Origin of the sequence: Neisseria maigaei (assembly GCF_958267405.1) — a bacterium.
Taxonomy (GTDB): Bacteria; Pseudomonadota; Gammaproteobacteria; order Burkholderiales; family Neisseriaceae; genus Neisseria; species Neisseria bergeri.
In genome coordinates this window covers 1-56027 of record NZ_CATQFT010000053.1, presented here as the reverse complement: position 1 = coordinate 56027, position 56027 = coordinate 1, and the positions used below count along the sequence as shown (strand labels likewise).

General features: G+C 53.5%; 56 protein-coding genes, 2 tRNA genes and 3 pseudogenes (1 of these 61 running past the window's edge). 28 read left to right on the top strand and 33 right to left on the bottom strand.

Annotated elements, in window-relative coordinates; genetic code table 11:
- On the bottom strand, window positions 1-2122 hold the 5' portion of the coding sequence (ppsA, locus tag Q3O06_RS09600; protein WP_301818614.1) for a phosphoenolpyruvate synthase. The gene continues 263 nt to the left of window position 1, outside the view; the window shows 2122 of its 2385 coding nt (coding positions 1-2122); its start codon is at window positions 2120-2122; the stop codon falls past the left edge of the window.
- Window positions 2123-2534: 412 nt separating this feature from the next.
- On the opposite strand from ppsA, the gene ppsR reads away from it, so the two are divergent.
- Window positions 2535-3356 (top strand): posphoenolpyruvate synthetase regulatory kinase/phosphorylase PpsR, encoded by an 822-nt coding sequence (ppsR, locus tag Q3O06_RS09595; RefSeq protein ID WP_301818612.1) that lies wholly within the window; start codon window positions 2535-2537, stop codon window positions 3354-3356.
- A gap of 63 nt (window positions 3357-3419) precedes the next feature.
- Here the strand turns inward: ppsR and Q3O06_RS09590 are convergent, their stop codons facing one another.
- From Q3O06_RS09590 to Q3O06_RS09580, 3 genes are read right to left on the bottom strand one after another with little or no spacing between them, the layout of a single operon-like run.
- Complete coding sequence (locus tag Q3O06_RS09590) at window positions 3420-4082, bottom strand: HAD family hydrolase (RefSeq protein ID WP_301818610.1); 663 nt, start codon at window positions 4080-4082, stop codon at window positions 3420-3422.
- A 53-nt stretch (window positions 4083-4135) separates the two neighbouring features.
- Complete coding sequence (locus Q3O06_RS09585) at window positions 4136-5095, bottom strand: cation diffusion facilitator family transporter (RefSeq protein ID WP_301818608.1); 960 nt, start codon at window positions 5093-5095, stop codon at window positions 4136-4138.
- Window positions 5096-5140: 45 nt separating this feature from the next.
- Window positions 5141-5968, bottom strand: a complete 828-nt coding sequence (locus tag Q3O06_RS09580) for a ferritin-like domain-containing protein (protein WP_301818606.1) — start codon at window positions 5966-5968, stop codon at window positions 5141-5143.
- A 429-nt stretch (window positions 5969-6397) separates the two neighbouring features.
- Between Q3O06_RS09580 and lolA the strand changes: the two genes are divergently transcribed.
- From lolA to Q3O06_RS09555, 5 genes are all read left to right on the top strand, one after another.
- Complete coding sequence (gene lolA / locus Q3O06_RS09575) at window positions 6398-7021, top strand: outer membrane lipoprotein periplasmic chaperone LolA (RefSeq protein WP_301818603.1); 624 nt, start codon at window positions 6398-6400, stop codon at window positions 7019-7021.
- A gap of 277 nt (window positions 7022-7298) precedes the next feature.
- The gene (locus Q3O06_RS09570) at window positions 7299-8438 is read left to right on the top strand and encodes a polyamine ABC transporter substrate-binding protein (RefSeq protein WP_301818601.1); all 1140 of its coding nucleotides are present in this window, start codon (window positions 7299-7301) and stop codon (window positions 8436-8438) included.
- 135 nt (window positions 8439-8573) lie between these two features.
- Window positions 8574-8882: a glycosyltransferase family 2 protein gene (locus Q3O06_RS09565; protein WP_079886496.1), complete on the top strand. Its 309-nt coding sequence runs from the start codon at window positions 8574-8576 to the stop codon at window positions 8880-8882.
- A gap of 7 nt (window positions 8883-8889) precedes the next feature.
- A complete protein-coding gene (locus Q3O06_RS09560) occupies window positions 8890-9648 on the top strand; it encodes a glycosyltransferase (protein WP_301818599.1) in 759 nt (252 codons plus the stop codon).
- A gap of 40 nt (window positions 9649-9688) precedes the next feature.
- The gene (locus Q3O06_RS09555; protein ID WP_101106799.1) at window positions 9689-10219 is read left to right on the top strand and encodes a gamma carbonic anhydrase family protein; all 531 of its coding nucleotides are present in this window, start codon (window positions 9689-9691) and stop codon (window positions 10217-10219) included.
- Window positions 10220-10597: 378 nt separating this feature from the next.
- Here the strand turns inward: Q3O06_RS09555 and Q3O06_RS09550 are convergent, their stop codons facing one another.
- From Q3O06_RS09550 to nudB, 16 genes are all read right to left on the bottom strand, one after another.
- Window positions 10598-12193, bottom strand: coding sequence for a peptide chain release factor 3 (locus tag Q3O06_RS09550; RefSeq protein WP_301818596.1), 1596 nt, complete (start codon window positions 12191-12193; stop codon window positions 10598-10600).
- 106 nt (window positions 12194-12299) lie between these two features.
- Window positions 12300-12695, bottom strand: a complete 396-nt coding sequence (gene hisI / locus Q3O06_RS09545) for a phosphoribosyl-AMP cyclohydrolase (RefSeq protein ID WP_301818594.1) — start codon at window positions 12693-12695, stop codon at window positions 12300-12302.
- 30 nt (window positions 12696-12725) lie between these two features.
- Complete coding sequence (hisF, locus tag Q3O06_RS09540; RefSeq protein ID WP_127254149.1) at window positions 12726-13493, bottom strand: imidazole glycerol phosphate synthase subunit HisF; 768 nt, start codon at window positions 13491-13493, stop codon at window positions 12726-12728.
- Window positions 13494-13505: 12 nt separating this feature from the next.
- Window positions 13506-14243: a 1-(5-phosphoribosyl)-5-[(5-phosphoribosylamino)methylideneamino]imidazole-4-carboxamide isomerase gene (gene hisA, locus Q3O06_RS09535; RefSeq protein ID WP_301818592.1), complete on the bottom strand. Its 738-nt coding sequence runs from the start codon at window positions 14241-14243 to the stop codon at window positions 13506-13508.
- 32 nt (window positions 14244-14275) lie between these two features.
- A complete protein-coding gene (hisH, locus tag Q3O06_RS09530) occupies window positions 14276-14914 on the bottom strand; it encodes an imidazole glycerol phosphate synthase subunit HisH (RefSeq protein ID WP_301818590.1) in 639 nt (212 codons plus the stop codon).
- A 130-nt stretch (window positions 14915-15044) separates the two neighbouring features.
- Entirely contained in the window at window positions 15045-16547 is a 1503-nt protein-coding gene (gene pta, locus Q3O06_RS09525) for a phosphate acetyltransferase (protein WP_301818588.1), read from the bottom strand.
- A gap of 241 nt (window positions 16548-16788) precedes the next feature.
- Window positions 16789-17853, bottom strand: coding sequence for an ABC transporter ATP-binding protein (locus tag Q3O06_RS09520; RefSeq protein ID WP_301818586.1), 1065 nt, complete (start codon window positions 17851-17853; stop codon window positions 16789-16791).
- Between the two features lie 21 nt (window positions 17854-17874).
- Window positions 17875-19392, bottom strand: coding sequence for an ABC transporter permease (locus Q3O06_RS09515; protein WP_301818585.1), 1518 nt, complete (start codon window positions 19390-19392; stop codon window positions 17875-17877).
- 64 nt (window positions 19393-19456) lie between these two features.
- Window positions 19457-20452 carry an iron ABC transporter substrate-binding protein gene (locus tag Q3O06_RS09510; protein ID WP_118791939.1) on the bottom strand — a complete coding sequence of 332 codons (996 nt, stop codon included), beginning with the start codon at window positions 20450-20452 and terminating at the stop codon, window positions 19457-19459.
- A gap of 295 nt (window positions 20453-20747) precedes the next feature.
- Window positions 20748-21218: a DMP19 family protein gene (locus tag Q3O06_RS09505; protein WP_301818583.1), complete on the bottom strand. Its 471-nt coding sequence runs from the start codon at window positions 21216-21218 to the stop codon at window positions 20748-20750.
- 57 nt (window positions 21219-21275) lie between these two features.
- Entirely contained in the window at window positions 21276-22652 is a 1377-nt protein-coding gene (argH, locus tag Q3O06_RS09500) for an argininosuccinate lyase (RefSeq protein ID WP_301818581.1), read from the bottom strand.
- Between the two features lie 18 nt (window positions 22653-22670).
- Complete coding sequence (gene galU / locus Q3O06_RS09495; protein WP_002217750.1) at window positions 22671-23540, bottom strand: UTP--glucose-1-phosphate uridylyltransferase GalU; 870 nt, start codon at window positions 23538-23540, stop codon at window positions 22671-22673.
- Window positions 23541-23567: 27 nt separating this feature from the next.
- Window positions 23568-24167 carry an RdgB/HAM1 family non-canonical purine NTP pyrophosphatase gene (gene rdgB, locus Q3O06_RS09490; RefSeq protein WP_301818580.1) on the bottom strand — a complete coding sequence of 200 codons (600 nt, stop codon included), beginning with the start codon at window positions 24165-24167 and terminating at the stop codon, window positions 23568-23570.
- Window positions 24160-24393, bottom strand: coding sequence for an NGO_0222 family membrane protein (locus Q3O06_RS09485; protein WP_301818579.1), 234 nt, complete (start codon window positions 24391-24393; stop codon window positions 24160-24162). The genes rdgB and Q3O06_RS09485 overlap by 8 nt, the downstream gene beginning before the upstream one ends.
- Window positions 24394-24500: 107 nt before the next feature.
- A complete protein-coding gene (locus Q3O06_RS09480) occupies window positions 24501-25034 on the bottom strand; it encodes an inorganic diphosphatase (RefSeq protein WP_301818578.1) in 534 nt (177 codons plus the stop codon).
- 101 nt (window positions 25035-25135) lie between these two features.
- Window positions 25136-25594, bottom strand: a complete 459-nt coding sequence (gene nudB / locus Q3O06_RS09475; RefSeq protein ID WP_301818576.1) for a dihydroneopterin triphosphate diphosphatase — start codon at window positions 25592-25594, stop codon at window positions 25136-25138.
- A gap of 196 nt (window positions 25595-25790) precedes the next feature.
- Between nudB and Q3O06_RS09470 the strand changes: the two genes are divergently transcribed.
- Window positions 25791-25867 (top strand) — tRNA-Pro (locus Q3O06_RS09470).
- Window positions 25868-26074: 207 nt separating this feature from the next.
- On the opposite strand, the gene Q3O06_RS09465 is transcribed toward Q3O06_RS09470, so the two are convergent.
- The 9 genes from Q3O06_RS09465 to ampD all read right to left on the bottom strand — a co-directional run bounded on the left by Q3O06_RS09465 (window position 26075) and on the right by ampD (window position 36286).
- Window positions 26075-26488, bottom strand: a complete 414-nt coding sequence (locus tag Q3O06_RS09465; RefSeq protein ID WP_301818575.1) for a hypothetical protein — start codon at window positions 26486-26488, stop codon at window positions 26075-26077.
- A gap of 106 nt (window positions 26489-26594) precedes the next feature.
- Window positions 26595-28052: a TrkH family potassium uptake protein gene (locus tag Q3O06_RS09460; RefSeq protein ID WP_301818574.1), complete on the bottom strand. Its 1458-nt coding sequence runs from the start codon at window positions 28050-28052 to the stop codon at window positions 26595-26597.
- 14 nt (window positions 28053-28066) lie between these two features.
- On the bottom strand, window positions 28067-28897 hold the full coding sequence (locus tag Q3O06_RS09455; RefSeq protein ID WP_301818573.1) for a symmetrical bis(5'-nucleosyl)-tetraphosphatase: 831 nt from the start codon (window positions 28895-28897) through the stop codon (window positions 28067-28069).
- Window positions 28898-28973: 76 nt separating this feature from the next.
- The gene (locus Q3O06_RS09450) at window positions 28974-29363 is read right to left on the bottom strand and encodes a RidA family protein (protein WP_301818572.1); all 390 of its coding nucleotides are present in this window, start codon (window positions 29361-29363) and stop codon (window positions 28974-28976) included.
- Window positions 29364-29509: 146 nt separating this feature from the next.
- Window positions 29510-30037: an outer membrane beta-barrel protein NspA gene (nspA, locus tag Q3O06_RS09445; RefSeq protein ID WP_016670652.1), complete on the bottom strand. Its 528-nt coding sequence runs from the start codon at window positions 30035-30037 to the stop codon at window positions 29510-29512.
- A gap of 368 nt (window positions 30038-30405) precedes the next feature.
- Entirely contained in the window at window positions 30406-31581 is a 1176-nt protein-coding gene (gene hemW / locus Q3O06_RS09440) for a radical SAM family heme chaperone HemW (protein WP_301818653.1), read from the bottom strand.
- A gap of 56 nt (window positions 31582-31637) precedes the next feature.
- The gene (gene ligA, locus Q3O06_RS09435) at window positions 31638-34100 is read right to left on the bottom strand and encodes an NAD-dependent DNA ligase LigA (RefSeq protein ID WP_301818570.1); all 2463 of its coding nucleotides are present in this window, start codon (window positions 34098-34100) and stop codon (window positions 31638-31640) included.
- Window positions 34101-34233: 133 nt separating this feature from the next.
- Window positions 34234-35520: a cell division protein ZipA C-terminal FtsZ-binding domain-containing protein gene (locus Q3O06_RS09430; RefSeq protein WP_301818568.1), complete on the bottom strand. Its 1287-nt coding sequence runs from the start codon at window positions 35518-35520 to the stop codon at window positions 34234-34236.
- 193 nt (window positions 35521-35713) lie between these two features.
- Window positions 35714-36286: a 1,6-anhydro-N-acetylmuramyl-L-alanine amidase AmpD gene (gene ampD / locus Q3O06_RS09425; protein ID WP_301818567.1), complete on the bottom strand. Its 573-nt coding sequence runs from the start codon at window positions 36284-36286 to the stop codon at window positions 35714-35716.
- 84 nt (window positions 36287-36370) lie between these two features.
- On the opposite strand from ampD, the gene mltG reads away from it, so the two are divergent.
- The 13 genes from mltG to accD all read left to right on the top strand — a co-directional run bounded on the left by mltG (window position 36371) and on the right by accD (window position 46799).
- Window positions 36371-37366: an endolytic transglycosylase MltG gene (mltG, locus tag Q3O06_RS09420; protein ID WP_301818565.1), complete on the top strand. Its 996-nt coding sequence runs from the start codon at window positions 36371-36373 to the stop codon at window positions 37364-37366.
- Window positions 37367-37425: 59 nt separating this feature from the next.
- Entirely contained in the window at window positions 37426-38046 is a 621-nt protein-coding gene (gene tmk / locus Q3O06_RS09415; protein ID WP_118791923.1) for a dTMP kinase, read from the top strand.
- 221 nt (window positions 38047-38267) lie between these two features.
- Window positions 38268-39548, top strand: a complete 1281-nt coding sequence (locus Q3O06_RS09410; RefSeq protein WP_118811698.1) for a malic enzyme-like NAD(P)-binding protein — start codon at window positions 38268-38270, stop codon at window positions 39546-39548.
- 16 nt (window positions 39549-39564) lie between these two features.
- Window positions 39565-39909 (top strand): hypothetical protein, encoded by a 345-nt coding sequence (locus tag Q3O06_RS09405; protein ID WP_301818562.1) that lies wholly within the window; start codon window positions 39565-39567, stop codon window positions 39907-39909.
- Between the two features lie 38 nt (window positions 39910-39947).
- Complete coding sequence (gene lpxK, locus Q3O06_RS09400; RefSeq protein ID WP_301818561.1) at window positions 39948-40982, top strand: tetraacyldisaccharide 4'-kinase; 1035 nt, start codon at window positions 39948-39950, stop codon at window positions 40980-40982.
- Between the two features lie 194 nt (window positions 40983-41176).
- Window positions 41177-41758 carry a DUF2059 domain-containing protein gene (locus Q3O06_RS09395; RefSeq protein WP_301818559.1) on the top strand — a complete coding sequence of 194 codons (582 nt, stop codon included), beginning with the start codon at window positions 41177-41179 and terminating at the stop codon, window positions 41756-41758.
- Between the two features lie 221 nt (window positions 41759-41979).
- Window positions 41980-42162 (top strand): Trm112 family protein, encoded by a 183-nt coding sequence (locus tag Q3O06_RS09390; protein ID WP_002221286.1) that lies wholly within the window; start codon window positions 41980-41982, stop codon window positions 42160-42162.
- On the top strand, window positions 42159-42920 hold the full coding sequence (gene kdsB, locus Q3O06_RS09385; protein WP_301818557.1) for a 3-deoxy-manno-octulosonate cytidylyltransferase: 762 nt from the start codon (window positions 42159-42161) through the stop codon (window positions 42918-42920). The genes Q3O06_RS09390 and kdsB overlap by 4 nt, the downstream gene beginning before the upstream one ends.
- A gap of 22 nt (window positions 42921-42942) precedes the next feature.
- Window positions 42943-43458 carry a 3-deoxy-manno-octulosonate cytidylyltransferase gene (locus tag Q3O06_RS09380; RefSeq protein ID WP_301673507.1) on the top strand — a complete coding sequence of 172 codons (516 nt, stop codon included), beginning with the start codon at window positions 42943-42945 and terminating at the stop codon, window positions 43456-43458.
- A gap of 156 nt (window positions 43459-43614) precedes the next feature.
- Window positions 43615-43707: transfer RNA gene (locus tag Q3O06_RS09375), tRNA-Ser, on the top strand.
- Window positions 43708-44203: 496 nt separating this feature from the next.
- Window positions 44204-44707: a c-type cytochrome gene (locus Q3O06_RS09370; protein WP_301818556.1), complete on the top strand. Its 504-nt coding sequence runs from the start codon at window positions 44204-44206 to the stop codon at window positions 44705-44707.
- A gap of 397 nt (window positions 44708-45104) precedes the next feature.
- Window positions 45105-45890, top strand: coding sequence for a tryptophan synthase subunit alpha (trpA, locus tag Q3O06_RS09365; RefSeq protein ID WP_301818555.1), 786 nt, complete (start codon window positions 45105-45107; stop codon window positions 45888-45890).
- 36 nt (window positions 45891-45926) lie between these two features.
- Window positions 45927-46799: an acetyl-CoA carboxylase, carboxyltransferase subunit beta gene (gene accD / locus Q3O06_RS09360; RefSeq protein WP_107818586.1), complete on the top strand. Its 873-nt coding sequence runs from the start codon at window positions 45927-45929 to the stop codon at window positions 46797-46799.
- 59 nt (window positions 46800-46858) lie between these two features.
- Here accD and Q3O06_RS09355 read toward each other — a convergent pair whose 3' ends face one another.
- Window positions 46859-47470, bottom strand: coding sequence for a CNP1-like family protein (locus Q3O06_RS09355; RefSeq protein ID WP_301818554.1), 612 nt, complete (start codon window positions 47468-47470; stop codon window positions 46859-46861).
- Between the two features lie 107 nt (window positions 47471-47577).
- On the opposite strand from Q3O06_RS09355, the gene Q3O06_RS09350 reads away from it, so the two are divergent.
- The 4 genes and pseudogenes from Q3O06_RS09350 to pyrC all read left to right on the top strand — a co-directional run bounded on the left by Q3O06_RS09350 (window position 47578) and on the right by pyrC (window position 49608).
- On the top strand, window positions 47578-47802 hold the full coding sequence (locus tag Q3O06_RS09350; RefSeq protein WP_301818552.1) for a sulfurtransferase TusA family protein: 225 nt from the start codon (window positions 47578-47580) through the stop codon (window positions 47800-47802).
- Between the two features lie 12 nt (window positions 47803-47814).
- Window positions 47815-48099: pseudogene (locus Q3O06_RS11120) on the top strand (NMCC_0638 family (lipo)protein); the annotation flags it as partial.
- A 105-nt stretch (window positions 48100-48204) separates the two neighbouring features.
- A pseudogene (locus tag Q3O06_RS09340) lies at window positions 48205-48513 on the top strand (NMCC_0638 family (lipo)protein); the annotation flags it as partial.
- Window positions 48514-48573: 60 nt separating this feature from the next.
- On the top strand, window positions 48574-49608 hold the full coding sequence (gene pyrC / locus Q3O06_RS09335; protein WP_301818550.1) for a dihydroorotase: 1035 nt from the start codon (window positions 48574-48576) through the stop codon (window positions 49606-49608).
- Window positions 49609-49961: 353 nt separating this feature from the next.
- On the opposite strand, the gene nusB is transcribed toward pyrC, so the two are convergent.
- From nusB to Q3O06_RS09320, 3 genes are all read right to left on the bottom strand, one after another.
- Window positions 49962-50387 carry a transcription antitermination factor NusB gene (gene nusB, locus Q3O06_RS09330; RefSeq protein ID WP_301818548.1) on the bottom strand — a complete coding sequence of 142 codons (426 nt, stop codon included), beginning with the start codon at window positions 50385-50387 and terminating at the stop codon, window positions 49962-49964.
- Window positions 50388-50464: 77 nt separating this feature from the next.
- A complete protein-coding gene (gene ribH / locus Q3O06_RS09325) occupies window positions 50465-50941 on the bottom strand; it encodes a 6,7-dimethyl-8-ribityllumazine synthase (RefSeq protein ID WP_002222781.1) in 477 nt (158 codons plus the stop codon).
- Window positions 50942-50987: 46 nt separating this feature from the next.
- Window positions 50988-51311: a DUF2185 domain-containing protein gene (locus Q3O06_RS09320; RefSeq protein WP_002238889.1), complete on the bottom strand. Its 324-nt coding sequence runs from the start codon at window positions 51309-51311 to the stop codon at window positions 50988-50990.
- 166 nt (window positions 51312-51477) lie between these two features.
- On the opposite strand from Q3O06_RS09320, the gene rnc reads away from it, so the two are divergent.
- The 4 genes and pseudogenes from rnc to Q3O06_RS09300 form a co-directional block, all read left to right on the top strand.
- On the top strand, window positions 51478-52197 hold the full coding sequence (gene rnc, locus Q3O06_RS09315) for a ribonuclease III (protein ID WP_301818543.1): 720 nt from the start codon (window positions 51478-51480) through the stop codon (window positions 52195-52197).
- A gap of 46 nt (window positions 52198-52243) precedes the next feature.
- Complete coding sequence (era, locus tag Q3O06_RS09310; protein ID WP_096107795.1) at window positions 52244-53167, top strand: GTPase Era; 924 nt, start codon at window positions 52244-52246, stop codon at window positions 53165-53167.
- A gap of 311 nt (window positions 53168-53478) precedes the next feature.
- The gene (locus Q3O06_RS09305) at window positions 53479-55701 is read left to right on the top strand and encodes a transferrin-binding protein-like solute binding protein (RefSeq protein WP_301818538.1); all 2223 of its coding nucleotides are present in this window, start codon (window positions 53479-53481) and stop codon (window positions 55699-55701) included.
- A pseudogene (locus Q3O06_RS09300) lies at window positions 55698-55928 on the top strand (hypothetical protein); the annotation flags it as partial. The gene Q3O06_RS09305 and the pseudogene Q3O06_RS09300, both read left to right, overlap by 4 nt.
- Window positions 55929-56027: the final 99 nt, after the last annotated feature.

The window sequence follows — 56027 nt, the reverse complement described above, 5'->3', positions numbered from 1 at the left end:
GGGTCATGTCGTTGGAGCCGATGGAGAAGCCGTCGAAGTATTGCAGGAATTGTTCCGCCAATACCGCGTTGCTCGGCAGTTCGCACATCATAATCAGGCGCAGACCGTTTTTGCCGCGTTCCAGACCATTTTCTTTCAGGGCTTTAACAACGGCTTCGGCTTCGCCCAAAGTGCGGACGAACGGAATCATGATTTCGACGTTGGTCAAACCCATTTCGTCGCGGACGCGTTTCAATGCTTTGCACTCAAGGGCGAAGCAGTCTTTGAAACTTTCGGCGACATAACGCGCCGCACCGCGGAAGCCCAACATCGGGTTTTCTTCATGCGGTTCGTATACGCTGCCGCCGACCAGGTTGGCGTATTCGTTGGATTTGAAGTCGGACATACGGACGATGGTTTTACGCGGATAAACCGATGCGGCCAATGTCGCCACGCCTTCGGCAATTTTATCGACGTAGAAGTCTACAGGGGACGCGTAACCGGCGATACGGCGGGTAATTTCCGCTTTCAATTCGTCATCTTGTTTGTCAAATTCCAACAAGGCTTTCGGGTGGATGCCGATTTGGCGGTTGATGATAAATTCCATACGCGCCAAGCCGATGCCTTCGCTGGGCAGATTGGCGAAGCTGAATGCGAGTTCGGGATTGCCGACGTTCATCATCACTTTGACGGGTGCTTTGGGCATATTGTCCAAGGCGACATCGGTAATCTGTACGTCCAGCAGGCCGGAGTAGATAAAGCCGGTATCGCCTTCGGCACAGGATACGGTAACTTCTTGACCGTTTTTCAGCAATTCGGTTGCATTGCCGCAGCCGACAACGGCAGGAATGCCCAGTTCGCGCGCGATGATGGCGGCGTGGCAGGTACGGCCGCCGCGGTTGGTAACGATGGCGGAAGCACGTTTCATCACCGGTTCCCAATCCGGGTCGGTCATGTCGGTAACGAGTACGTCGCCAGCTTCGACGGAATCCATCTCGGAAGCATCTTTAATCAGGCGTACCTTGCCCTGTCCGACTTTCTGACCGATGGCGCGGCCTTCGCACAAGATGGTTTTGTCGCCGTTGATGGAAAAGCGGCGCAGGTTGCGGCTGCCTTCTTCCTGGGATTTGACGGTTTCGGGACGGGCTTGCAGGATGTAGAGTTTGCCGTCCAAGCCGTCGCGCCCCCACTCAATGTCCATCGGGCGGCCGTAGTGTTTTTCGATGGTCAGCGCGTAGTGTGCCAACTCGGTAATTTCTTCGTCGGTAATGGAGAAGCGGTTGCGGTCTTCTTCGGGGACATCGACGTTGGTTACCGATTTGCCGGCTTCGGCTTTGTCGGTAAAAATCATTTTGATGTGTTTCGAACCCATGGTTTTACGCAGGATGGCGGGCTTGCCCGCTTTGAGCGTGGGTTTGAACACATAAAATTCGTCCGGGTTGACCGCGCCTTGTACGACGTTTTCGCCCAGACCGTAAGAGGAGGTAACAAAGACGACTTGGTCGTAGCCGGATTCGGTGTCGAGGGTAAACATCACACCTGATGCGCCGCTGTCGGAACGCACCATACGCTGCACGCCGGCGGACAGGGCGACGATGTCGTGTTCGAAGCCTTTATGGACGCGGTAGGAAATGGCGCGGTCGTTGTACAGGGAGGCGAATACATGGTGCATCGCTTCTTTAACGTTTTCCAAGCCGTTGATGTTCAAGAAGGTTTCCTGTTGGCCGGCAAATGATGCGTCCGGCAGGTCTTCGGCGGTTGCGGAAGAGCGTACGGCGACGGAAATGTCCGCGCCTCCGGCATCGGCAACCATTTTGTTCCATGCCGCTTCGATTTCGGCATCGAGCTGTTCGGGGAAGGGCGTGTCCAAAATCCATTGGCGGATTTCTTTGCCGACGCGTGCCAGTTCGGCAACGTCTTCGACATCCAATTTTGCCAGTGCGGCGGAAATGCGTTCGCTCAGACCGTTGTGTGCGAGGAATGCGCGGTAGGCATCGGCCGTGGTGGCAAAGCCGCCGGGGACGCGCACGCCTTTTTCGGTCAGCTGACTGATCATTTCGCCCAGCGAGGCGTTTTTACCGCCCACGCGTTCAACATCTGTCATACGCAGGTTTTCAAACCAGATTACGTAGTTGTCGGCCATTTGTGTGTCCAATCCAAAATATGTTAAAAAAGAAACAAATCCGCTTGCTTATTTTAAGCGATTCGTTCCTCTGCTGTCATGTGTTTTATCCGTTTTAAAATCATGATGCCGTCTGAAAAATTGCGGTTTCGGTGTGTGTAGCGGTTTGAAACTTGCAGCCGGTATGTTTCCTTTTTTGGGTATTTTCTTTGTAAAACAGATGGTTTGAATAGGTTAATGTTTTTTTCTGTTTGATTTTCTTGTTTATTTTTTAAAATTTTCTGCCAAAAAATACTTTATCTAAATAATTTTATTTCAAAATAATATTGTGTCTGTTTGGGTGTAATCCGAGGTAGGCGTACTGCGGGTGCTTTCCTTGTGTCTGCCGCTGCTGTTATGATGGGGTTTTAAACCTGTGTTTTAAGGATGGAAGATGAGCAGTCCGCGCCATGTGTTTTACATTTCCGACCGTACCGGTCTGACTGCCGAGAATATCGGCGAGGCTTTGCTGAACCAGTTTGGCAATCTGTCGTTCAAACGCCATACGCACCCGTTTGTCGATACGCCGGAAAAGGCGCGCGCGGTGGTGGAGAAGGTCAATCGGAGCCGGCAGGAAAACGGTCAGCGTCCGATTGCGTTTGTCAGCGTGGTCAATGACGAAATCCGTGAAATCATCAAACAGGCAGACGCTTTCCACATCAATTTTTTTGAAACCTTCCTCGGGCTTTTGGAAAAGGAACTCAACACCGAGGCGGTTGCCGCCGAACAGGGGCATCACAGTATCGGCAATACGAAGCGTTACGATGCGCGTATGGAGGCGGTCAATTTTTCTTTGAACCACGATGACGGGGTCAGCGATAAGAACCTTCAGGAGGCTGATGTGATTCTGATGGGCGTGTCCCGTTCGGGCAAAACGCCGACCTGCCTGTATCTGGCGTTGCAATACGGCATCCGTGCGGCAAACTATCCGCTGATTCCCGACGATTTGGAATCGGCCGATCTGCCGCGTATGGTCAAGCCGTATAAAGACAAGCTGTTCGGGTTGACCATCCAGCCGGAACGCCTGCAGGCCATCCGTCAGGAACGCCGTCCGAATTCGACTTATGCGCGCATCGACACCTGCCGCAGCGAGGTGGCGGACGCGCAGAGTATGTTCAGACGGCATGGCATTCCATTTGCGAATACGACGGACAAGTCGGTTGAGGAACTGGCGGTACACATCCTTCAGGCGTGCAAATTGAAGCGCAGGTTTTGATGTGGTGTCGGGATTGTAGCTGAATGCGGGAAATGCCGTCTGAAGGGTTTCAGACGGCATTTTTCAAGGACGGATTTTGTTTAGCGTCCCGAGTAGCCCGATCGGTGTGGCGATGCGGTAGTCGGGTTGCCATGAGTCGGTATCGTCTTCATCTGAGATGTAGCCCCATTCGGCGAGGACGGTTTTCATACCGGCGTTGCGTCCCGCCTGCATATCGCGTTCCGCATCGCCGACATAGAGCGTGTGTCGCGGGTTGGCGTGGATTTGTCCGCACGCATACAGCATGGGTTTGATGCCGGGTTTGGGTTCGCCGCAGGTGTCGCCGCTGACGACGGTGGCGGGCGGAACGGCGAATCCGAGTTTGGGAACGAGTTTGTCGGTGAAGCGCATGGGTTTGTTGGTGATGATGCCCCATTTGATGCCGCGTCTGCCGAGTTCGACGATGAGTTCGTTCACGCCGTCGAAGAGGGTGGTGTCTTGGGCGTAGCGGCTGTCGTATTCGTCTAGGTATTCGGCGCGCCATCGGGCATAGTCGGTGTGGTTGGGGGTGATGCCTGCGCCGAGTTTGAGCAGCCCTGCCGCGCCGTGTCCGGCATACGGGCGGATTTCCGCGATGTTTTTCTCGGGCAGGTTGTGGCGGCGCAATACGGTGTTGAGTGCGCCGCCGAGGTCGGGAGCGGTGTCGGCGAGCGTGCCGTCGAGATCGAACAATACGGCTTGTATCATGTGTTTTCCTTTGGTGGAGGCCGTCTGAAAGGTCTTCAGACGGCCTTGTTGGTTTAATGGCTGTGGCTGTGATGTGCTTCTGCATAGGGCGAACACAAAATCTCGTTTTTGTGCGGGTGGTGTTCGCTTTCGATTTGGATGGTGCAGTGTCCGATGTTTTTGTGGGACAACTCGTGTTCGATGCGGTAGGCGATTTGTTCGGATTCGGCAACGGTCATGCTGCCGTCCACGACGATGTGGCAGGATAATGCGTTGATATTGCTGGTAATCGTCCAGATGTGTAAGTCGTGGACGGATTTGACGCCGTCGGTGTTGCGGATGATGGCGAGCAGGTCGTCGGTGTGGATGTTTTCAGGCGTGCCTTCCATCAGGATGTGCAGCGTTTGTTTGAGCAGACCCCAGCCGCTGCGTCCGACCAACGCGGCAACGAACACGCTGGCGAGCGGGTCTGCCCATTTCCAGCCGAACGCCATCATGAGTACGGCGGTAGCAATCGCGCCGACCGAGCCGACAAGGTCGCTTAAAACGTGCAGATACGCGCCGCGCATGTTGACGTTGGCTTCGGTGTCGCTGTTTTTCAGCATGTAAACCGCCACGCCGATGTTGACCAGCAGGCCGACGACGCTGATGACGAGCATCCCCAGCGTGGCGATTTCGGGCGGATAAAGCAGGCGTTTGACGGCTTCGTAGAAAATCAGCACGGCGATGACCACCAGCGACAAGCCGTTAAACATGGCGGTGAGGATTTCAAAACGTTTGTAGCCGAAGGTCTTTTGCAGCGTAGTTTCTTTTTCGCCGAGTTTGAACGCCCACAACGCCACGCCCAAGGAAAATGCGTCGCTGAACATATGCCCCGCGTCGGAAAGCAGCGCGAGCGAGTGGGTCAGCCAGCCGCCGACCGCCTCCAGCAGCATAAAGACGGCGATGATGATGAACGACACGCGCAATACTTTTTTGTTGGCGGTATGCGTGTGGGCGTGTGCGTGATGATGGTGTTCGTGATGGTGAGACATAATGTTCCTCAACAGAGGTCGTCTGAAAATCCGGATTCGGAGTTTTCAGACGACCTTTTTGCCTTGTTTCAAACCCTGCTCGAAATTTTCCAACATATCCAATTCAAAGCGGCTGAAGCCGGCTTTTTCGCGCGCTTCGATGTTCACATAGCCGCGGAAGATAAACATATCGTAACGGGCAATCAGACTGCGGAACAGGGCGACAGGTTCCAAACCGCGTTCGCGGCAGAGGTGTTGATACCAATGGTTGCCGATGGCGACATGGCCCACTTCGTCGCGGTAGATGATGTCCAACACGCCGCAGGTTTCCGAATCGCCGCGCTGTTCCACCTTCGCGCGTATCCCCGGCGTAACGTCCAGCCCGCGCGCCTCCAACACGCGCGGCACCAACGCCATGCGCAACAGCGGGTCGTAGGCGGTTTTATACGCCATGTCCCACAAATGGTTGTGCGCCTCGAAATCGCCGTAATCGAAGCCGAAAGCGCGCAGCCTTTCGCGCATCAGGCGGAAATGGTACACCTCTTCCTTCGCCACCCGCACCCAGTCGCGCACAAACTGAAACGGCAGCATGCGGAAACGGTATGCCGCGTCCAAAGCCAGATTGATGGCGTTAAACTCGATATGCGCAATCGCGTGCAGCATCGCCGCATAGCCTTCTGCCGTGTTCATCTTGCGCGGCGTCAGTTGCGACGGCGCGACCAAAACAGGCTTCGGCGGCCGTCCCGCGCGGGGGAAGTCCGCCGGCGGCGCGTTTGCCTCCGCCCCGTCCGCATTTTGAACGGCGGCAAACGCCTCGTCCGTCAGCCGTCCTTTTTCATCGGGGTCGCCCGAAAGCAGGGCGCGTTCCAGCAAAGCATAAATATCGGGTTTCATCTCAAGTCCGCCGTGTTCGGAAAACGAATATTATAGCGTTTAAAAAAAACAAGATGAGGCATATAATCTCCGCGATTCGGCATTCCGCGCCCAAACCGTCAAATATAGTGGATTAACAAAAACCAGTACGGCGTTGCCTCGCCTTAGCTCAAAGAGAACGATTCTCTAAGGTGCTGAAGCACCAAGTGAATCGGTTCCGTACTATTTGTACTGTCTGCGGCTTCGTCGCCTTGTCCTGATTTTTGTTAATCCACTATAACGCGGCACACAATTAAAGGGCAGCGTGGCGCGCCTGCCTTTTCCGGGTGGTCAAAAAAATCAGCCCTCGGAAAACGCGGTTTGCAAAATGCAAACCGCCCGTAACGCCGCCCGTATGATTGTTTTGCCGCGCCGATACTTTACGCTACACCATCCCGACAAGGAAAAATAATGATGAAACCGCACAACCTGTTCCAATTCCTCGCCATTTGCTCCCTGACCGTCGCCGTCGCTTCCGCACAGGCGGGCGCGGTGGACGCGCTCAAGCAATTCAACAACGATGCCGACGGTATCAGCGGCAGCTTCACCCAAACCGTCCAAAGCAAAAAGAAAACCCAAACCGCGCACGGCACGTTCAAAATCCTGCGCCCGGGCCTCTTCAAATGGGAATACACTTCGCCCTACAAACAGACTATTGTCGGCGACGGTCAAACCGTTTGGCTCTACGATGTCGATTTGGCACAAGTGACCAAGTCGTCCCAAGACCAGGCTATAGGCGGCAGCCCCGCCGCCATCCTGTCGAACAAAACCGCCCTCGAAAGCAGCTACACGCTGAAAGAGGACGGTTCGTCCAACGGCATCGATTATGTGCTGGCAACGCCCAAACGCAACAACGCCGGCTACCAATACATCCGCATCGGCTTCAAAGGCGGCAACCTCGCCGCCATGCAGTTGAAAGACGGCTTCGGTAACCAAACCTCCATCAGTTTCGGCGGTTTGAATACCAATCCCCAACTCTCGCGCGGCGCGTTCAAGTTTACCCCGCCCAAAGGCGTGGACGTGTTGAGCAACTGATTTGCCGTTTTGAAAAATGCCGTCTGAAATGCACACCGTCCGTTTCAGACGGCATTTTCACGCAGGCGGAACAATGTCCCGCATTACCGCCCGATCGTGCGCCGGAACGGCAAACCCGTGAAAATTAACGGTTGCGCCCCGGCTGTTTTTGCCGTTTAATGCAAACCTTGCTGCACCAAGGGCCAAGAAAGCCGACCGGCCGCCCCCACAGCTTCCGATGCAGGCGGCCAGGCCGTCCCTGCAATGTTTTTTATTTTTGAACGAAAGGTCGAAAACCATGAAAAAAACACTGGTGGCAGCGGCAATCCTGAGCCTCGCCTTGACTGCGTGCGGCGGCGGAAGCGATACCGCCGCCCAAGCCCCCTCCGCCAAGCCCGAAGCCGGACAATCGGGCAAACTCAACATCTACAACTGGTCGGATTATGTCGATCCCGAAACCGTTGCCGCCTTTGAAAAAGAAACCGGCATCAAGACGCGTTCTGATTATTACGACAGCAACGAAACACTGGAGGCAAAAGTCCTGACCGGCAAATCCGGCTATGACCTGACCGCGCCGTCCATCGCCAACGTCGGCCGTCAAATCAAAGCGGGCGCGTATCAGAAAATCGACAAGGCGCAAATCCCCCATTACGGCAACATCGATAAAGATTTGCTGAAAATGATGGAAGCCGTCGATCCGGGCAACGAATACGCCGTCCCCTATTTCTGGGGCATCAACACCTTGGCAATCAATACGCGGCAGGTGCAAAAGGCATTGGGTACGGACAAGCTGCCCGAAAACGAATGGGATTTGGTGTTCAACCCCGAATACACCGCCAAACTCAAATCCTGCGGCATCAGCTATTTCGACAGCGCAATCGAACAGATTCCCTTGGCGTTGCACTATTTGGGCAAAGACCCCAACAGTGAAAATCCCGAAGACATCAAAGCCGCCGTCGATATGATGAAAGCCGTCCGGGGCGACGTGAAACGCTTCAGCTCTTCCGGCTATATCGACGATATGGCGGCAGGTAACCTGTGTGCCGCCATCGGTTACGGCGGCGATTTGAACATTGCTAAAACTCGTGCCGAAGAAGCCGCAAACGGCGTGGAAATCAAAGTATTGACCCCGAAAACCGGCGTGGGCGTGTGGGTGGATTCCTTTATGATTCCGCGCGACGCGCAAAACGTCGCCAACGCCCACCGCTATATCGACTACACGCTCCTGCCCGAGGTGGCGGCGAAAAACGGCAGCTTCGTTACCTACGCGCCCGCCAGCCGGCCCGCGCGTGATTTGATGGAAGCCAAATACACAAACGATCCATCGATTTTCCCGACCAAAGAACTGATGGAAAAAAGTTTCATCGTATCGCCCAAATCCGCAGAATCCGCCAAACTGGGCGTGAAGCTGTGGCAAGGGCTCAAAGCGGGCAAATAACCGGAATCCCTGCCGTCTGAAACCTTTCGGGCGGCAGGAAACGGCGCGTCCGTTATCAAACAGGGAGGGGGCGTTTCCCCGCCCGCCGGTTATGATTGGGTTAAGATTAAAATTATTTAGTAAAATGAGAAAGATATGGATTTAAGTATCGTAGTTCCCATTTATAATGTCGAGAGTTATTTGGAAGCGTGTTTAAGTTCCATAGAACCTATATTAAGTAATGAAAATGTCGAACTTATCCTTGTGAATGACGGGTCAAAAGACGGAAGTGAAGATATATGTTACAAATATATAGATAAAATATCAAACAACAAACAACAAACAACAAACAACAAACAACAAACAACAAACAACAAACAACAAACAACAAACAACAAACAACAAACAACAAACAACAAACAACAAACACCGGACACCAAATATCAAATATATATATCAGGATAACCAAGGGTTGTCGGAGGCGAGAAATACCGGAATAAAAAATTCAAACGGAAAATATATAGTCTTTATTGATTCGGATGATTTTATTAATTGTCAGGTCTTGCTGGATTTTCTTAGTAAAGATGATATTGATATGCCGGATGTGGTTTTTTTAAATGCAGTTAAATATGATAAGGGAAGTGTTTCACATTTTGGCGAAGATTATCAGCCTGAAAAAATACTCAATCAATCCAAAGTCGAAGTTTTGAAAGGATTATGCCGATTTAGAAAATTTCCGGGTTCGGCGTGGAATAAGATTATAAAAAGAGAATTGATTATTAAAGAAAAACTGTTTTTTGAAAAGGGGATTTATTCTGAAGATATCGAATGGTCAATGAGATTATTTAATGCGGCAACAACTTTTTCTTATTTGGACGGTTGTTATTACTATTATCGGCAGGGAAGAAAAGATTCTATTACGGGAACTGTTTCGGAAAAAAGTATAAAGTCATTATTATATATTTTGGAGAAAAATGCGGAAATGGAATTTAATAGGGATATATCAAGTTATCTTTATTCTTTTCTTTCCTACGAATATCTCGTTTTGCTTTTTATAATGACGAGTAAAAATATAGAGTGTGATGCTGATATAAAAAGAAGGGCGTATCATTTAAGGTTTATGCTGTTAAAGTCCAATAAGTTGATATATAAGCTGATATTCCCGATAATCACATTACTCGGGGTCGATATTACAGGCAGGATTTTAAAAGCAATCAGAGGGAATGTTTAATAAATCCTTTAACAATATATATCTTACCGAAGGAGGAAAAATGAACGCAATCCGAACTTTCCAAAACCGCACGCCCGAAATCCACGAAACCTGTATGATAGACGAAGCGTGCGTCGTCATCGGCGAAGTGTCGCTTGCCGAAGATGTTTCCGTGTGGCCGTGCGCCGTGTTGCGCGGCGATGTGAACAGCATCACCGTCGGCGCGCGCAGCAATATACAGGACGGCAGCGTCCTGCACGTTTCCCACAAAACCGCCGCCAAACCCGAAGGGTCGCCGCTGGTTATCGGCGAAGACGTTACCGTGGGGCACAAAGTGATGCTGCACGGCTGCCGTATCGGCAACCGCGTCCTGGTCGGCATGGGGACGACGGTTCTGGACGATGCCGTGATTGAGGACGAAGTGATGATCGGCGCGGGCAGCCTCGTGCCTCCGCGCAAACGTTTGGAGGGCGGCTATCTTTATGTCGGTTCGCCGGTCAGACAAGTGCGCGTGTTGACCGATGAGGAAAAAGCCTTTTTGAAGTATTCCGCCGCGCATTATGTGAAGCTGTCGAAACAGTACGGGATGTGAAATCACATCGGCGTTCTTGCGTCAGCCCCAAATTCATGCGGATGGGACGCATCCGATAACGGTATCCGATGCGCCTTGATTTTGACCGTCTGCGTTTGAGTTGCAGGCAAAAAATGCCGTCTGAAGACCTTTTTTTGGGTTCAGACGGCATTTTATCGCCGATTGCTTTTTAAAGTTTGACCGAATGTTCGCGCGTTTCGTGGAACACGATGTCCGCCGGCGTTCTTGCGTCAACCCCAAATTCACGCGGCCGGGATGCACCCGGTAACGGCATCCGATGCGCCTTGATTTTGACCGTCTGCGTTTGAGTTGCAGGCAAAAAATACCGTCTGAAGACCTTTTTTCGGGTTCAGACGGCATTTTATCGCCGATTGCTTTTTAAAGTTTGACCGAATGTTCGCGCGTTTCGTGGAACACGATGTCCGGCCAGCGTTCTTGCGTGAGTCCTAGATTCACGCGGTTGGGGGCGAGGTAGGCGAGGTTGCCGCCCGCGTCGATGGCGAGGTTGCCTGCGTTGGCTTTTTCAAATTCCGCCAGTTTTTTCTTGTCGTCGCACGATACCCAGCGCGCCGACCAGATGGATGCGCTGTCGAACACGGCTTCCACGCCGTATTCGTTGGCGAGGCGCGAGGTTACGACTTCAAACTGCAACACGCCGACCGCGCCCAAAATCAAATCCGCGCCGCTCATCGGTTTGAACACCTGTACCGCGCCTTCTTCGCCGAGTTGTTGCAAACCTTTTTGCAGTTGCTTGATTTTCAGCGGGTTTTTGATGCGGACGCTGCGGAACAGTTCGGGTGCGAAGAATGGGATGCCGGTAAACGTCAGTTGTTCGCCTTCGGAGAAGCTGTCGCCGATTTGGATGTTGCCGTGGTTCGGGATACCGATGATGTCTCCGGCGTAGGCTTCTTCCACCAGCTCGCGGTCGTGCGACATAAAGGTTACCACGCTGGAGGCGGCGATTTCGCGGTTGATGCGAAGGTGTTTCATCTTCATACCGCGCTCGAATTTGCCGGAGCAGACGCGTAAGAAGGCGATACGATCGCGGTGTTTCGGATCCATATTGGCTTGGATTTTAAAGATAAATCCGGAGAATTTCGGCTCGTCCGGCTCGACCATGCGTATGGTCGCGTCGCGCGGTTTCGGTGCGGGCGCCCAGTCAATCAATGAATTGAGGATTTCCTGAATACCGAAGTTGTTAATCGCCGAGCCGAAGAACACGGGCGTGAGTTCGCCGGCGAGAAATTCGTCGAGATTGAACTCGTTGGAAGCCGCCTGCACCAATTCGATTTCGTCGCGCAACTGCTGGATTTCCAACGGAAAGCGTTGTTCCAATTCGGGATTGTCGATGCCTTTGATGATGTCGAACTCGTGCGGCAGGCGTTCGCCGCCCGCTTCAAAGAGATAGATTTCATCGTTCAGGATGTGGTACACGCCCTTGAAGTTTTTGCCCATACCGATCGGCCAGGTAACGGGCGCGCAGCGGATTTGCAGGATGTTTTCCACTTCGTCCAAAAGTTCCAAAGAATCACGCACTTCGCGGTCGTATTTGTTCATAAACGTAACAATCGGCGTATCGCGCAGGCGGCAGACGTTCAAAAGTTTGATGGTTTGCGCTTCCACGCCTTTTGCCGCATCGATGACCATCAATGCGCTGTCCACGGCGGTCAAAACGCGGTAGGTGTCTTCGGAAAAGTCTTGGTGTCCCGGCGTGTCCAAGAGGTTGACGGTATGGTCTTTGTAGTCGAACTGCATCACGGACGATGCCACGGAAATGCCGCGCTGCTTTTCGATGTCCATCCAGTCGGAGGTGGCGAATTTGCCGGTTTTTTTGCCTTTTACCGTACCCGCACTCTGAATCGCGCCCGAAAACAGCAAGAGCTTTTCGGTCAGCGTGGTTTTACCCGCATCCGGGTGGGAGATGATGGCAAACGTGCGGCGGCGGCGCACTTGGTCGAGGATTTCTTGGGACATGGTTTTCTTTGCAAAAAGGTTCAGGCCGCTTTTCAGACGGCCCGGACAGTGTTTGAGACGGCGAAATTGTACAAAAAAATGCCTGATAATTCAATGTTGGAGGCGGTCAGTGCGTGCTGCCGTAAATCTCTTTTTCGTCTTTCAGGACGGCATCGGCGGTTTCCCACGCGCCGCCGCGCCAGACTTTGTAAAAGCAGCTTTCGCGCCCGGTATGGCAGGCGATGCCGCCGTTTTGGGCGATGAGTATCACAATGGCGTCGCCGTCGCAGTCGAGGCGCAGTTCGCGGACTTTTTGCGTGTGTCCCGACTCTTCGCCCTTCATCCATTGTTTTTGGCGCGAACGGCTGTAATAGTGGGCAAAGCCGGTTTCGACGGTTTTTTGCAGGGCTTCGGCGTTCATCCACGCCACCATTAAAACACGTTTGGTTTCGGCATCTTGGGCGATGGCACAAACCAAACCTTTTTCGTCAAATTTGACGGCTTCAAGCAGGTTTTTATCCATATTTCCTTTCAGACGGCATAGTCGGGGCGGTCAGAGGCGCACTTCGATGCCGGCTTCGCGCATAGCGCGTTTGGCTTCGCGGATGGCGATTTCCCCGAAATGGAAAATGCCGGCGGCAAGTACGGCATCGGCTTTGCCTTCGGTTATGCCTTCAATCAGGTGCCGGACATTGCCGACCCCGCCGGAGGCGATGACGGGGATGTCGACGGCTTCGGCAACGGCGCGGGTCAGCGGCAGGTTGAAACCCTGTTTCGTCCCGTCCCTGTCCATACCGGTGAGCAGGATTTCGCCCGCGCCGCGTTTTTGCATTTCGACCGCCCATTCCACCGCATCCAAACCGGTCGGATTTCGCCCGCCGTGGGTAAAGATTTCCCAGCGTGTGTTTTCGGGGTTGACGGCTTTGGCATCGACGGCGGCGACGATGGCTTGCGAACCGAAGAATCCGGCGGCTTCGTCAATCAGGTCGGGACGGGTAACGGCGGCGGTGTTGATGCTGACTTTGTCCGCGCCGGCATTGAGCAGGCGGCGGATGTCGGCAACGGTGCGTACGCCGCCGCCGACGGTCAGCGGGATGAAGACTTGTCCGGCAACTTCTTCGATGATGTGCAGGATGGTGTCGCGGTTGTCGGATGAGGCGGTGATGTCGAGGAAGGTCAATTCGTCCGCGCCTTCGCCGTTGTAGCGTTTGGCGGCTTCGACGGGGTCGCCCGCGTCGCGCAAACCGATGAAGTTCACGCCTTTGACGACGCGCCCGTCTTTTACGTCGAGACAGGGGATGATGCGTTTTGCCAGTGCCATAATCGGATGCCTTTAGTTGAGGGAATCTGCCAGTTGCTGCGCTTGGGCAAAATCGATGCTGCCCTCGTAAATCGCGCGGCCGGTAATCGCGCCTGCTACGCCACGTTTTTCGGCGGCACACAGGGCGCGGATGTCGTCCAAGCCGGTCAGTCCGCCGGAGGCGATGACGGGAATGCGGACGGCTTGGGCGAGTTTGACCGTCGCGTCGATGTTCACGCCGCTCATCATACCGTCGCGCCCGATGTCGGTGTAGATGATGCTGTTGACACCGTCGTCTTCAAAGCGTTTTGCCAAATCAATCACATGATGCCCGGTTACGGTTGCCCAGCCGTCGATGGCGGCCATACCGTCTTTGGCATCCAGCCCGACGATAATCCTGCCGGGGAAGGCTTTGCACGCTTCGCGCACGAAGTCGGGGTTTTTGACTGCCGCCGTGCCGATAATCACGTCGTTCAGGCCCAAATCCAAATATTGTCCGATGGTTTTCAAATCGCGTATGCCGCCGCCGAGCTGTACGGGGATGTCTTTGGCGACGGCGGCAAGGATGTCTTTGATGGCGGGCAGGTTTTGCGGAACGCCTGCAAACGCACCGTTCAAATCTACCAGATGCAGGCGGCGCGCGCCTTGTTCGAACCAGTGCAGCGCGGTGTCGGCGGGCGAATCGGAAAAGACGGTCGCCTCTTCCATCAGCCCTTGTTTCAGGCGGACGCAGCGTCCTTCTTTCAAATCGATGGCGGGTATCAGCAGCATAATTTTTCTCCTTGTGCGGGGCCGTGTCCGGCTTACCAGTTTAAAAAGTTTTTCAACATCGTCAGCCCGGCATCATGGCTTTTTTCGGTGTGAAATTGCGTGGCGAATACGTTGTCTTTGCCGACGATGCAGGCAAACGGGGACGGGTAGTCGCTTTCGCCCAATATGGTTTCGGGATTTTCGGGGTCGAAATAGTAGCTGTGGACGAAGTAAAAACGCGTGTCTTGGGGGATGCCTTGAAAAAGCGGGTGGTTTTGGGTTTGGCGCACGGTGTTCCAGCCCATATGCGGGACTTTCAGACGGCATCCCTGCCGGTCGCGGAGGTCGCGGGCAAAGCGTCTGACTTTGCCGCCGAACCAGCCCAAGCCGTCGGTGTTTCCTTCTTCGCTGTGGTCGAATAAAAGTTGCGCGCCGACGCAGATTCCGAAAAAGGGTTTGTTTTTTAAGGCATCTTTGACTGCCTCGTCCAAGCCGCCGCGCTTCAGTGCCGCCATACAGTCGGGCATCGCGCCCTGCCCGGGAAAAATGACTTTGTCGGCGCGGGACACGCGTTCGGGGTCGCCGCTTAAAAAGATTTCGGTATTTTTTCCGGCAAGCTGCCCCGCCGTCCGGACGGATTTCAATACGGAATGCAGGTTGCCCATACCGTAATCGATAATGGCGGTTTGCATGGCTTCCTCCTCTTTTTTTGCAATATGGCTGCGATTTTAACAAACAAATGTGCCGGGCTGATAAAAATGCCGTCTGAAAACGGGAATCTGTCTTCAGACGGCATAGGGTTCAAACCCGGAAAGCCGTTTGTCAGCCTTCCATTTGTTTTGCCTGAACGGCAGTCAGGGCGATGGTGAACACGATGTCTTCCACCAGCGCGCCGCGCGACAGGTCGTTGACCGGTTTGCGCAGGCCTTGCAGCAGCGGGCCGACGCTCAAGACGTTGGCACTGCGTTGGACGGCTTTATAGGTGCAGTTGCCGGTGTTCAGGTCGGGGAAGACCAAAACGGTTGCCTGTCCTGCCACCGGGCTGCCGGGGGCTTTGGATTTGCCCACGCCCGGCACGGTTGCCGCGTCATATTGCAGCGGGCCGTCGATGGCGAGGTCGGGGCGTTTTTCCCGGGCAAGTTTGGTGGCTTCGATGACGGTATCGACATCGGGACCGCTGCCGGAGTTGACGGTGGAGTAGGAAATCATTGCCACTTTCGGGTCGATGCCGAAGGCTTTTGCGGAATCGGCAGACTGGATGGCGATGTCGGCAAGCTGTTGCGCGGTCGGGTTCGGATTAACCGCGCAGTCGCCGAATACCAGAACCTGATTCGGCAGCAGCATAAAGAATACGCTGGATACGAGGCTTGCACCCGGTGCGGTTTTAATCAGTTGCAAGGCGGGGCGGATGGTGTTGGCGGTTGTATGAACCGCGCCGGATACCAAGCCGTCCACATCGTTTTGCGCCATCATCATCGTACCGAGTACCACGGTGTCTTGCAGTTGCTTGCGCGCGTCTTCGGGTGTCAGGCCTTTGGATTTGCGCAGTTCGCACATCGGCCCGACGTATTGTTCGACCAATGAGGCGGGATCGATGATTTCCAAAGAGTCGGGCAGGGTGATGCCGCGTTCTTTGGCAACGGCTTCGACTTCTTCGCGTTTGGCAAGCAGGACGCAGCGGGCAATGCCTTTTTCGTGGCAGATGGCGGCGGCTTGGACGGTGCGCGGCTCGACACCTTCCGGCAGGACGATGCGTTTGCCGGCTTTGCGGGCGAAGTCGATCAGGTTGTAACGGAATTGGGCGGGCGAAAGGCGTTTGGTTTGTCGGTTTGCCAATACGGATACGTCTTTCAGCGCGCTGCTTGAGCCGAAGAACGTCAAACCGGTTTTTTCGGCAGCCGCTTCGGCAACGGAGGCTGCCGCACCGTCCACGACAAAACCTTCCAATACGCCCGGCGTGGCGGCGAAGAACTGTTTGGCAAGGTTCAGCCGGTTTGCCAGTTCGTCGGCATCGGCGTTGTCGGAACGGACGGCGAAGACGGCTGCCGCGTCAAGGGACAATGCCAGTTCGACGTTTTTGCCTGCGAGGTAGATTTTGTCGGCATCGGGTGCGATGCCTTCGATAATGAGGTTGTCGGCATCGAGTGCGGCTACTTTACCGACCGTCGCGTCAAACCAGTCGTCGCTTTTGCCTTGCGCCAACAGGGCTTCTGCTTGTGCGTCAAAGGCTTGGAAAACTTGTGCGTCCAGTGCTTTTGCAAAGGCTTGTGCGGCGGCAGAGGCGTTCAGTCCGGCGGATACGGGTACGATGAGTACTTTTGCCATAATATGTCCTTTCGTATGCTGCGGTGTGCGGCATATGTGGTTGGAAGTGTTGGGATTTGAGGGGAAATGTCGGGATAGGCTATTTCCCGTCCGGTTTGCGCAAACAGGTGTTTTCTGTTTTTGGGCGGCAGCCGGTTTTACGCTGCCGCGTGTTTTTATATTAACAAATAAATTATGTTTTCAACAAGATGAATATCGTCAGGCATCGTTATGCCTTTCAGACGGCATCGTGTCCCCTGCCTTATGGGGCAGGAGGTTCCGGGAAAAACAGGGCTTTTGAATTTAAGTAGATGCGTGTCTGTGTGCCGTCTGAACAATCGGGAGCATAGGGGGTGTCCAGCGTCAGGACGGTTTGCCCGATTTTCAGGCGGATTTGGGTGTGGCGCGCTTTGGGTATGGCGTTGAGGATGGTGGCGGATAATTCGGCGGCGGGGGCGGAATGGCGGTGAAGGCTGAATTGTTCTGGACGGATGAGCAGTGTGCCGCGCGTGCCTGTGGGTGCGCTGCTTTGAACGGGCAGGCGGCCCAATCCGCAATCGGCGGTGCCGTCGGCGTTGAGCGCGGCGGGGAACACGATGCCTTCGCCGATAAACAGGCCGGCATCAAGGTCGGCAGGTTGTCGGTACAGTTCGTGAGGGGCTGCAGTCTGGAGGATGCGCCCCTGTTTCATGACGGCAATCCGGTCGGCGTATTGCAGGGCTTCTTCCCGGTCGTGGCTGACGAAAACGGCAGATTTGCCGTTGGCGCGCAGGGCGGCAATCATGTCTTCGCGAATCTGGCGGCGCAACTGTTCGTCCAGTGCGCTGAAGGGTTCGTCCAGCAGGATGAGTTCGGGATCGGGGGCGAGGGCGCGGGCGAGGGCGACACGTTGTTGCTGTCCGCCTGAAAGTTCGTGCGGATGACGGTTTGAGAGTTCGGAAATGCCGGTCAGGGCCATCATGGCTTCGATGCGTTGCCGCTCCTGCGCCGTCTTACCTTTGCCGTTGCCCAGTCCGTAGGCGATGTTGCGGTAAACGGTCAGGTGGGGGAACAGTACGCCTTCTTGTACGACGTAACCCAAACGGCGTTCGCGGACGGGAAGGTTGGTATTTTCTGAATAGATTGTTCTTCCGTAAAGCGAGATTTCTCCGGAATCGGGCTGTTCAAAACCGGCAAGGCAGCGCAGCAGCGTGGTTTTGCCGCAACCTGATGCACCGATGACGAAGAGGATTTCCCCTTTGCCGAGTGTGAGCGAGATATTTTGTAGAACGGCATGGTTCTGAAAGTTTTTGGTCAGTTGGCGGATTTGGAGTGCGGGCGCGGTCATAGTCGGTCTTTCGCAGCAGTGTTATTTGAAGGCGTATTTTTTCAGTATGAATACGGGGATGCCGGAAAATAATACCAGCATCAGCGCGTAAGGGGTGGCGGCGGCATATTGTGCGTCTGACGTGTATTCCCAAACGGCGGTGGAGAGCGTGTGGACATCATCTGCGGTCAGCAGCAGGGTGGCGGTCAGCTCTTTCATCAGGTTGAGGAAGACGAGTGCGAATGCGGCGGTAATGCCGGGCAGGATGGACGGCAGCACCAACGTCCTGAAAATAAAGAAGTGTCCGCGCCCCAATGTTGCGCCGACCTGTTCCAGCCCTTTGGGGAGTTGTTCCAAGGAAGTCCTCAGGGTGGTTTGCGCCATCGGAAGGTAAAGCATGAAATAGGCAAGGACGACGACGATAAAGGTTTGGTAAACGGATGGTGCATAGTTGATGCTGAAATAAATCAGTGACAAGGCGATCACTAGGCCGGGTACAGCGTGCAGCAGGAAGGGCAGCCTGTCTATCCATACGGTCAGCAGGTTGCGGTAGCGGACGGATGCCCAAACCAAGGGTAGGGCGCACAATATGGTCAATAATGCGCCGGCGGCGGATACGCCCATCGATCGGATAAACGCATCGAACACGGATACGAGTTCAAATGTGCCGGACGAGCCGACCATCATCCAGCGGATGAGGATGCCGAATGGGATGACGATGCTTAAAACCAGCAGCGAGCCAAGAAAAAATACTGTGCAGATTTGCGCGGGCAGCTTCATCGTTTTGACCGGGTAGGGGCGGGCAACGCCTTTGCCACTGTGATAGAGCTTGGTTTTTCCACGGAAAATGCTTTCTCCAAATACGACGATGCCGCACACTGCCATTAAAACGGCGGACAGCAGCGCGGCGGTGTTGTTGTCGAACGACATTTCGTATTCTTGGAAAATAGCGGTGGTAAAGGTTTGGTAGTTGAGTATCGATACCGCGCCAAATTCGACCAGCATATGCAGGGCAATCAGTAACACGCTGCTGCCGATGGCGGGTTTGAGCTGGGGGAGGATGGCGGAGAAAAATGTTTGCAGGCGGCTTTTGCCCAAGGACAGGCTGACTTCTTCGTAAGACAGGCTGATGCGTTTGAGCGCGGCTTCGACGGGCAGGTAGGCGAGCGGGAACGAGGACAGGCTCATAATCATAACTGTTCCCCAAAATCCCTCCACGCGGAAAGTCAGGCTGATCCAAGTGAAGCAGCTGACAAATGCGGGGATGCATAAGGGCAGAGTAATTGCCGTCTGAAAAAAGGTTTTGCCGAAAAAGCGGTAACGTTGGAACAGGACGGCGCAGGTAATGCCCAAAACGATAGAAATCAGGGTAACGCCGAACATCAGCATCAGGGTGTTTCCCAGCAAATCAAACATGCGTGGGCGGAACAGCAGTTCGTAGGCGCGTGTTGCACCGACCTGCCACGAACGCATGGCGACATAAAGGAAAGGAAGGGTCAGCGGCAAGGCGATAAGCAGGATGAGGGCGGTCAGCCATGAGGGTATTTTGTTGCGGGACATAAATCGGATTCGGATAGAAAACGGTCGGACAGCAGGGTTGTCCGACCGTTTGAACGGGAAAAGTTTATTTCAGACCTGCCTGTTCGAGGAGGCGGGTCGCTTTTTCTTTATCGGCGATGGTGGTTGCAGATACTTCAGGTGCTTCCAGTTTGGCATAAGGTTCCATATTGAACGGGGACGACACGCCGGCGTGCAGCGGATATTCTGCGCGGGCGGAAGCCAAGACCTGCTGTCCTTGTTTGCCGGCAAGGAAGGCGACGAATTTTTGTGCTTCGGCTTTGTTCGGGGAAGATTTCAGCACTGCCGCGCCGGAATAGGTAACGAGTGCGCCGGGGTCTTTGCGGCGGACGAAGTTCAGGCGGGAATGGATGTTGTGCACGCCTTTTTCTTTGGCAAACGCATACCAGTAGTAGTTGTTGATGAGGGCGGCCGGCACTTCGCCGTTTTCGACGGCTTGGAGCGCGACAGTGTTTTTAGCATACAGTTTGCCGTTTTCTTTTAAGCCTTTGAGCCATTTCAGGGCGGCTGCTTCGCCTTTCAGTTTGACGATGGCGACAACCTGTTCCAAGAACGCGCCCGAAGTCGGCACATAACCGATGCGGTCTTTCCATTTCGGCGTGGCGTAATTCAGGACGGATTTTTCCAAATCTTTTTCAGACAGTTTGCGGGTGTCGTAAACGACGACGCGCGAACGACCGCTCAATGCCACCCAGTCTTTTTTGGCGGCAACCGGCACGCCTTTGCGGCGTGTGTCGTTAATCGTTTTTGCGGGGAGGGTTTCTAAGAGGTTGGCTGCGGAAAGCGTAACCAGCGGGGGGATTTGTTCGGAATAGAATACGTCGGCGGGGCTTCGGCTGCCTTCTTCTTTGATTTGGCCGGCAAGCTGGTCGCTTTTGCCGCTGTTGATTTTTACTTTGATGCCGGTGGCTTGTGTAAAGGCATCGGCAAGTGCCTGCGTGGCTTCTTTGTGTTGGCCGTTGTACACGGTAATGTCTGCCAGCGCGGGGGTTGCGGCGGTCAGGGCTGCGGCAAGCAGTGCGTATCGGATAGATGTTTTCATATCGATTTTCTCCTAATGAATGAGGGTGTATATCTTGTTAAGACATAACGGGGTGTAGTGTATTCCTTCTTTTTTATAAATGCAAATAATTATTTTTTAAATTTGTTGTTGTCCAATCCGGTTATTGTTTGTTCTGACTTGTATTTTTTCCGTGCATCGCGCCCGTAAGGCGGAAGCGGCGGGCAATGCGTGTCGGAACAGGCAAAAACCGGGCTGTTTCATATTGCCGTACGGGCAGCGGAATGTGGGTAAAGGCGGCATTTTGATTTGTCGGAATACTTGAGAACCTTTCCCTTTAAAATGCTGTCTGAACAGGGTTGCCGGAATAGTATTGCCATCCCAGCAGATACAGTTTGTCGGGGTCTTGCCAATATTGTTCATCCAGACTGTTCAGCAGTGAGACGGTTTTGTTGTCGAGATGTTGTGTTATATCCCACATTTCTTTTAGGTTTTTGCCTTCCGATTGGAGGTGGCGGATTTCTTTGTCCAATGCGTCTGCCGCCCGATGGATCAGCATTGCGCTGTGTACCGCGCCGATTTTTTTCAGAACGGAACAAGTCTTTTCGGCGGCGGGAAAACCCCAGTTGCAGACAAATTGCAGTATGCCGCCGTTGCCGATGTCGGCTTCCGCCCGCCAAATCAAAACCAGCTCCTGTTCCCGTCCGTCCATGCTTTCGAGTTTGCCGTCATGCTGTTCAAAAAGTTTGTCCACCGCCTGCCACATCATCTGCTCGAAGCGGTCGGCTTGGGTATCCGTATAGGTCATAGTGTTTTTGCCTTTTAAAAATGCCGTCTGAACATTTCTTCAGACGGCATCGGGGGGCTAAGCCAACACTTCACGCCAGCGTTTGACTTGGAAACGGACTTGTTCAGGCGCGGTGCCGCCCAAGTGGTTGCGTGCGTTTAAGCTGCCCTCGGGTGTCAGCACGCTGTAAACGTCGGCGGCAATCAAATCGCTGAAACCTTGCAGGACTTCAAGCGGCAGTTCGCTCAAATCGACTCCGGCTTCATCGGCGTGGCGCACGGCTTGGGCGACGACTTCGTGGGCATCGCGGAAGGGCATACCTTTTTTGACCAGATAATCCGCCAAGTCGGTGGCGGTGGCAAAACCCTGCATCACGGCGGCGCGCATATTGTTGGGTTTGACGGTTACGCCGCGCATCATATCGGCGTAAATCCGCAGGGTGTCGATGAGCGTGTCGGCGGTGTCGAACAAGGGTTCTTTGTCTTCCTGATTGTCTTTGTTGTACGCCAAGGGTTGGGATTTCATCAGGGTAATCAGGCCGATAAGGTGTCCGATGACGCGTCCGGATTTGCCGCGCACGAGTTCGGGCACGTCGGGGTTTTTCTTCTGCGGCATAATGGACGAGCCGGTGCAGAAGCGGTCGGCGATGTCGATAAAGCCGAAACGCGGACTCATCCACAAAATCAATTCTTCGGACAGGCGGCTCAGGTGAACCATAACCAGCGAGGCGGCGGCGGTGAACTCGACGGCAAAATCGCGGTCGGATACGGCATCGAGCGAGTTTTGGCAGATTTGCTCGAAACCCAGTAATTCGGCGGTAATTTCGCGCCGAATCGGGTAGGTCGTCCCGGCAAGGGCGGCAGCGCCGAGCGGCATACGGTTGACGCGGCGGTGGCAGTCCGCCATCCGTTCGTTATCACGTCCGAGCATTTCGACGTAGGCGAGCATATGGTGCCCGAAGCTGACAGGCTGGGCGACTTGCAGATGGGTAAAACCGGGCATGACGGTTTCGGCGTTTTGTTCCGCCAAATCCAGCAATGCCGTCTGAAGGCTTTGAATCAGGCTTTGGATAACGGTAATCTGATCGCGCAGCCACAGGCGGATGTCGGTGGCGACTTGGTCGTTGCGGCTGCGGCCGGTGTGCAGGCGTTTGCCCGCGTCGCCGATTTTGTCGGTCAGGCGGCGTTCGATGTTCATATGGACATCTTCCAAATCGAGCGACCATTCGATTTTGCCACTGCGGATTTCTTCAAGGATTTCCGCCATACCCCGGCGGATGTCCGCCAAATCGCCTTCGTCCAACACGCCGGTTTCTTTCAGCATTTGCGCGTGTGCCAGCGAGCCTTGAATGTCCCATTCGGCAAGCCGGCGGTCGAAACCGATGGAGGCGGTGTATTGTTTGACGAGTTCGGAAACGGGTTCGTTGAAACGTCCGGACCAGGTTTTGTCGTGCATAAGGATTCCTTGATGGGGTTATTCGGTACGGTATTTTTCCAAAAGGCGGCGGAAGGGTTCGCCGGTTTCGGGGTGTTTCAGGCCGTAGGCGACGGTGGCTTCGAGGTAGCCCAGTTTGCTGCCGCAGTCGTAGCGTGTGCCTTCAAAGGGGTGCGCCAGGACAAATTCGTGATCGAGCAGCTTGGCGATGCCGTCTGTAAGCTGGATTTCGTTGCCCGCGCCGCGAGGCAGTCCGGTCAGTAAGTCGAAAATGCGCGGGGTGAGGATGTAGCGTCCAACAACGGCAAGGTTGGAGGGCGCGTCTTCGGGCTTGGGTTTTTCGACAATGCCGGTAATGCGTTGGAACTGTTTGAGCTGTTCGGTTTCGACGATGCCGTATGAGCCGGTTTGCGACGGTTCGACGGTTTCTACGCCTAAAATGCTGTTGCCGCTGCGTTCGTACACTTCAACCATTTGTTTGAGCGCGCCTTTGGGGGCATCGATTAAATCGTCAGCCAAAATCACGGCAAAGGGTTCGTCGCCGATGGCGGCGCGGGCGCACAAGACGGCGTGTCCCAAGCCCAGTGCTTCCGCCTGGCGGATGTAGAGGCAGGTAATGTTTGGCGGCAGGATGTTGCGGACGTGTTCCAACAATTTGTCTTTATGGCGCATTTCCAACTCGGTTTCGAGTTCGTATGCCTTGTCGAAATGGTCTTCGATGCTGCGTTTGTTGCGTCCGGTAACAAACACCATTTCCGTGCAGCCGGCTTCCACGGCTTCTTCTACGGCGTATTGGATCAGCGGCTTGTCGACGATGGGCAGCATTTCTTTCGGGCTGGCCTTGGTGGCGGGCAGGAAGCGGGTTCCCATCCCTGCGACGGGGAAGACGGCTTTTTTTATCGGTTTCATTCTTTTTCCTTTGTATTGTTTTGATGTTTAAAGGGCGAGTTTGCGGATTAAATCGGCGAGTGCCTGCGCGCGGTGGCTTTCGCGGTTTTTGACCTCCAAATCCAATTCGGCGGCGGTTTTGCCGTGTTCGGGCAGATAAAAATACGGGTCGTAACCGAAACCGTTTTGCCCGAGCGGCGTGTCGTGCCATCGTCCGCGCCATACGCCTTCGGCAATAATCGGGCGCGGGTCGTCTTTATGGCGGACAAAAACCAATACGCAGACGTAGCAGCAGCTTTTGTCGGCTTTGTCGGCAAGTTCGGCGGCAAGTTTCAGGTTGTTGGCGATATCGGATTTGGGATTGTCGTCGGCGTAGCGTGCAGAATGTATGCCCGGTGCGCCGTTTAGGGCGGCCGCACAGATGCCGCTGTCGTCGGCGAGTGCGGGCAGCCCGCTGTATTTGGTGGCATGGCGTGCTTTTGCCAGCGCATTTTCGACAAAGGTGGAATAGGGCTCCGGACATTCGGGTATGCCGAATTCGGATTGCGGCAATACGGTAATGCCGTGTGGTTCGAATAGGTTGCCGAATTCTTTGAGTTTGCCTGCATTGCCGCTTGCCAAAACGATTTTTTCCGGTTTTTCAGCCATGGCGGTTCCTTTGTGGTGAGGATGGGGCGGCGTGTAGGGATTTGTGCCGTAGGTAGAGGGCGAGTGCGCCGATTTGCCCGAACAGCGCGCCGAATGCGAAAAGGAAGGACGCGACGGCAAAGGCTTTGCTGCTGACGGTCAGCAGATAAGCACCCAAGAGGACGAGCAGCATAAATGCCAGTGTGAACAGGGCAACAGACAACAGATAGATTTTTCGGCGGTTCATGGCGTTCGGTCGGAAGCGGTATGTTCGGATTATATCCGATTGGGACGGTATTCCCTAGGGCTTGGAAAAATGCCGTCTGAAGCGGCGTTCAGACGGCAGGAAGGGCGTTATGCCTGTTTGTTCCAACGTTCGATGGATTCTTTGATGACTTTTTTCGCTTCTTCCGCATCGCCCCAGGATTCGACTTTGGTTGTACCTGCTTTTTTCAGGTCTTTGTAGTGGTTGAAGTGGAACTCGATTTGTTTGATGAGCTGTTGCGGCAAATCGGACAAAGTTTTGTAGGCGTTGCCGTTGTTGCGGTCGTCGGCGGGGACGCAGACGATTTTGTCGTCTACTTCGCCATCGTCAACGAATTTCATCACGCCGATAACGCGCGCTTCCAAGAATACGCCGGTTGCCAGAGGGTGTTCGGTAACGAGCAGCACGTCCAATTCGTCGCCGTCTTCGTCCAAAGTTTGCGGAATGAAGCCGTAGTTGGTCGGTTTGGCGAAGATGGCGGGTTCGACGCGGTCGAGTTGAAATGCGGCGAGTTTGCGGTTCCATTCGATTTTGTGGTTGCTGCCGGCGGGGATTTCGTTGACGACGTTGATGATGCCGCCGTCCACATCGCCGGGGGTCAGGATTTGGTTGAAGTCTGCCATTTGGTTTCCTTTATTTGGGAAGGTTTGAAGTTTGAAAGTATAGCACAAACGTCCGGCTGAAAATGCGCCCGATGCCGTCTGAAAGGGTGTCCGGACGCGTGTTACCGTTTGCCCAAAAACCTGCCCAGTTCCAAAATCGCGCGCCTGTTGGACGGGGAAAACACTTTTTCCGCCGCTTCTTCCAAGCCGAACCAGCCGTAGGAGACGTGTTCCTCGGGTTGCAGGACGACGGGCGTATCGCGCGGGATTTCGGCCCAGAAGACGTGTTCGCGGTTTTCAAACACGCCTTTGGGATAGCGGTGCCGCCAGTGGTGGTAGATTTCGTAAACCGTGCTGTCGTGCCGGTCTTGGAGCTGCCCGTCCGCCAGCAGGATGCCGGTTTCTTCCCAAACTTCGCGCCTTGCCGTTTGGGCGACGGTTTCCCCGGGTTCGAGGCTGCCGGTTACCGACTGCCAAAACCCTTGCGGATACGTGCGTTCGATGAGGAGGATACCGCCGTCCCCGCTATAAAGGACGACCAGTGCGGAGACGGGGTATTTGAGCGGTTTTGCCATCGGCATCTTTCGGCGGGCTGCGGTAATGAAGGGGCGGATTATAGCAAACACCGCACGTTATGGCGTTTATCCTTTTCCGCCCGGGCGGGACGCGCCGGCGTTTGCCGGTAAATTTTCCGTTGTGTCAAAAAGATAAGGGCGGTTGTGATTTTAATGCTTGCCAAAGCGTCGGGCGGAAACTATAATCCGCAACTTATCAAGTCGGAGTGTGGCGCAGTCTGGTAGCGCACTTGCATGGGGTGCAAGGGGTCGAAGGTTCGAATCCTTTCACTCCGACCAAAAAAAATATAAGGCAGCCGTTTTTGAAACGGCTGCCTTTTTGTCCGTATAAAGAAAGGTCGTTTGAAACCGTATTTTTTGTTTAAGACAACCTCTTAGCTCAAACTTTGAGAAACACATGCGTGCGTTCCGCACACATGCTGCTTGTTGAGTTTAGGTTTCATATGGGCTACGGCTTGCTAGTTGCACAGGCTGCGCCTGTTATACTTACCCATCAGCTATTTTGGAATACATATACTCCACAGCTTTAGGTGATAGTGGTGCTTTACACTCGGTGCAATAATCTTTATTAAATGGAGAAATTCCTCTTGAATAAGTTAAATTATTAGCATCAATCTCAAATGATTTGCCATTAAATTTTTGAAAAGAATGGCAATATGGACATATGCTGGCAATCGGAATATAAATAATACAAAAAAGTAATCCAACAACCCAATATATAGTAAATATAATAAGAAAAATATCTTTCTTTAAGAAATTATTGTTTGTAACAATTTCTTGGAGAGTTGCCGCACCAAGTATACAGGCTACGGAAATAAAAAAAATCTTAGGAATTAACATTCTTTTTTGAAATTTTTTCGCAATATACATTGCTTGTTCTTTGTCATCTAATTTTTTCATATCTTTTACTTCTTCCGTTCCAAATATCCCATTTCAACATACCACTTATTTCTACATGTACAAACTTTCTTGAAATGCCGTCTGAAAAGTTTTCAGATGGCATTTTTTATTTCTTCCAGTAGGCGGGGGTGAAGAGGATGAAGACGGTGAAGATTTCCAGCCTGCCCAAGAGCATGGCGGTAACGCAGATCCATTTCTGCATCACGTCCAAACCGGCGTAATTGCCGGCGGGCCCGACTTCGCCCAGGCCGGGGCCGGAATTGGTAATGCAGGCGATGACGGCGGTGAAGGCGGTGGTAAATTCCATACCGCTCGCCATCAGCAGGAAGCTGAAGAGGACGACGGTCATAAAGTAGATAAAGATGAAGGACATAACGGTCAGCGCGAGGCGGTCGGGTATGGCCTTGCCGCTGATTTTGACGGTGCGGACGGCTTTGGGGTGCAGCAGCACCATCATTTCGCGCAGGCTGAATTTGAACAGGACGAGGGCGCGTATGGTTTTGATGCCGCCGCCGGTCGAGCCGGAGCTGGCGAGGATATTGGCGAGGAAAAACATCCACAGAGAAATTAGGAGCGGCCATTGTGCGAAGTCGGTGTTGGACAGCCCGTTTGCCAATCCGATGGAGACGAAGTTGAAGGCGGTGTAGCGCAGGGATTCGGTAAAGCCGGCGTAATGGCCGGTGTGCCACAGGTACAGGGCGGCGGCAAGGATGCTGCCGGAGAGCAGCAGCAGCATTGTCCGGCATTCTTCGTCTTTCCAATAGGTTTTGAGACTGCGGCTGTTGAGGGCGGCGAAATGGCTGGCAAAATTGATGCCGCCGAAAATGGTAAAAACGATGATGACTGCTTCGATGAGGGGGGAGTTGTAATAAGCTATGCTGGCATCGTGGGTGGAAAACCCGCCCAGCGAGAGGGTTGCCAGCGCGTGACAGACGGCATCGAACCAGCCCATCCCGGCAAAATGCAGGCAGGCTGCCGCGAGGATGGTGATCAGGGTGTAGCCGAACCAGAGTTTTTTCGCCACTTGGGAAATGCGCGGCGACATTTTGCTTTCTTTGTCAATGCCGGGGATTTCGGCTTTGAATAATTGCGTGCCGCCTACGCCGAGCATAGGCAGGATGGCGACGGCAAGGACGATGATGCCCATCCCGCCCAGCCAGTTGAGCATATGCCGCCAAAAGTTGACGGATGGGGCGAGCCCGTCGACGTGGGGGATGACGGTCGCGCCGGTGGTGGTCAGTCCCGACATCGATTCAAAAAATGCGTCGGTAAAGCCCATATTCGGGAAATACAGGTACATCGGCATCGCAGCCATAGCGGCAAACGCCAGCCACAACATCAGGACGAGGGTGAAGCCGTCGCGCGGGCGCAGTTCGCGCCTGAACCGGAGGGTGGCGAGCCGGACGATGCACGAGCCGGAAAGGGTAACGGTCGCGGTGGTGGCGAAGGCGGTGTACGCGCCGTCCGAAAAGGCGTAGGAGAGGGCGGCGGGTATCAGCAGGATAAAGGAAAACAGCATACCCAGTCGGGAGAGGACGTGGGCGATGGGCAGGATTTTGTGCATAGTGGGGCGGTCCGTTATTTTGCGAAGCTTTTCCAGTCTATGCCGCCGACGGCTTGGACTTGGGTAATTTCTTCCGTTTCGAGGTTGACGGCGGTCAGTTGCCCGCCCCACAGCGCGCCGGTGTCCAGCGAGATGACGTTGTCGGCATTCGTGTAGCCCAGCGAGGACCAGTGTCCGAAGATGATGGTGTGGTCGAGGTTTTGCCGGTCGGGGGCTTTGAACCACGGGCGCAGGTAAAGCGGCATTTTTTTCACTGTGGATTTGTAGTCGAAATCCAGTTCGTTTTTAAAGGTCAGTGCGCGCATCCGCGTGAAGGCGTTGACGATGAAGCGCAGGCGGGCATAGCCTTCCAAACCATCGTCCCACGCGGCCGGTTTGTTGCCGTACATTTTGGAGAAGAATTTGACGTATTTTTTGCCGCGCAGTTCGGCTTCGGCTTCTCCGGCGAGCGATTCGGCTTTGGCTATGCGCCATTGCGGCAGGATGCCGGCGTGTACCATCACGCGGCCGCCCTCGCGTATCAAAAGCGGTTGCGCGCGCAGCCAGTCGAGCATTTTTTTCCCGTCGGGGTGTTTGAGTATGGGTTCGATTGTGTCGCTGCATTTGGGCGTGCCTTCGCCGCAGCCGACGGCAAGCAGGTGCAGGTCGTGGTTGCCGAGGACGATTTGCACGCTGTTTTCGTGTTCCATGCAAAATTGCAGCGTTTCGAGGGATTTCGGGCCGCGGTTGACGATGTCGCCCGTCAGCCAGAGGGTGTCCGTGCCGTGGTTGAAACCGATTTTGCCGAGCAGCGCGGTCAGTTCGTCGAAACAGCCTTGGATGTCGCCGATTGCGTAATGTGCCATTGCGGGTGTTGTGAAGTGGGAAAGTGTTGCGGTTCAGACGGCACGGTTGGAAATCTTATGCCGTCCGAACGTGGAATTATGCGTTCAAAACGAGGACGGCTTCGGCTTCGACCTGCACGCCTTTGGGCAGCGAGGCAACGCCGACGGCGGCGCGGGCGGGGAACGGCTCGGCGATAAATTCCGCCATCACTTCGTTGAAGACGGCGAAGTTGCCCAAGTCGGTCAGGTAGGCGTTGAGTTTGACGATGTCGTCCAGCGAACCGCCTGCGGCCTCAGCAACGGCTTGCAGATTTTTAAAGACCTGGCGCGCTTCGGCGCGGAAGTCTCCGTTGCCGACGACGGTCATAGTGGCGGGATCGAGCGGAATTTGACCGCTCATGTAAACGGTGTCGCCCGCGCGCACGGCTTGGCTGTATGCGCCGATGGCGGCAGGGGCTTTGTCGGTGTGGATGATGGTTTTGGACATTTCGGATTCCTTAAAAAATAGGGCGGCAGAAGCCGCAGCGTTCGGGATTATCGTACAAAACCGCCGGCTTGTGTAGTTTCAGACGGCATGGATGTTGAAAACAAAAAACCGCCGAAGGCTCGGCGGTTTGCGGAATAAGGCGTATATCAGAATTTGACGCGCACGCCGGCGGACAGTTCGCTGGAGCGGACGTTTTTGACAGTGTTGACTTTGCCGACGTAGTTGTAGCGGTAGCCGGCATCCAAATCGACATTCGGGGTAACGGCATAGCTTACGCCCGCCAATACGCCGAGACCGGTGGAGGTTTGGCTGAAGCTGTCGCTGCCGCCCAAGTCGACGGAGGCGCGGTTGAGGCTCAAGCGCGCGCCGAGATACGGTTTGACGGGCGATTGGGTGTCGAAGTCGTAAATGGCGGACGCGCCGATGCTGTAAAGTTTGAAATCGGTGGATGGGACTTGTTTATAGTTTTTGTAGCGCGTGTAATCGACGGCGAAGCGGAGGTCGTTGATGCGGTAGCCTGCGGAGATGCGCGGGCTGAAGCCTTTGGCAGAACCTAAAGAGCTTGAGGCTTTGGCATGTGCGGCATCGGCTTGGACGTAAAAGCCGGATGCGCCTTCTGCCAGTGCGGCGGCCGGGAGGGCGAGGGCAATCAGTGCGGCAAGTGCTTTTTTCATATTTTGGTTCCTTTATGGTTAGGGAGAAAAATTGTTAAGAATCCGTTAAAGAATCCTGCTGTATTATACTGAAATTTTCTTTTTGCATCGTAATATTTTCAATGCCTCAAGATACGCGGCGGCATCATGCGGCGGACGGGTGAAACTTGCAAACGGTTTGGAAAAAACGGCGGTATCTGTCGGATTGTTGCAGGCGCAGGTGTACGGTTTTTTGTGTGCGGCGTTGCCTTAAGCGTCGGACATTTCCGGCGGCGGTTGTGCCGTCTGAAACGCCCGGCGGGGGATGTGGCTGAGTTTTCCATCGATAAGCATATTTGCCGTCCGCGTTCGGGGCGGGTTTTCCCGGGCGGCCGCCGATTTGTTTGCGCTTATAAAAAACACTGCAATAAATCATTTAAAAACAACCGTCCCTGCTCGGTCGGACGGAACACGGTAGGGTCGGTTTCCAGCAGACCTTTTTGCCTTGCCGTTTCGATTTGCGCCATGATTTTGGCGGCGGGTACGCCTGTGCGTTCCTGCAACATCGCGGCGGGTACGCCGTCGGTCAGGCGCAGGGCGTTCATCATGAATTCGAACGGCAAATCTTCGGAAGCGACGGTTTTGCGTTCGACGGCAACACTTGGCTGACTTTGCATTAAAGCGAGGTAGTCGTTGGGATGGCGGCGGCGGACGGTGCGCTCGATGCGGTCGGGGTAGGAAATTTTGCCGTGCGCACCCGCGCCGATGCCCAAATAATCGCCGAACTGCCAGTAGTTCAAATTGTGGCGGCACTGCATGGCGGTTTTTGCGAAAGCGGATGTTTCGTAGTGGATAAAGCCCGCGCCCTCCAGCGCGCCGTGTACCGCGTCTTCGATGTCGAGGGCGGCTTCGTCTTGCGGCAAACCTTTCGGCGGCGTATGACCGAACGGCGTGTTCGGCTCCATCGTCAGATGATACGCACTGATGTGGGTCGCGCCCGTGGCGATGGCGGTTTGTACGTCGTCTAATGCCGTCTGAACGGTTTGGTTCGGCAGGGCGTACATCAAGTCGATATTGACTTTATCAAATAATTTCAAGGCGGTAGCTATGGCGGTTAAGGCTTCTTTGCCATTGTGGACGCGCCCCAGCCTTGAGAGCATATCGTCGTTGAAACTCTGCACACCAATAGAAAGCCGCGTGATACCTGCGTCTTTAAATCCTTGAAACTTCTCGATTTCAAACGTCCCCGGATTGGCTTCCAAGGTAATTTCCGCTTCCGGCTGCAAGCGCAACAGCGAACGCACGCCGCTTAACAAACGGTCGATCGATTCCGCCTGAAACAGGCTGGGCGTACCGCCGCCGAAAAAGATCGTTTCCACCGGCCTGCCCCAAATATTGGGCAATTCAAGCTGCAAATCGGTCAGCAGAGCGTCGATATAGGCGGCTTCGGGCAATCCGTTTTTCAGACTGTGGGAGTTGAAGTCGCAATACGGGCATTTTTTGATGCACCACGGGATGTGGATATAGAGCGACAGGGGCGGCAGGGCGGTGAGTCGGGTGCGGTTTGGAAAGGAAATAGTGTGCATGGTGTGGTTCGGAAAAGTAGACAATGCCGTCTGAAGGCGGTTCAGACGGCATAGGTTCAGCCGAGCAGGGTAAGCAGTTCGGCTTCGCTGAGGACGGAAACGCCCAAGGTATTGGCTTTTTCCAGCTTGCTGCCAGCGGCTTCTCCGGCGACGACGTAATCGGTTTTTTTGGAAACACTGCCGGAAACTTTGCCGCCTGCGGCTTCGATTAATGCTTGGGCTTGTTCACGTTTAAGCGTGGGCAGGGTGCCGGTTAATACAAAGGTTTTGCCTGCTACGGCTTTATTGATGCCGTCTGAACCTTGCGCCGCCTCGTCTTCAGACGGCATTTGCGTGAAGAAGGTTTTCAGGTTTTCGAGCAGGGCGGCGTTTTGTGCTTCGCTGCGCCACGCTTGCCAGTCGGCGGGAAGGGCTTTGTCGTTTTGCAGCCCTTCTATACTTTTGCCGGCGAGTTCCCATAAGGCTTGGGCTTTGTTTTCGCTGATTTTGAAACCGGGCAGGCGGGCAATCCAACGTTGCGGCTCGGCATATTGTGCGGCAGGCAGGCTGACGGCTTGGGCTTGCGGGGCAACGCCTGCGGCGAGCAGCTCGTCTATCATCGCCTGCTGTTCGGCTTGGGCGAAGAAGTGGGCGATGGAACGCGCCACTACCGTGCCGATGTCGGGCAGGCAGGCGAGGATGGGTTCGGGGGCGCGGCGGACGCGTTCCAATGTGCCGAATGCCTGTGCCAGCGTTTTGGCGGTGCGTTCGCCGACGTGGCGGATGCCGAGCGCGAACAGGAAGCGGGCGAGTTCGGGTGTTTTGCCGGATTCTATGCCTGCGAGGATGTTTTCCGCCCACTTGGTCGGCTGTTTTTTATGTTTGCCCGACGCGCCGACCGAACTGCCTTCAGACGGCATTTGATCCGATTCGGCAACGGTTTTGTCCGCCGCTTCCTTCATTTTTTGCAGGGTCGGGATGTCGAGGCGGTAGAGGTCGGCGAAGTGGCGGACGAGGTCTTGCGCGACAAGCTGTTCGATTTGTTTTTCACCCAAGCCGTCGATGTCCATCGCTTTGCGCGAGGCGAAGTGGATTAAGCCTTGCGCGCGTTGCGCCTGACAAAGCATACCGCCGCTGCATCGGGCGACAGCTTCGCCTTCTTCGCGTTCGATTTCGCTGCGGCAAATGGGGCAATGGGTCGGTAGGCGGTAGGGCTTATGGAGCGGAACGGATTGGGTTTGGTTGGCGGACGGTGTTTCGGCAAACAGGTCGTCTTGTTGGTATTTGATGCCGTCTGAAAGTCCCGTAACGTCTGTTTCCTGCATCGGGCGGCGTTCGAAAATCACGCGCACGACTTCGGGAATCACGTCTCCGGCGCGGCGCACGACGACGGTATCGCCGACGCGCACGTCTTTTCGGGAAACTTCGTCCTGATTGTGCAGGGTGGCGTTGGTTACGGTTACGCCACCGACGAATACGGGCTGTAATCGGGCAACCGGCGTTACCGCGCCCGTCCTGCCGATTTGCACGTCAATCGCTTCGACAATGGTCAGGGCTTCTTCGGCAGGGAATTTGTGGGCAACCGCCCAACGCGGCGCGCGGGAGATGAAGCCGAGTTCGCGCTGTTGCGCCAAGCTGTTGACTTTAACCACCATACCGTCGATTTCGTAGGGCAGTTCGGGGCGTTTTTGCTGCATTTGTTCGTAAAACGCCAATACTTCGTCGATATTTTTGAAATAGCCGAAATTGCCGTCGGGCAGACTGAAGCCGAGTTTTTGGAAATAGGCGAGTTCTTGGATGTGTTCTTCAGCTTCGAAACCGCCTTGCTGGCGGGCAATCGAGTAGGGGAAAAAGTGCAGTTTGCGTTGCGCGGTGATGCGCGAATCGAGTTGGCGCAGGCTGCCGGCGGCGGCGTTGCGCGGATTGGCAAAGGGTTTTTGCCCGTTTTCGGCTTGTCTTTTATTGAGCGCGGCAAAGTCGGCTTTGAGCATCAGCACTTCGCCGCGCACTTCGATGAGTTCGGGCGTATTTTCGCCGTGCAGCCGCAGGGGGATGTTGGCGACGGTTTTGACGTTTCGGGTAACGTCTTCGCCCGTCGCGCCGTCGCCGCGCGTCGCCGCCTGCACCAATACGCCGTCGCGGTAGAGCAGGCTGATGGCGAGGCCGTCGAATTTGGGTTCGATAACGTATTCGGGATTGCCGCCGTCCAAGCCGTCGCGCACGCGTTGGTCGAAAGCATACATTTCGGCATGGTCGAACACGCCGTTTTCATCTTGCGGGGAGAAGGCGTTGGTCAGCGACAGCATCGGCACTTCGTGGCGTACTTCGGCAAAGCCTGCCAAAGGCTCGCCACCGACGCGCTGGGTCGGGCTGTCGGGCAGTTTGAGTTCGGGATGGTTTAACTCCAAAGCTTCGAGTTCGCGGAACAGGCGATCGTATTCGGCATCGGGTACGCTGGGCGCGTCGAGGGTGTAGTATTCGTAGGCGTAGCGGTTGAGGAGGTCGGTGAGGTGGCGGATGTGTTGTGCGGTCGGGTTCATGGATTCGTACAGGTTCAGACGGCATGGACAAATGCCGTCTGAACGGTAAAACGTGTTGGAAACGGTCGGATTTTACAGGAAAACAAAAGGCGGATACACCGTTGCCGATGCATCCGCCTTTGAGGTTTCGGATTTATGAGAACAGGCGCAATGCGGTTTTGCCGCCCGGCTCGATACCGACTTTGAGCATCTCGGACTGACGCGCCAATACATAAGTGCGTACGTCTTTGAGCCATTGGGTAGAAACTTCTTCCATTTTGTCGTTGACCAGATTCAGGTTCAACTGGCCGGACAGGCGCACCGCCAAATCCATAAAGAGGTCGTCGAAGGTTTTTTCGCCTGCCGGAGAGTGCGGGATGTCGAGCAGCATACTGAAGCCTTTGTAGGACTGGTTGTCCAAAAGGGCATTGGTAAATGGCTCGTTGTTGAGCGTGCAGATGGAGAACATGGTCGAACCCGACGTGTCGGTATAGTGGAACGCGCCGTCGTCTTCCAAGACGAAACCCACGCCCGTTACGGCGGAACGCAGTTCTACGCCGCTGATGCTGGTCGGGGAAACCAAATGGATGGCAATGGTCTGGTCGACGCGCGCGCAGAATGCGTCCAGTGCGGAAGCCACTTCGATAAAGGCGGCGATGTCGGTGTGCAGCGTCTGACCGCCCATGCTTTGTGCGAATGCGTCCACCTGGCGGTTGAATGCGGAGAGTTCTTCCTGCGAGGCAAGTCCGTTGCGGCTGACTGCCTGAATACCCACGATAAATGCCTGATAGCGGATGCCCGGGATGGGTTCGGCAATCTGGAAATGGTCGTCCATGGTGCAGCCGACAATCTGGTAGCGGCAGCGGTTGGAAAGGCGCGGCAGTGCGTGCAGTTCTTTGGCTTCGGTCAGTGCGATATAGGAGATGAAGTCGAAGCGCACGTCAAACCAGGGCAGCTCGACCTTTGACAGCTCTTTGAGCGTAATCAACGGTTTTGCCGGCGTTTGCGGAACGGGAACAGGTTTTGCCGGCGCGTCGGCAGGTTTTGGTGCGGAATGTCCGGTTTGGGGTTCGGAAACGGTGTGGGCGGAGTTGCCGATAATGCCGCTTTCTTCCAAGGCGGTTTCGATTTCGGTTTTGAACGGGGAGGCTTTTGCCTGTTTCTGCTTGGCAATGTAGACGGCATCCTGTTCTTGCAGGTTGCGCATGGCGGGGTCTTGGGGTTTTGCCGTTTTTTTGACCGCCGGTTGGGGTTTCGGCATCATGACTGACCCGCCGGACGGTTTGCCGTCGCGGACATGGCTGGTTTTGCTGTTGAGCAGGGCATCTTTGTCGGAGTGTCCGAACTGGTCGCGCACTTTTTTGCGGTATTGGTTTTCCTGATACATATTGTAGGCGACAACGGCGAGGACGGCGGCGAGGAACAGTACGATGTAAATCATGGCAATCACTTTAAATTTCGGGATGCAGGATGCGCAAAGTGCGGGTACTGCGGTTAAATCGGGCTTGCGTTTCCGGCAGTCTGACGGAACGGCCGGTTATAACGTTTGAATTATAACGAAAATTGCAGGGTCTGACAGCAGTGTGTCGAAATAAGCGGGAATTTTCCGAAATGCCGTCTGAAATCTGTGGTTTTCAGACGGCATTTCTGTCCACGGGAAACCCTTTCTCCCGTATCCGCAGCCAGTCGAAAAAATGGCCGGGGTCGGTTTTGCGGCCGGGCGCGATGTCTTGGTGCCCCGTTACCGCCGTGATGGGATAGCGGCGGCAGAGTGCTTCCAACAATGTTTCGAGCGAACGGTATTGTGCTTCGGCAAAAGGTTCGAAATCGCAGCCTTCCATTTCGATGCCGATAGAAAAAGCGTTGCATTTTTCCCTGCCGCCGAATGAAGATACGCCGGCATGGTATGCCATATTGTCGCAGGAAACGAATTGTACCGTTTCTCCGCCGCGTTTGATTAAGAAATGGCTGGATACGCGCAAAGTGTGTATCAATCCGAAAAACGGGTGGTCGTTCGGGTCTAGGCGGTTGGCAAAAAGCTTCTCAACCGCATCCGTACCATATTCGAATGGCGGCAGCGAGATATTGTGCAACACGATCAGGGAAACCGTTTCCCCCGTTTCCCTCGGGCTGAAATTGGGCGACGGGGTATGGCGTATGCTTTGAAGCCAGCCGTTTTGCCAGTGTGCTTCGGCGTGATTGTCCATGATGTTCTTCCTGTCCGGCGGGCAATTTGGGTTATACTGTCGCCCGAAATTTTAAGACGTATTCCGAATACTGGGAATCCTACCATGTTGAAAAAAATGTTGAAATGGACTGCCGTGTTTTTGACCGTATCGGCAGCCGTTTTCGCCGCGCTGCTTTTTGTCCCTAAAGACAACGGCAGGGCATACCGAATCAAGATTGCCAAAAACCAGGGTATTTCGTCGGTTGGCAGGAAACTTGCCGAAGACCGCATCGTATACAGCAGGCACGTATTGATGGCGGCAGCCTATGCCTTGGGCGTGCATAACAGGTTGCACACGGGGACGTACAGACTACCTTCGGAAGTGTCGGCTTGGGACATTTTGCAGAAAATGCGCGGCGGCAGACCGGATTTGGTTACCGTACAGATTATCGAAGGGTCGCGTTTTTCGCATATGAGAAAAGTCATCGACGCAACGCCCGACATCGGACACGACACCAAAGGCTGGAGCAATGAAAAACTGATGGCGGAAGTTGCGCCCGATGCCTTCAGCGGCAATCCTGAAGGGCAGTTTTTCCCCGACAGCTACGAAATTGATGCGGGCGGCAGCGATTTGCAGATTTACCAAACCGCCTACAAGGCGATGCAACGCCGTCTGAACGAGGCATGGGCAGGCAGGCAGGACGGGCTGCCTTATAAAAACCCTTATGAAATGCTGATTATGGCGAGTCTGATCGAAAAGGAAACAGGGCATGAAGCCGACCGCGACCATGTCGCTTCCGTCTTCGTCAACCGCCTGAAAATCGGTATGCGCCTGCAAACCGACCCGTCCGTGATTTACGGCATGGGTGCGGCATACAAGGGCAAAATCCGTAAAGCCGACCTGCGCCGCGACACGCCGTACAACACCTACACGCGCGGCGGTCTGCCGCCGACCCCGATCGCGCTGCCCGGCAAGGCGGCACTCGATGCCGCCGCCCATCCGTCCGGCGAAAAATACCTGTATTTCGTGTCCAAAATGGACGGCACGGGCTTGAGCCAGTTCAGTCATGATTTGACCGAACACAACGCCGCTGTCCGCAAATATATTTTGAAAAAATAAACCATGCCGTCTGAAAAGTTTGTGTTTTCAGACGGCATATCCTTGTCGGGAAAACCAATATGAAACCGCAATTCATCACTTTGGACGGCATAGACGGCGCCGGCAAATCCACCAACCTTGCCGTCATCAAAGCATGGTTTGAACGGAGGGGGCTGCCTGTGCTGTTTACGCGCGAGCCGGGCGGAACGCCGGTCGGTGAGGCCTTGCGCGAAATCCTGCTCAACCCTGAAACTAAAGCCGGTTTGCGTGCGGAAACACTGATGATGTTCGCCGCCAGAATACAGCATATTGAAGACGTGATATTGCCCGCGCTTTCAGACGGCATCCATGTCGTGTCCGACCGTTTTACCGATGCGACCTTCGCCTATCAGGGCGGCGGGCGGGGAATGCCGTCTGAAGACATTGAAATTTTGGAACATTGGGTGCAGGGCGGTTTGCGCCCCGATTTGACCCTGCTGTTGGATGTGCCGCTGGAAGTGTCGATGGCGCGTATCGGGCAGACGCGCGAGAAAGACCGTTTCGAGCAGGAGCAGGCGGATTTCTTTATGCGTGTGCGCGGCGTTTATCTCGACCGAGCCGCCGCCTGTCCCGAACGGTACGCCATTATCGACAGTAACCGCAGCGTGGAAGAAGTCAGAAACAGCATAGAAAAAGTGTTGGACGGACATTTCGGCTGTTGATGCGGCAAATATTGAAACAAGCGCATTCGCCCGCGCCGAAAATCAAACGGCAGTGCCGCAGGTGAAAATGGCGGTATGCGCCAAACTTTCGGCATGATAGAATTACGCTCAGTTACAAGGCAGGATGCGTCGGCAATATTAACGAACCGCCCGTAACCCGATGTCTCGAAAGTGTTTCGGACAGTTCGATTCAAATCTTTTTCTCGCAACAGGATTGACACATGGAAAACTCATTGAAAGAAGCCGCCCTCAAGTTCCACGAATTACCCGTTCCGGGCAAAATTTCCGTTACCCCGACCAAATCTCTGGCGACCGACAAAGATTTGGCGTTGGCGTACTCTCCGGGCGTAGCCGCCCCCTGTATGGAAATCCATGCCGATCCGCAAAATGCCTACAAATACACCGCCAAAGGCAACTTGGTCGCCGTCATTTCCAACGGTACGGCCGTTTTGGGCTTGGGCGACATCGGCGCGCTGGCGGGCAAACCCGTGATGGAAGGCAAAGGCGTATTGTTCAAAAAATTCGCCGGTGTGGATGTGTTCGATATCGAAATCGATGAAAAAGACCCGCAAAAACTGGTGGACATTATCGCCGCTTTAGAGCCGACCTTCGGCGGCATCAACCTCGAAGACATCAAAGCACCCGAGTGTTTCTACATCGAACGCGAATTGCGCAAACGCTGCAAAATCCCCGTATTCCACGACGACCAGCACGGTACTGCCATCATCACTGCCGCCGCCGTATTGAACGCCCTGCGTTTTACCGGTCGTAAAATCGAAGAAGCGACCTTGGTTTGCTCAGGCGCGGGCGCGGCAGCGATTGCCTGTCTGAACCAATTGCTGGATTTGGGTTTGAAACGTGAAAACGTAACCGTTTGCGACTCCAAAGGCGTGATTTACCAAACCCGCGAAGACAAAGACCGCATGGACGAATCCAAAAAATTCTACGCCATTGAAGACAACGGTCAACGCGTATTGGCCGATGCCGTCAAAGACAAAGACATCTTCTTGGGTTTGTCCGGCGCGAACCTGTTGACTCCCGAAATGTTGAACACGATGAACGAAAAACCCATCGTGTTCGCTATGGCCAACCCGAATCCGGAAATCCTGCCGCCGCTGGCAAAAGAAACCCGTTCGGACGTGGTTATCGGTACCGGTCGCTCCGACTTCCCGAACCAAGTGAACAACGTATTGTGCTTCCCGTTCATCTTCCGGGGCGCGTTGGATGTCGGCGCGACCACCATCAACGAAGAAATGAAACGCGCTTGCGTGTATGCTTTGGCGGATTTGGCGATGGAAGAAGTAACCGAAGAAGTGGTTGCCGCTTACGGTAAGAAATTTGAATTCGGCGCGGAATACCTGATTCCGACCCCGTTCGATTCCCGCCTGCTGCCGCGCGTCGCTGCGGCTGCCGCCAAAGCAGCGATGGCAAGCGGCGTGGCAACCCGTCCGATTGCAGACTTGGAAGCCTACGCCGCCAAGCTGGGCGAATGGAAGCTGTAATACGCTGAGTGTAAAAATGCCGTCTGAACTGTTTTCAGGCGGTATTTTGTTGTCCGACGATTTGAAACCTGTTCCAAAAAGGAAAAATATGGAATCCGTCCGTTACAACATCAACAACACGCCTGAAATCCAAAACGACAACGCCCCCGTCATGACGACAGGACAATGGGTGTTGACGATGATTGTTTTCATGATTCCTTTGGTCAACATCATTATGCTTTTTGTTTGGGCGTTCGGCAGAGGCAACCCCAACCGTGCCAATTTCTGTAAAGCGCTGTTGCTTATTTACCTTGTTGGTTCGCTTATCGGTTTGATTTTCATATTGCTTATAGGTGGGTCTGCATCGGGTACGCATTATTAAGGCACCGGCTGATTCTGCTTCGAAGATTTGTATCGAATATGCCGAATTGTTTCAAATTTCATACCCTTATCGAACGGCATTGGCAAAAACCTTATCCGGTTTTGTCTTTTCTGCTCAAGCCGCTTTCCAAGCTGTTTGCCAAAATTGCGGCAAAACGGCGGGCGGATTTTTTATCGGGAAAACGGCAAAGTGAAAAGCTGCCCGTGCCTGTGGTCGTGGTCGGCAATATCCACACGGGCGGGACGGGAAAAACGCCGATTGTTGCCGCGCTGGTGTCGGGTTTGCAGGACAAAGGTGTCAAGGTCGGCATCATCAGCCGGGGCTACGGGCGCAAGAGCAAGGCGGTTCATGTATTGAATGCTGCGAGCCGAGCGGAAGATGCGGGCGATGAGCCTTTGCTGCTGTTCCGCAAAACCGGTGCGCCGACGGCGGTGGGCGGCAGCCGAGCGGAAGCGGGCAGGGCGTTGCTGTCGGCGCATCCCGACATCGGGCTGATTGTGGCGGACGACGGTTTGCAGCATTACGCCCTACAGCGGGATGTAGAAATCGCGGTGTTTCCGTCTGCCGACACAGCAAGGCAAGATTTGGATTTGCTGCCCAACGGCAGTTTGCGCGAACCTTTGTCGCGGCTGGATTTGGTGGATGCGGTCGTCGTCAGCGGCGGCAAGGCGGATACGTCGTTTATGCCGTCTGAAAATATGTTTCACAGCCGTATCGAAACGGGACAAATTTACCGTTTGAACCGGCTGTCCGAAAAATTGGATTTGGCGGGTTTGGGAAATCAAACCGTCGCGGCAGTCGCCGGTATCGCCAAGCCGGCGCGGTTTTTCGATTCGTTGCGGAATATGGGCATTACCTTGAAGCAAACCGTCGCGCTGCCCGACCACGCTGATATTTCGGCGGCAGATTTGCCCGATGCGGACGCGGTAATTATTACGGAGAAAGATGCGGTCAAGTTTTCAGACGGCATTTGCGCCGATAATGTTTGGGTGCTGCCGGTTTGTGCGATAATCGAACCTGATTTGGCGGCGTTTGTGTTTGAGCGGCTGGAAGGAGTGCTAAAGGCTGTCTGAAAGCACGGTTTGGGCGAAATTATTAAAAACGCCTCACGCCGTCATTCCCGCGCAGGCGGGAATCTAAGTCTCGAATTTTCAGGAATGACTAGGAGGCTTCAGAAATCCCAAATCCCTGGATTTCCACCTGAGCAGGAATGACGGAAGCCGGTTGTATTTTTTATCTGTATTAATCATTCGCCAAAGGAGCGGATATGAAGCTGAAAACCTTGTTATTGCCCTTCGCCGCGCTGGCATTGTGCGCCGGCGCATTTGCCGCCCCGCCCAGCGACGCGTCGTTGGAGCGTTGGCTGGATACGCAGAATTTTGACCGGGATATAGAAAAAAATATGATTGAGGGCTTTAATGCCGGATTTAAACCGTATGCGGACAAAGCCCTTGCCGAAATGCCGGAAGAGAAAAAAGATCAGGCGGCAAAAGCCTTTAACCGCTATCGTGAGAATGTTTTGAAAGATTTGATTACGCCCGAAGTGAAACAGGCTGTCCGCAATACTTTATTGAAGAATGCCCGTGAGATATACACGCAAGAAGAAATTGACGGCATGATTGCCTTTTACGGTTCGCCTGTCGGTCAGTCCGTCGTTGCCAAAAATCCGCGCTTAATCAAGAAATCGATGAGTGAAATAGCGGTATCTTGGACTGCATTGTCAGGGAAAATCGCGCGACATCATCTGCCCGAGTTTACGGAAGAGTTGCGACGCATCATCTGCGGCGGTAAAAATCCCGATGCAGGCTGCAAGCAGGCCGGACAGCTTGGGAAAAGGCATCAGAAATAAATAATAGCCGTCTGAAATATTGCAGAGGGCATCCGATTGATTAAACTATTATAGTGGATTAACAAAAACCAGTACAGCGTTGCCTCGCCTTGGCTCAAAGAGAACGATTCTCTAAGGTGCTGAAGCACCAAGTGAATCGGTTCCGTACTATCTGTACTGTCTGCGGCTTCGTCGCCTTGTCCTGATTTTTGTTAATCCACTATAAACTCGAAAGAGACACTATGGAAAAAAAATTCTTAGACATCCTCGTCTGCCCCGTTACCAAAGGCAGGCTGGAATATCATCAGGACAAACAGGAATTGTGGAGCCGTCAGGCGAAGCTGGCTTATCCGATTAAAGACGGCATTCCCTATATGCTGGAAAACGAAGCGCGAGCGTTGAGCGAAGAGGAACTCAAAGCATGACCGAATTTGTCGTATTGATTCCGGCGCGGCTGGATTCATCGCGCCTGCCCGGAAAAGCCTTGGCGGACATCCACGGCAAACCGATGGTCGTGCGCGTTGCCGAACAGGCGGCAAAAAGTAAAGCCGCGCGCGTCGTCGTCGCCACCGATCATCCCGACATTCAGACAGCCTGTCAGGCGCACGGTATCGAAGTCGTCATGACTTCAAACCGGCACGAAAGCGGCACGACGCGCCTTGCCGAAGCCGCCGCCGCGCTGAAGCTGCCGCAACATCTGGTCGTTGTCAACGTACAGGGCGACGAGCCGCTGATTGCCCCCGAACTCATCGACCGCACCGCCGAAGTTTTAGTGGAAAACAACGTCCAAATGGCGACCGCTGCCCACGAATTGCACGATTTCGACGAATTGATGAATCCCAACGCCGTCAAAGTTGTCCTCGACAAAAACCGCAACGCCATCTACTTCAGCCGCGCCCCGATTCCCTATCCGCGCGATGCCATGCGTGCCGAAAAACGCGAATTGCCCGCCGAAACCGCTGTCCTGCGCCATATCGGTATTTACGCCTACCGTGCCGGTTTTCTGCAACGCTACGCCGAAATGAGCGTCTCGCCGCTGGAAACCATCGAATCGCTGGAACAACTGCGCGTCCTGTGGCACGGCTATCCGATTGCCGTCGAAACCGCCAAACAAGCCCCCGCAGCCGGTGTGGATACGCAGGAAGATTTGGACAGGGTCCGCGCCGTATTTCAGACGGCATAACACATTCGCAAAGGAAAACAATATGCAGCAGCAAGCCGGACAATGGCAGCACCTGAGCCGTGAAGAACAGAAAATCCTTGCCGAAGTATGGGGTCTTGTGCAAAACGACGATCAGGAGGTTCACTATGAAATGCTCAAATTGAACGCACCTGATGAAGCCAGCGGCGAATTTTGGTTCAGAATGGCAGAAACACTCAGCACCCTGCCGCCAAACCGTTCCCTCGACCTTAGAATGAACGGCGGCAGGCTGGCGACCGCCGTATCCATCCTTTCCGTCATGATTGAAGACAATCCCGACATACCGCAGCTTTGGGCGCAAAAAATTACCGCTCTCAACTATTTGGCACACGGACACAAAGCCCGTGCCGACGGTTTGGCACAACAGCCCGATAAAGCGGCAGAAGCCAACGAGGAGGAATACCTGACCAAAGCCCTGTCGCAAAACCTGCTGTCAACATTGGATGCGGCACTTGCACGTTTTCCTGAAGACGCGTGGTTTCAGGAAATCAAACAGGATGCACAAAAGCATTTTGCTTGAGGACGTGGCGGTCAGGAATATTTCCATTCAGGAAGAAAAGAAGTGCCTGATTGGGTATAATCAGGGTAAATCTTATTTTATTTCAAAAGATTAATATTTGTTTTCTGTTTCTCCTTGACGGTATCGGAAAAGTTGATTATAGTTACGGCTTCCTTAGGAGTAATGGCTGAGAGGCTGAAGGCACTTCCCTGCTAAGGAAGCATGTGGGGTCAACCTGCATCGAGGGTTCGAATCCCTCTTACTCCGCCACAGAATACAAACGCCCCGAAATGGGGCGTTATTTTTTGCGTAAAAACTGAACATACATTAAGAATCATTGAATTATATTCATTTTGTTTTGTGTAATTTACGCCATAAATATAATCCTATAAAAACTTTTATCAATAAGTCATTATGATAGTGTGTGGTAATTTTGAATGGCAACTTACCATAATGACTAAAGTTATTATTCCTAATACGGCGAATTGGTTTAAAAATGCAAAGCTAAAAGACGGGCTTTATCGGTTTTCAGATAGGATGACTTTGTTGAAGGTATTTAGATATATGGATTGTAATTTTAAAACAATGAGATATATTTTTTGTGAAAGTGTTTGATTATGGTTATCAGCCATATTTTTTGCACCAAATATGACTTATGCTAAAAACTCTAATTATAAAGAACTAGATTATTGGAATCATATGTTAGAATTCCCCAACCGTTTGGATAAAGCGGTAATCTAAAGATAAAATTCTAGAAAGACACAATATGAACAAACTACTGATTACTTTAATGATGGCGGCAGGTTTGGCAGCTTGTTCGCAAGAAAGCAAACAAGAGGCGCAAGAGGCGGCTCCAGCCGTTGCTTCTGAAGTTCAGACCGAGGCATCTTCGGTTCAGGCGGCCGCACAGGAGGCTGCTCCGTCTGCAGAAGCGGCTTCAGCCGAAGCCAAACCTGAGGAGAAGGTGAAGGCACCTGCGGCGGAAGCTAAACCGGAAGCAAAAGCAGAAGCTTCCGTTGCTGTCGATGGTCAGAAAGTATTTGAGGCTAGCTGTAAAATGTGTCATGGCGGCACCATTCCCGGAGCACCTGCAGTGGGTAAAAAAAACGATTGGGCACCACGTATCGCAAAAGGCAAGGAAACCTTGCACAAACATGCAATCGAAGGTTTTAATGCGATGCCTGCCAAGGGCGGCAATGCCGGTTTGAGTGATGATGAAGTGAAGGCCGCAGTCGATTACATGGCTAATCAGTCTGGCGCAACATTCTGAATTATTTACAATATCTACGATATTGTGATAAAGCCTGTTCGGATATTTGATGAAACCGGATTCCATGCAATATATGGAATCCGGTTTTTTTAATTTCAAACTAAGCTATTTAAGGGTGTGGCAGTCTATATGCATGGTTGCGCATTCAAGATTTTTTACGGCTGACCAATCAGCCCAATACCTTTCTCCTTTTGCGGATTGCCCTGATGGTTTGTTTGGTATTGGTTTATAAAAACCGTCAGTTGGAAAACGGCCCGTTTCCGGTGAGAAGGTTACGGCAATCTGTCGCACAATCGGAGTGGTATGCCTATTCGCCTATCTGCGCGTCAGATGTTATACTTAAAAAGATTTATCGATTGTTTGCCGGAGCCTCGCCGGTATTGGGAGTGTAAGAGAAATGAGTAGAATCCAACAGACTTTTGCCGCATTGGGTAATAAGCAGGCATTGATTCCTTATATTACGGTTGGAGACCCGGACATTGGGGCGACTTTGGCAATAATGCACAGTATGGTGGAAAATGGTGCGGATATTTTAGAGTTGGGTGTGCCTTTTTCCGATCCGATGGCGGACGGTCCGACTATTCAGCGTGCGGCGGAACGTGCGTTGGCAAACGGGGTTTCGCTGCGCGATGTCTTGGATGTCGTCGGAAAGTTTCGTGAAACCGACACGCAAACGCCGGTTGTTTTGATGGGATATTTGAACCCCATACATAAGATGGGTTATCGGGAGTTTGCTCAGGAAGCCGCAAAGGCGGGGGTGGATGGTGTGTTGACGGTGGATTCCCCCATTGAAACCATCGATTCGCTCTATCGCGAGCTGAAGGGCAACGGGGTCGACTGTATTTTCCTGATTGCGCCGACGACGACGGAAGACCGTATTAAAACCATTGCCGAGCTGGCAGGCGGATTTGTCTATTATGTTTCTCTCAAGGGCGTAACGGGCGCGGCAAGTTTGGATACGGATGAGGTTTCGCGTAAAATAGAGTATTTGCGTCAGTATATCGATATTCCCATCGGTGTCGGCTTCGGCATCGGCAATGCCGAAAGCGCGCGCAAAATCGGCCGGGTTGCCGATGCGGTCATTGTCGGCAGCCGGATTGTGAAAGAGATTGAAAACAATGCGGGCAACGAGGCTGCGGCCGTCGGTGCTTTGGTCAAAGAGTTGAAGGATGCCGTGCGCTGATTCTGTCGTGCATTCTAAATGTTTTAGGAGTTGTCCATGAGCTGGTTAGATAAAATCCTGCCACCCAAAATCAAGAATCGTGGTAAAGACGGTTCTTCCAATGTTCCCGAGGGTTTGTGGCACAAATGCCCGTCTTGTTCGGCAACCATCTATTCGACCGAGTTGCAGCAGAACAATCAGGTCTGCCCGAAATGCAACCACCACAACCCGTTATCGGCGCGCCAGCGTTTGAGCCTGCTTTTGGATGAGGAAGGCAGGGAGGAAGTTGCGGGTAATGTCAAACCGACCGATCCTTTGAAATTTAAAGACAGTAAAAAATATCCCGACCGTTTGGGGGCGGCACGCAAGCTGACCGGGGAAGATGACGCGCTGGTGGTGATGAAGGGGATGATGAACGGTCTGCCCGTCGTCGTTGCCGCGTTTGAATTCCGCTTTATCGGCGGTTCGATGGGTTCGGTTGTGGGCGAGCGTTTCGTACAGGGTGTCCGCCGTGCGGTTGCCGACAATTGTCCGTTCGTCTGTGTGGCGGCTTCCGGCGGTGCGCGTATGCAGGAGGGTGTGAACTCATTGATGCAGATGACGAAAACCAGTGCCGCGCTGCACTTGTTGACGGAAAAACGCCTGCCGTTTATATCAGTATTGACCGATCCGACTATGGGCGGCGTATCTGCCAGCTTTGCATTTTTGGGCGATGTCGTGCTTGCCGAACCGAACGCGCTGATCGGTTTTGCCGGTCCGCGCGTGATTGAGCAGACGGTGCGCGAAACGCTGCCGGAAGGCTTCCAGCGTGCCGAGTTCCTGCTGGAAAAAGGCGCAATCGACCAGATTGTCGACCGCCGCGATATGAAGCGGCGCATCAGTGATTTGATTACGCTGTTGTGCCGTCAGGACAAAGTTTCCGCCGCCTGATGGCTGATGAATCGAATGCCGTCTGAAACCGATGTTTCAGACGGCATTTTTGTGTCTGGTTATTTGTCGTGCGGCTTCATTGATGGGGCATAGCGTCCGGCACGTTCTTTCAGGCGTTGTACCAAACCTTGCGTGTCGGTGGGTACGCCGCCCTCGCAGAATGCCTGATATAGGACGGCGCGCAGTGCGTCGTTGCGGCTTAATGCACCGCCTATCGGTTTCCATTCGGCGTTTCGGGGCTGTATCCAGCGGCGGTTGACCGTGTCCCCGTAGCCGAACATTTTGTAGGAGGAAAGTTTGCCGTTACCGAACCCGATGGAGGAGCGGGCGCAGAATATGCCTTCGGCAGTCAGGTTGTCGTAGCCTTTGTCGGAGCGGATATTGAGGATATAGCGGATGCTGGTGTCGGGTGCGGGCATAATTTGCAGGCTGTCGAGCAGGATTTTCGGCTGTTTGCCGTAATTTTCATCCACATAAATGTCAAACCAGCCGTCCGAGTGCGCATCGGGCAGCGGCGGCAGTTCGGCGGTATGTTCTTTAAATTCGCGGGCGGCGGCTTCTTCGGGCGTTTCGCGGTAGCGGGTGTTGATCGGCGTGTCTTTTTGGCTGAAGCTGGTGGCAAGGGACGTGCCGGCAGTCAGGGTCAGAATCAGAAGGATGGCGCGGCGCATAGATTTCTCCAAGTTGAAAACGGCTTTATTTTATGGGTTGCTAGGGAGGGCTGCAAGCAAGTGGGGTATAATTCGGCTTTATTTAAACTTTTAACCGGTATCGGAACATGAACAGCGAAACTTTGGACGTTATCGGGCTGAAATGCCCTTTGCCTATTTTGCGGGCTAAAAAGGCTTTGGCGCAAATGCAGCAGGGCGACGTGTTGACCGTTCTGGCAACCGACGGCGGCGCACCGGGGGATTTTGAGGCTTTTTGCCGCCAAACCGGTCATGTGCTGCTGGATGCTTCGGAGCAGGACGGCGTGTTCACGCTGGTCGTCCAACACAAATAAATGCCGTCTGAAATGCGGATGTCTCGATTGATGTTATTACTGTCGGCATTTGTGCTTGCTGCGTGTAATGCCCAAAACCAGCAATCCGGTGTACGGCATCAGGATTTCGCACGCGTAGCCGTCGATTTGTTTCGGAGTGCCTGCGTCCTGACTCAAGGTAGTTTCGAACCGGTTTCCAAGTTTGCCGCTGTCGGACATTTTGTCCCTGTCGGAAAGGAAGACCTGTCCCGTCTGCCGCCAGCTGTTGCGGAATTCGATGTACAGGCGTTGTGGACGCTTGAACGCGATGGCGGCATTTATAGTGGATTAAATTTAAACCAGTACGGCGTTGCCTCGCCTTGCCGTACTATTTGTACTGTCTGCGGCTTCGTCGCCTTGTCCTGATTTAAATTTAATCCACTATATTATTTGAGTCTGACGCGCGACAGTTGCAGTGTGAAAGCCGAGCGGGCAGACAGTGCCGCACTTTTGGAACATTTTGACGGACTTGTCCGACATCCGCCGCAAAATAAAAATTTGGAATTAAGGGCAGAACAGTCGGTGCAGGCACCGTTTGAAATCCGCCAAGTCAGCTATGCCTGGCGGGAAGCGGGCAGCCCTGAAGAAACCGTATTGACCGCACAAACCGCCGATTCCCCGGATTTACCCGTGCAGGCAGTATTGAACCTGACGCACCGTTCCCACAACGGGAAACCCCTAATTCTCCCCTGACTTCAGACGGCATAAAGTCGGCATGCCGTCTGGAAACCAAAAATCTAAAAAGGAACAACCATGCAAACCCTGACCATCATCCGCCCCGACGATATGCACCTGCACCTGCGCGACGGCGACGCGCTCAAAGCCGTTGCCCCCTATACCGCCCGCCAGATGGGGCGCGCCGTCATCATGCCCAACCTCAAGCCGCCCGTCGTCAGCGTTACCGACGCGCTTGCCTACAAAGCGCGCATCATGGCGGCATTGCCGGAAGGCAGCGCGTTTGAGCCGTTGATGACGCTTTACCTGACCGACCAAGCTACGCCCGAGCTTGTGCGCGAAGCCAAAGCCGCCGGCATCGTCGCCTTCAAACTCTACCCCGCAGGCGCAACGACCAATTCCGATTCCGGCGTAACCGACCTGTTCAAACTCATTCCCGTGTTGGAAGAAATGGCAAAACAGGGCATCCTGTTCCTCGTTCACGGCGAAGTAACCGACCCCGAAATCGACATTTTCGACCGCGAAGCCGCCTTTATCGAGCGCGTGATGAAACCCGTTTTGGCGCAAGTGCCGAATCTCAAAGTCGTGTTCGAACACATCACCACCGCCGAAGCCGCTCGCCTGGTTTTGGAAGCAGGCGACAACGTTGCCGCCTCCGTGACCCCGCAACACCTCTTGCTCAACCGCAACGATCTCTTGGTCGGCGGCGTGCGCCCCCATCATTTCTGCCTGCCCGTACTCAAACGCGAAACCCACCGTCAGGCATTGGTCGCCGCCGTTACCGGCGAGAAGGCGCACAAATTCTTCCTCGGCACCGACTCTGCGCCGCACGCCAAATCCGCCAAAGAAAACGCCTGCGGCTGTGCCGGCATGTTCAGCGCCATGACCGCCATCGAGCTTTACGCCGAAGTGTTTGAAAAAGCAGGCGCGTTGGACAAACTCGAAGCCTTCGCCTCGAAAAACGGCGCAAGGTTCTACGGCATTCCCGAAAACACCGACACGATTACCCTCGTCAAACAAAGCCAAACCGTCCCCGCAAGCATCCCTTACGGCGACGGCGAACTCGTCCCGATGCGCGCGGGCGGCGAGATAGGCTGGACTGTACAGTATTGATGGGGCTGGAAACAAAATGCCGTCTGAAAGGTTTTTCAGACGGCATTTGTGTTGCTGACTGCTTGATACGTCAACGGCGTTTTTTCGGTTATTTCCGATAAATTCCCACAATTTTCAAATTTCGCCATTCCCACGAAGGCAGGAATCCGGAAATTCGATGCGACCAGAGTTTATCAAAAATGGCAGAAACTCAAAAAACCGGATTCCCGCCTGCGCGAGAATGACGAGATTGAAGTTTCAGAATTTATTTGAAATACCCAAAATTCAAAAAACCAAATTCCCACCTGCGTGGGAATGACGAAACAAAGAAAGCAGAAATAAGGACATAGAACTTTCTTTAAATTTGTGATGCATCAACGGCGTTTGGGCTCGTCGGGGCGGATTTGGGCGGCGAGTTTGTCGAGGATGCCGTTGACGAATTTGTGCCCGTCCGTACCGCCGAATGTTTTGGTAACTTCGATGGCTTCGTTGATAATGACGGGGTAGGGTGTTTCGGGCATGGCGGACAGCTCGTGGCAGGCGGTCAGCAGGACGGCGCGTTCGATGGGGTTGAGGTCTTTTTCGTCGCGGTCGAGCAGCGGTCGGATTTGTCGGATGTACTCTGCCGCATTGGTTTGCGTGCCGAAGAAGAGTTTGTTGAACAATTCTTCGTCCGCTTTGGCAAAGTCGGATATTTCGCGGATGTTTTTAGCAATCTCGGGTGCTGCGGTGCGGTTGATAAGGGATTGGTAAACGGCTTGTACGGCAAGCTCGCGGGAACGGCGGCGGGCTGTTTTCATGATTTTTCCTTGAAAGGGTTGGGCGGCACGGTATGCCGTCTGAAACGGAAAGGGCGCATCGGTGTACGCCCTGTTTGTTATTCTTCGTCTTCAAACTGTTCTTCGAGCAGGAGGTTGACGAGGTTGGCGCATTCTACGGCGACTTTGGCGGCATCCGAGGCTTTTTCTTCAATCCGTTCGATTGCCTGCGCGTCGTTTTCGGTGGTCAGGACGGCATTGGCAATCGGGATGTTGTAGTCGAGTGCGACGCGGCTGACCCCTGCTCCGGATTCGTTGGAAACCAGCTCGAAATGGTAGGTTTCGCCACGGATGACGACGCCGATGGCAATCAGTGCGTCAAATTTTTCGGAAGAGGCAAAGTTCATCAGCGCGATGGGGATTTCAAGCGCGCCGGGTACGGTGGCGACGGTGATGTTTTCGTCTGCCACGCCCAATTCTTGGAGGGTGCGGCAGCAGACTTTGAGCATTTCGCTGCCGATCTCGTTGGTGAAACGTGCCTGTACGATGCCGATGCGGAGGTGTTTGCCGTCGAGGTTGGGGGCGATGGTGTTCATTGGGTGTCCTTTGGTATTCGGGGTTTCGGAATGCCGTCTGAAGGCTTCAGTCTTGCGGCTGCCAGTCGGCAACGGTTTGGAATGTGCCGTCTTCGGCAAGCTCCCACGCGCTGCCTTCGGGTTGGGAAAGCAGTGCGGCGGTTTCAGGGTTGGTTTTGGTGATGTCGGCGAGGCTGACGATGCTGAAGTTGTCCGGATCGTCGGTGTATTCGTCGGTCTCGTCGCCGCTGAAGAAACGCCAGCCGCTGTCGTTTTCAAAAACGGGGGCTTCGCGGTAGAGGAAGCCGACGGGTCGGTTTTGTTTGGCGACGGTGTTGGTGGCGATGCAGCGGTCGAGTGCCGAGGAAAGCGCTTGTGCAAATGCGTTCATTGCGGGAATACGTTGGGGGAAAACTTACGGATTTTACCACGATTCTTGCGTTGTCGGCAGACGGCGGCGGTTTGGTGGTACAATGTGCGCCGTTTGCAGCCTTAAGGTGTTTCTGTATTTTTGAAGTATGGAAACGCATTCGGGCTGTTTTTTGCGGAAGACGGTAATGAAAGACGATGTTTTGAAACAGCAGGCACACGCGGCGATACAGAAGAGACTGGGCTACGCGTTCCGCGATATTTCGCTTTTGCAGCAGGCTTTGACGCACAGGAGCCATCATGCGAAGCACAACGAACGGTTTGAGTTTGTCGGCGATTCGATTTTGAATTATACGGTGGCGCGGATGCTGTTTGACGCGTTTCCGAAGTTGACCGAGGGCGAGTTGTCGCGGTTGCGGGCGAGTCTGGTCAATGAGGGCGTGCTGGCGGAAATGGCGGCGGAAATGAATGTCGGCGACGGCCTGTACTTGGGGGCGGGCGAGTTGAAGAGCGGCGGCTTCAGACGGCCTTCGATACTGGCGGACGCGATGGAGGCGATGTTTGCGGCGGTCAGCTTCGATGCCGATTTCAACACGGCGGAAAAGGTGGTGCGCCATCTGTTTGCCGATCGCGTCCGGCGAGCCGATTTCCAAAATCAGGCAAAAGACGGCAAAACTGCTTTGCAGGAGGCGTTGCAGGCGCGCCGTTTCGCCTTGCCGAAATACCGTATCGAAGAGCAAATCGGCCATGCCAACGACAGTATGTTTGTGATTTCCTGCGATTTGGGCGAACTGGGTTTCGTGTGCCGTGCCAAAGGGACGAGCCGCAAGGCGGCGGAACAGGAGGCGGCGAAAGAGGCTTTGAAATGGCTGGAAGAGAAACTGCCGCTGAAGAAGAAAAAGAAATGAGGCGGCGCGTGAATATGCCGTCTGAAATGTGGATATGAAAGCGAATATGGATATTGAAACCTTCCTTGCAGGGGAACGTGCCGCCGACGGATACCGTTGCGGCTTCGTAGCGATTGTCGGCCGTCCGAATGTCGGCAAATCAACGCTGATGAATCATCTGATCGGTCAGAAAATCAGTATTACCAGCAAAAAGGCGCAGACGACGCGCAACCGCGTAACGGGGATTTATACCGACGATACCGCGCAGTTCGTGTTTGTCGATACGCCGGGCTTTCAAACCGACCACCGCAACGCGCTCAACGACAGGCTGAATCAAAACGTTACCGAAGCGCTCGGCGGTGTGGATGCCGTGGTTTTCGTCGTGGAAGCGATGCGTTTTACCGATGCCGACCGCGTCGTGTTGAAACAACTGCCCAAGCACACGCCGGTCATTTTAGTGGTCAACAAAATCGACAAGGATAAGGCGAAAGACCGTTACGCGCTGGAGGCGTTTGTTGCCCAAGTGCGCGCCGAATTTGAATTTTCGGCGGCGGAGGCGGTCAGCGCGAAACACGGATTGCGGATTGCCAACCTGTTGGAGCTGATTAAGCCGTATCTGCCTGAAAGCGTGCCGATGTATCCCGAAGACATGGTTACGGACAAATCGGCGCGTTTTTTAGCGATGGAAATCGTGCGTGAAAAATTGTTCCGCTATTTGGGCGAGGAGCTGCCTTATGCGATGAATGTCGAGGTGGAGCAGTTTGAAGAGGAAGACGGTTTGAACCGCATCTATATCGCCGTTTTGGTCGATAAGGAAAGCCAAAAGGCAATTTTAATCGGTAAAGGCGGAGAACGTTTGAAGAAGATTTCCACCGAGGCGCGGTTGGATATGGAAAAACTGTTTGATACCAAAGTATTTTTGAAGGTCTGGGTCAAAGTCAAATCCGGTTGGGCGGACGACATCCGCTTCCTGCGCGAGCTGGGTTTGTAAACCCTTAAAGGACAATCTGATTCGCCGGCGGTTTCAAACCCTGTCGGAGCTGGGCAAAAATGCCGTCTGAACTTGGTTTCAGACGGCATTTTTTAATAAAAAAAGGCTGTGTTTTAGTAATCTGTTGATTTCAATTCTTTGCAAGGGAAAAGACAATTATTTTCCGGTTAGGAATAAACCTATCCTGTTGAATACCTTAAAGCCAAGTACGCCTATCAACACTATATTAAAACACAGCCTAAAAAATAATTTATATTATATCCATATATAAGTATAATGACACTTATTATCAACTTATAAGTGAAGTAGAGATGCGTAAACTGAATTATTTCAGCATTGCCTTGCTGCCGTTGATACTGGCAGCCTGTGGCGGCAATTTCGGCGTGCAGCCTGTTGCCAAACCAACGCCGACCGCGCAAACCCCGTCAGATTCCAAACCGTCCAAACCTGAGGACGTTCCCACTCCGCCCCCTGCCAAACCTTCTATAGAAACCACGCCGGTCAATCAACCCGCCGTCGGTGCGGCAATGCGGCTGCTAAGGCGGAATATTGCTTTTCATCGTGAAGATGGCACGGAAATTCCCGATAGCAAACAAGCAGAAGAAAAGCTGTCGTTTAAAGAAGGTGATGTTCTGTTTTTATACGGTTCAAAAGAAAATAAACTTCAACAACTTAAAAGCGAAATTCATAAACGTGATCCCGATGTAGAAATTAGGACATCAGAAAAGGAAAATAAAAAATATGGTTATAAATTTGTAGATGCAGGTTATGTATATGCAAAGGGAAAAGATGAAATTAAGTGGACTTCAGATCGCAAGCAGTTTTCCAACCGCTTAGGTTATGACGGTTTTGTATATTATTCCGGAGAACATCCTTCCCAATCTTTACCGAGCGCGGGAACGGTGCAATATTCCGGCAACTGGCAATATATGACCGATGCCATACGTCATCGGACAGGAAAAGCAGGAGATCCTAGCGAAGATTTGGGTTATCGCACTTATTACGGTCAAAATGTCGGAGCGACTTCTTATGCTGCGACTGCCGATGACCGAGAAAGGCATCCTGCCGAATATACGGTTGATTTCGATAAGAAAACTTTGACGGGTCAATTAATTAAAAATCAGTATGTGCAAAAGAAAACCGATGAAAAGAAACCACTGACCATTTACAACATTACCGCAACATTGGACGGCAACCGCTTTACCGGCAGTGCCAGGGTCAATCCTGATTTAGCGAAAAACCATGCCAATAAAGAGCATTTGTTTTTCCATGCCGATGCCGATCAGCGGCTTGAGGGCGGTTTTTTCGGCGATAACGGAGAAGAGCTTGCCGGACGGTTTATCAGCAACGACAAAAGCGTATTCGGCGTGTTCGCAGGCAAACAAAAAACAGACGCATCAAACGCATCAGATACAAATCCTGCTATGCCGTCTGGAAAACACACCAAAATCTTGGATTCTCTAAAAATTTCCGTTGACGAGGCAAGTGATAAAAATGCCCGCCAGTTTGCCATTTCCTCTATGCCCGATCTTGGTCATCCCGACAAACTTCTTGTCGAAGGGCGTGAAATTCCTTTGGTTAGCCAAGAGAAAACCATCGATCTTGCCGACGGCAGGAAAATGACCGTCCGTGCTTGTTGCGATTTTCTGACCTATGTGAAACTCGGACGGATAAAAACCGACCGCCCGGCAAGTAAACCAAAGGCGGAAGATAAAGGGAAGGATGAAGAGGATACAGGCGTTGGTAACGACGAAGAAGGCACGGAAGATGAAGCCGCAGAAGGCAGCGAAGGAGGCGAAGACGAAATCGGCGATGAAGGAGGAAGTGCGGAAGACGAAGCCGCAGAAAACGAAGGCGGCGAAGAAGACGAAGCTGAAGAACCTGAAGAACCCGAAGAAGAATCGCCGGAAGAAGGCGGCGGTGGCGGTTCAGACGGCATCTCGCCCGCTCCGGAAGCCCCTAAAGGCAGGGACATCGACCTTTTCCTGAAAGGTATCCGCACGGTGGAAGCCGACATTCCAAAAAACGGAACGGCGCATTATACCGGCACTTGGGAAGCGCGTATCAGCAAACCCATTCAATGGGATAATAAGGCGGATAAAGCGGCAAAAGCAGAATTTGACGTTGATTTCGGCGAGAAATCGATTTCCGGAACGCTGACGGAGAAAAACGGTGTAGAAGCTGCTTTCTATATTGAAAAAGGCAAGATTGAGGGCAACGGTTTCTACGCGACAGCGCGCACTCGGGAGAACGGCATCAATCTTTCGGGAAATGATTCGACTAATCCTCAAAGTTTCAAAGCCAATAATCTTCTTGTAACGGGCGGCTTTTACGGCCCACAGGCGGCGGAATTGGGCGGTACTATTTTCAATAATGATGGGAAATCTCTTGATATAACTGAAGATACTGAAAATGAAGCTGAAGCTGAAGTTGAAAATGAAGCTGGTGTTGGTGAACCGTTAAAACCTGAAGCTAAACCCCAATTCGGCGTGGTATTCGGTGCGAAGAAAGATAATAAAGAGGTGGAAAAATGAATAAGAAACACGGTTTTCCGCTGACTTTGACGGCCTTGGCCATTGCAACCGCTTTTCCGGCTTATGCCGCCCAAGCGGGGGGAGCGACACCTGATGCCGCGCAGACCCAATCCTTGAAAGAGGTTACTGTCCGTGCCGCCAAAGTGGGACGGCGATCGAAAGAGGCGACCGGTTTGGGCAAAATCGTCAAAACGTCGGAAACTTTGAACAAAGAACAGGTACTCGGTACTGATGAATCCCCTAATGATTTTGGTAAAAATCATTAAGTTAAGGTGGATACACATCTTGTCATATGATCAAATGGTTTCGCGAAAAATCAATAATCA

Excerpts from the sequence above, each read along its gene's own strand:
- ppsR (WP_301818612.1), top strand. The coding sequence starts at position 2,535 with ATGAGCAGTCCGCGCCATGTGTTTTACATTTCCGACCGTACCGGTCTG.
- Q3O06_RS09590 (WP_301818610.1), bottom strand. The coding sequence starts at position 4,082 with ATGATACAAGCCGTATTGTTCGATCTCGACGGCACGCTCGCCGACACC.
- Q3O06_RS09585 (WP_301818608.1), bottom strand. The coding sequence starts at position 5,095 with ATGTCTCACCATCACGAACACCATCATCACGCACACGCCCACACGCAT.
- Q3O06_RS09580 (WP_301818606.1), bottom strand. The coding sequence starts at position 5,968 with ATGAAACCCGATATTTATGCTTTGCTGGAACGCGCCCTGCTTTCGGGC.
- lolA (WP_301818603.1), top strand. The coding sequence starts at position 6,398 with ATGATGAAACCGCACAACCTGTTCCAATTCCTCGCCATTTGCTCCCTG.
- Q3O06_RS09570 (WP_301818601.1), top strand. The coding sequence starts at position 7,299 with ATGAAAAAAACACTGGTGGCAGCGGCAATCCTGAGCCTCGCCTTGACT.
- Q3O06_RS09565 (WP_079886496.1), top strand. The coding sequence starts at position 8,574 with ATGGATTTAAGTATCGTAGTTCCCATTTATAATGTCGAGAGTTATTTG.
- Q3O06_RS09555 (WP_101106799.1), top strand. The coding sequence starts at position 9,689 with ATGAACGCAATCCGAACTTTCCAAAACCGCACGCCCGAAATCCACGAA.
- Q3O06_RS09550 (WP_301818596.1), bottom strand. The coding sequence starts at position 12,193 with ATGTCCCAAGAAATCCTCGACCAAGTGCGCCGCCGCCGCACGTTTGCC.
- hisI (WP_301818594.1), bottom strand. The coding sequence starts at position 12,695 with ATGGATAAAAACCTGCTTGAAGCCGTCAAATTTGACGAAAAAGGTTTG.
- hisF (WP_127254149.1), bottom strand. The coding sequence starts at position 13,493 with ATGGCACTGGCAAAACGCATCATCCCCTGTCTCGACGTAAAAGACGGG.
- hisA (WP_301818592.1), bottom strand. The coding sequence starts at position 14,243 with ATGCTGCTGATACCCGCCATCGATTTGAAAGAAGGACGCTGCGTCCGC.
- hisH (WP_301818590.1), bottom strand. The coding sequence starts at position 14,914 with ATGCAAACCGCCATTATCGATTACGGTATGGGCAACCTGCATTCCGTA.
- pta (WP_301818588.1), bottom strand. The coding sequence starts at position 16,547 with ATGGCAAAAGTACTCATCGTACCCGTATCCGCCGGACTGAACGCCTCT.
- Q3O06_RS09520 (WP_301818586.1), bottom strand. The coding sequence starts at position 17,853 with ATGACCGCGCCCGCACTCCAAATCCGCCAACTGACCAAAAACTTTCAG.
- Q3O06_RS09515 (WP_301818585.1), bottom strand. The coding sequence starts at position 19,392 with ATGTCCCGCAACAAAATACCCTCATGGCTGACCGCCCTCATCCTGCTT.
- Q3O06_RS09510 (WP_118791939.1), bottom strand. The coding sequence starts at position 20,452 with ATGAAAACATCTATCCGATACGCACTGCTTGCCGCAGCCCTGACCGCC.
- Q3O06_RS09505 (WP_301818583.1), bottom strand. The coding sequence starts at position 21,218 with ATGACCTATACGGATACCCAAGCCGACCGCTTCGAGCAGATGATGTGG.
- argH (WP_301818581.1), bottom strand. The coding sequence starts at position 22,652 with ATGCACGACAAAACCTGGTCCGGACGTTTCAACGAACCCGTTTCCGAA.
- galU (WP_002217750.1), bottom strand. The coding sequence starts at position 23,540 with ATGAAACCGATAAAAAAAGCCGTCTTCCCCGTCGCAGGGATGGGAACC.
- rdgB (WP_301818580.1), bottom strand. The coding sequence starts at position 24,167 with ATGGCTGAAAAACCGGAAAAAATCGTTTTGGCAAGCGGCAATGCAGGC.
- Q3O06_RS09485 (WP_301818579.1), bottom strand. The coding sequence starts at position 24,393 with ATGAACCGCCGAAAAATCTATCTGTTGTCTGTTGCCCTGTTCACACTG.
- Q3O06_RS09480 (WP_301818578.1), bottom strand. The coding sequence starts at position 25,034 with ATGGCAGACTTCAACCAAATCCTGACCCCCGGCGATGTGGACGGCGGC.
- nudB (WP_301818576.1), bottom strand. The coding sequence starts at position 25,594 with ATGCCGATGGCAAAACCGCTCAAATACCCCGTCTCCGCACTGGTCGTC.
- Q3O06_RS09465 (WP_301818575.1), bottom strand. The coding sequence starts at position 26,488 with ATGAAAAAATTAGATGACAAAGAACAAGCAATGTATATTGCGAAAAAA.
- Q3O06_RS09460 (WP_301818574.1), bottom strand. The coding sequence starts at position 28,052 with ATGCACAAAATCCTGCCCATCGCCCACGTCCTCTCCCGACTGGGTATG.
- Q3O06_RS09455 (WP_301818573.1), bottom strand. The coding sequence starts at position 28,897 with ATGGCACATTACGCAATCGGCGACATCCAAGGCTGTTTCGACGAACTG.
- Q3O06_RS09450 (WP_301818572.1), bottom strand. The coding sequence starts at position 29,363 with ATGTCCAAAACCATCATCCACACCGACAAAGCCCCTGCCGCCATCGGC.
- nspA (WP_016670652.1), bottom strand. The coding sequence starts at position 30,037 with ATGAAAAAAGCACTTGCCGCACTGATTGCCCTCGCCCTCCCGGCCGCC.
- hemW (WP_301818653.1), bottom strand. The coding sequence starts at position 31,581 with ATGCACACTATTTCCTTTCCAAACCGCACCCGACTCACCGCCCTGCCG.
- ligA (WP_301818570.1), bottom strand. The coding sequence starts at position 34,100 with ATGAACCCGACCGCACAACACATCCGCCACCTCACCGACCTCCTCAAC.
- Q3O06_RS09430 (WP_301818568.1), bottom strand. The coding sequence starts at position 35,520 with ATGATTTACATCGTACTGTTCCTCGCCGCCGTCCTCGCCGTTGTCGCC.
- ampD (WP_301818567.1), bottom strand. The coding sequence starts at position 36,286 with ATGGACAATCACGCCGAAGCACACTGGCAAAACGGCTGGCTTCAAAGC.
- mltG (WP_301818565.1), top strand. The coding sequence starts at position 36,371 with ATGTTGAAAAAAATGTTGAAATGGACTGCCGTGTTTTTGACCGTATCG.
- tmk (WP_118791923.1), top strand. The coding sequence starts at position 37,426 with ATGAAACCGCAATTCATCACTTTGGACGGCATAGACGGCGCCGGCAAA.
- Q3O06_RS09410 (WP_118811698.1), top strand. The coding sequence starts at position 38,268 with ATGGAAAACTCATTGAAAGAAGCCGCCCTCAAGTTCCACGAATTACCC.
- Q3O06_RS09405 (WP_301818562.1), top strand. The coding sequence starts at position 39,565 with ATGCCGTCTGAACTGTTTTCAGGCGGTATTTTGTTGTCCGACGATTTG.
- lpxK (WP_301818561.1), top strand. The coding sequence starts at position 39,948 with ATGCCGAATTGTTTCAAATTTCATACCCTTATCGAACGGCATTGGCAA.
- Q3O06_RS09395 (WP_301818559.1), top strand. The coding sequence starts at position 41,177 with ATGAAGCTGAAAACCTTGTTATTGCCCTTCGCCGCGCTGGCATTGTGC.
- Q3O06_RS09390 (WP_002221286.1), top strand. The coding sequence starts at position 41,980 with ATGGAAAAAAAATTCTTAGACATCCTCGTCTGCCCCGTTACCAAAGGC.
- kdsB (WP_301818557.1), top strand. The coding sequence starts at position 42,159 with ATGACCGAATTTGTCGTATTGATTCCGGCGCGGCTGGATTCATCGCGC.
- Q3O06_RS09380 (WP_301673507.1), top strand. The coding sequence starts at position 42,943 with ATGCAGCAGCAAGCCGGACAATGGCAGCACCTGAGCCGTGAAGAACAG.
- Q3O06_RS09370 (WP_301818556.1), top strand. The coding sequence starts at position 44,204 with ATGAACAAACTACTGATTACTTTAATGATGGCGGCAGGTTTGGCAGCT.
- trpA (WP_301818555.1), top strand. The coding sequence starts at position 45,105 with ATGAGTAGAATCCAACAGACTTTTGCCGCATTGGGTAATAAGCAGGCA.
- accD (WP_107818586.1), top strand. The coding sequence starts at position 45,927 with ATGAGCTGGTTAGATAAAATCCTGCCACCCAAAATCAAGAATCGTGGT.
- Q3O06_RS09355 (WP_301818554.1), bottom strand. The coding sequence starts at position 47,470 with ATGCGCCGCGCCATCCTTCTGATTCTGACCCTGACTGCCGGCACGTCC.
- Q3O06_RS09350 (WP_301818552.1), top strand. The coding sequence starts at position 47,578 with ATGAACAGCGAAACTTTGGACGTTATCGGGCTGAAATGCCCTTTGCCT.
- pyrC (WP_301818550.1), top strand. The coding sequence starts at position 48,574 with ATGCAAACCCTGACCATCATCCGCCCCGACGATATGCACCTGCACCTG.
- nusB (WP_301818548.1), bottom strand. The coding sequence starts at position 50,387 with ATGAAAACAGCCCGCCGCCGTTCCCGCGAGCTTGCCGTACAAGCCGTT.
- ribH (WP_002222781.1), bottom strand. The coding sequence starts at position 50,941 with ATGAACACCATCGCCCCCAACCTCGACGGCAAACACCTCCGCATCGGC.
- Q3O06_RS09320 (WP_002238889.1), bottom strand. The coding sequence starts at position 51,311 with ATGAACGCATTTGCACAAGCGCTTTCCTCGGCACTCGACCGCTGCATC.
- rnc (WP_301818543.1), top strand. The coding sequence starts at position 51,478 with ATGAAAGACGATGTTTTGAAACAGCAGGCACACGCGGCGATACAGAAG.
- era (WP_096107795.1), top strand. The coding sequence starts at position 52,244 with ATGGATATTGAAACCTTCCTTGCAGGGGAACGTGCCGCCGACGGATAC.
- Q3O06_RS09305 (WP_301818538.1), top strand. The coding sequence starts at position 53,479 with ATGCGTAAACTGAATTATTTCAGCATTGCCTTGCTGCCGTTGATACTG.